The 57,671-nt window shown below is 66.3% G+C and carries 45 protein-coding genes, 2 pseudogenes and 1 riboswitch (2 of these 48 only partly in view); of the genes and pseudogenes, 24 read left to right on the top strand and 23 right to left on the bottom strand.

Annotation, left to right across the window (positions count from 1 at the left end; translation table 11 throughout):
• From metH to WAQ08_RS05485, 3 genes are all read left to right on the top strand, one after another.
• On the top strand, positions 1-1,400 hold the final stretch of the coding sequence (gene metH, locus WAQ08_RS05495; protein ID WP_422189774.1) for a methionine synthase. It extends 1,402 nt beyond the left edge of the window; only the last 1,400 of its 2,802 coding nucleotides appear in the window; its start codon lies off the left edge, out of view; it ends in the stop codon at positions 1,398-1,400.
• Between the two features lie 232 nt (positions 1,401-1,632).
• The gene (locus WAQ08_RS05490; protein ID WP_422189772.1) at positions 1,633-3,465 is read left to right on the top strand and encodes a DUF1800 domain-containing protein; all 1,833 of its coding nucleotides are present in this window, start codon (positions 1,633-1,635) and stop codon (positions 3,463-3,465) included.
• Positions 3,466-3,475: 10 nt separating this feature from the next.
• Positions 3,476-5,080 (top strand): DUF1501 domain-containing protein, encoded by a 1,605-nt coding sequence (locus WAQ08_RS05485; protein WP_422189770.1) that lies wholly within the window; start codon positions 3,476-3,478, stop codon positions 5,078-5,080.
• Positions 5,081-5,102: 22 nt separating this feature from the next.
• Here WAQ08_RS05485 and WAQ08_RS05480 read toward each other — a convergent pair whose 3' ends face one another.
• Entirely contained in the window at positions 5,103-6,770 is a 1,668-nt protein-coding gene (locus tag WAQ08_RS05480; RefSeq protein WP_422189768.1) for an ATP-binding protein, read from the bottom strand.
• Between the two features lie 99 nt (positions 6,771-6,869).
• Positions 6,870-9,791 (bottom strand): excinuclease ABC subunit UvrA, encoded by a 2,922-nt coding sequence (gene uvrA / locus WAQ08_RS05475; protein ID WP_422189766.1) that lies wholly within the window; start codon positions 9,789-9,791, stop codon positions 6,870-6,872.
• A gap of 152 nt (positions 9,792-9,943) precedes the next feature.
• Here uvrA and WAQ08_RS05470 point away from each other — a divergent pair, with 152 nt between their 5' ends.
• Both WAQ08_RS05470 and WAQ08_RS05465 read left to right on the top strand, forming a co-directional pair.
• On the top strand, positions 9,944-11,083 hold the full coding sequence (locus WAQ08_RS05470; RefSeq protein WP_422189764.1) for a GGDEF domain-containing protein: 1,140 nt from the start codon (positions 9,944-9,946) through the stop codon (positions 11,081-11,083).
• Positions 11,080-11,991 (top strand): GGDEF domain-containing protein, encoded by a 912-nt coding sequence (locus WAQ08_RS05465; protein WP_422189762.1) that lies wholly within the window; start codon positions 11,080-11,082, stop codon positions 11,989-11,991. Before WAQ08_RS05470 ends, WAQ08_RS05465 begins: the two co-directional genes overlap by 4 nt.
• Here WAQ08_RS05465 and WAQ08_RS05460 read toward each other — a convergent pair.
• The gene (locus WAQ08_RS05460; protein WP_422189760.1) at positions 11,969-12,988 is read right to left on the bottom strand and encodes an alpha/beta hydrolase; all 1,020 of its coding nucleotides are present in this window, start codon (positions 12,986-12,988) and stop codon (positions 11,969-11,971) included. The genes WAQ08_RS05465 and WAQ08_RS05460 overlap by 23 nt on opposite strands.
• A gap of 129 nt (positions 12,989-13,117) precedes the next feature.
• Here WAQ08_RS05460 and WAQ08_RS05455 point away from each other — a divergent pair, with 129 nt between their 5' ends.
• Positions 13,118-13,759, top strand: coding sequence for a TetR/AcrR family transcriptional regulator (locus WAQ08_RS05455; protein WP_422189758.1), 642 nt, complete (start codon positions 13,118-13,120; stop codon positions 13,757-13,759).
• Between the two features lie 13 nt (positions 13,760-13,772).
• On the opposite strand, the gene WAQ08_RS05450 is transcribed toward WAQ08_RS05455, so the two are convergent.
• The 12 genes from WAQ08_RS05450 to WAQ08_RS05395 form a co-directional block, all read right to left on the bottom strand.
• Complete coding sequence (locus tag WAQ08_RS05450) at positions 13,773-14,675, bottom strand: fumarylacetoacetate hydrolase family protein (protein WP_422189756.1); 903 nt, start codon at positions 14,673-14,675, stop codon at positions 13,773-13,775.
• A gap of 52 nt (positions 14,676-14,727) precedes the next feature.
• Positions 14,728-15,423 (bottom strand): CpXC domain-containing protein, encoded by a 696-nt coding sequence (locus WAQ08_RS05445; RefSeq protein WP_422189754.1) that lies wholly within the window; start codon positions 15,421-15,423, stop codon positions 14,728-14,730.
• Between the two features lie 26 nt (positions 15,424-15,449).
• Complete coding sequence (locus WAQ08_RS05440) at positions 15,450-20,531, bottom strand: hypothetical protein (RefSeq protein WP_422189752.1); 5,082 nt, start codon at positions 20,529-20,531, stop codon at positions 15,450-15,452.
• Positions 20,532-20,669: 138 nt separating this feature from the next.
• Positions 20,670-21,839, bottom strand: coding sequence for an ABC transporter permease (locus WAQ08_RS05435; protein WP_422189750.1), 1,170 nt, complete (start codon positions 21,837-21,839; stop codon positions 20,670-20,672).
• 10 nt (positions 21,840-21,849) lie between these two features.
• Positions 21,850-23,010 carry an ABC transporter permease gene (locus WAQ08_RS05430; protein WP_422189748.1) on the bottom strand — a complete coding sequence of 387 codons (1,161 nt, stop codon included), beginning with the start codon at positions 23,008-23,010 and terminating at the stop codon, positions 21,850-21,852.
• Between the two features lie 12 nt (positions 23,011-23,022).
• Positions 23,023-23,745, bottom strand: coding sequence for an ABC transporter ATP-binding protein (locus WAQ08_RS05425; RefSeq protein ID WP_422189745.1), 723 nt, complete (start codon positions 23,743-23,745; stop codon positions 23,023-23,025).
• A 1-nt stretch (position 23,746) separates the two neighbouring features.
• The gene (locus tag WAQ08_RS05420) at positions 23,747-25,045 is read right to left on the bottom strand and encodes an efflux RND transporter periplasmic adaptor subunit (RefSeq protein WP_422189743.1); all 1,299 of its coding nucleotides are present in this window, start codon (positions 25,043-25,045) and stop codon (positions 23,747-23,749) included.
• Positions 25,046-25,168: 123 nt separating this feature from the next.
• The gene (locus WAQ08_RS05415) at positions 25,169-25,903 is read right to left on the bottom strand and encodes a hypothetical protein (RefSeq protein WP_422189741.1); all 735 of its coding nucleotides are present in this window, start codon (positions 25,901-25,903) and stop codon (positions 25,169-25,171) included.
• A gap of 73 nt (positions 25,904-25,976) precedes the next feature.
• Positions 25,977-26,819, bottom strand: coding sequence for an orotidine-5'-phosphate decarboxylase (pyrF, locus tag WAQ08_RS05410; protein WP_422189739.1), 843 nt, complete (start codon positions 26,817-26,819; stop codon positions 25,977-25,979).
• 38 nt (positions 26,820-26,857) lie between these two features.
• Complete coding sequence (locus WAQ08_RS05405; protein ID WP_422189737.1) at positions 26,858-27,559, bottom strand: PEP-CTERM sorting domain-containing protein; 702 nt, start codon at positions 27,557-27,559, stop codon at positions 26,858-26,860.
• A gap of 116 nt (positions 27,560-27,675) precedes the next feature.
• On the bottom strand, positions 27,676-29,043 hold the full coding sequence (gene purB, locus WAQ08_RS05400) for an adenylosuccinate lyase (protein WP_422189735.1): 1,368 nt from the start codon (positions 29,041-29,043) through the stop codon (positions 27,676-27,678).
• A 55-nt stretch (positions 29,044-29,098) separates the two neighbouring features.
• Entirely contained in the window at positions 29,099-30,667 is a 1,569-nt protein-coding gene (locus tag WAQ08_RS05395) for a DUF898 family protein (RefSeq protein WP_422189733.1), read from the bottom strand.
• A 140-nt stretch (positions 30,668-30,807) separates the two neighbouring features.
• Here WAQ08_RS05395 and WAQ08_RS05390 point away from each other — a divergent pair, with 140 nt between their 5' ends.
• Complete coding sequence (locus WAQ08_RS05390) at positions 30,808-31,428, top strand: glutathione S-transferase N-terminal domain-containing protein (RefSeq protein ID WP_422189731.1); 621 nt, start codon at positions 30,808-30,810, stop codon at positions 31,426-31,428.
• Between the two features lie 25 nt (positions 31,429-31,453).
• Here the strand turns inward: WAQ08_RS05390 and WAQ08_RS05385 are convergent, their stop codons facing one another.
• Positions 31,454-33,121, bottom strand: coding sequence for an FMN-binding glutamate synthase family protein (locus WAQ08_RS05385; RefSeq protein ID WP_422189729.1), 1,668 nt, complete (start codon positions 33,119-33,121; stop codon positions 31,454-31,456).
• A gap of 173 nt (positions 33,122-33,294) precedes the next feature.
• Positions 33,295-33,365, top strand: a riboswitch (SAM riboswitch).
• 41 nt (positions 33,366-33,406) lie between these two features.
• Here WAQ08_RS05385 and metX point away from each other — a divergent pair.
• Both metX and metW read left to right on the top strand, forming a co-directional pair.
• Positions 33,407-34,645: a homoserine O-succinyltransferase MetX gene (metX, locus tag WAQ08_RS05380; protein WP_422189727.1), complete on the top strand. Its 1,239-nt coding sequence runs from the start codon at positions 33,407-33,409 to the stop codon at positions 34,643-34,645.
• Complete coding sequence (gene metW, locus WAQ08_RS05375; RefSeq protein WP_422189725.1) at positions 34,642-35,238, top strand: methionine biosynthesis protein MetW; 597 nt, start codon at positions 34,642-34,644, stop codon at positions 35,236-35,238. Before metX ends, metW begins: the two co-directional genes overlap by 4 nt.
• Before the next feature lie 48 nt (positions 35,239-35,286).
• On the opposite strand, the gene WAQ08_RS05370 is transcribed toward metW, so the two are convergent.
• A complete protein-coding gene (locus WAQ08_RS05370) occupies positions 35,287-36,261 on the bottom strand; it encodes a porin (RefSeq protein WP_422189723.1) in 975 nt (324 codons plus the stop codon).
• A 57-nt stretch (positions 36,262-36,318) separates the two neighbouring features.
• Between WAQ08_RS05370 and WAQ08_RS05365 the strand changes: the two genes are divergently transcribed.
• Positions 36,319-37,082, top strand: a protein-coding gene (locus WAQ08_RS05365) for an IS5 family transposase (protein WP_422189721.1) whose coding sequence is annotated in 2 segments (ribosomal slippage) — positions 36,319-36,637 and positions 36,637-37,082 — 765 coding nt in all. Because the reading frame shifts where the segments join, the coding sequence is not laid out codon by codon here.
• 272 nt (positions 37,083-37,354) lie between these two features.
• Here WAQ08_RS05365 and WAQ08_RS05360 read toward each other — a convergent pair.
• The 4 genes and pseudogenes from WAQ08_RS05360 to recQ all read right to left on the bottom strand — a co-directional run bounded on the left by WAQ08_RS05360 (position 37,355) and on the right by recQ (position 42,573).
• Positions 37,355-38,419, bottom strand: a complete 1,065-nt coding sequence (locus WAQ08_RS05360) for a porin (protein WP_422189719.1) — start codon at positions 38,417-38,419, stop codon at positions 37,355-37,357.
• A 261-nt stretch (positions 38,420-38,680) separates the two neighbouring features.
• The gene (locus WAQ08_RS05355; protein ID WP_422189717.1) at positions 38,681-39,673 is read right to left on the bottom strand and encodes a porin; all 993 of its coding nucleotides are present in this window, start codon (positions 39,671-39,673) and stop codon (positions 38,681-38,683) included.
• Between the two features lie 217 nt (positions 39,674-39,890).
• Positions 39,891-40,651, bottom strand: a pseudogene (locus WAQ08_RS05350) (IS5 family transposase).
• Positions 40,652-40,716: 65 nt separating this feature from the next.
• Positions 40,717-42,573 carry a DNA helicase RecQ gene (gene recQ / locus WAQ08_RS05345; protein WP_422189715.1) on the bottom strand — a complete coding sequence of 619 codons (1,857 nt, stop codon included), beginning with the start codon at positions 42,571-42,573 and terminating at the stop codon, positions 40,717-40,719.
• Between the two features lie 205 nt (positions 42,574-42,778).
• On the opposite strand from recQ, the gene ssb reads away from it, so the two are divergent.
• The 13 genes and pseudogenes from ssb (at position 42,779) to purT (ending at position 55,422) form a co-directional block, all read left to right on the top strand.
• Complete coding sequence (gene ssb / locus WAQ08_RS05340) at positions 42,779-43,297, top strand: single-stranded DNA-binding protein (protein WP_422189713.1); 519 nt, start codon at positions 42,779-42,781, stop codon at positions 43,295-43,297.
• A 55-nt stretch (positions 43,298-43,352) separates the two neighbouring features.
• Entirely contained in the window at positions 43,353-44,192 is an 840-nt protein-coding gene (locus WAQ08_RS05335) for an IS3 family transposase (RefSeq protein WP_422189786.1), read from the top strand.
• 17 nt (positions 44,193-44,209) lie between these two features.
• Positions 44,210-44,479, top strand: a pseudogene (locus tag WAQ08_RS05330) (efflux transporter periplasmic adaptor subunit); the annotation flags it as partial.
• The gene (locus WAQ08_RS05325) at positions 44,476-45,897 is read left to right on the top strand and encodes an efflux transporter outer membrane subunit (RefSeq protein ID WP_422189711.1); all 1,422 of its coding nucleotides are present in this window, start codon (positions 44,476-44,478) and stop codon (positions 45,895-45,897) included. The pseudogene WAQ08_RS05330 and the gene WAQ08_RS05325, both read left to right, overlap by 4 nt.
• A gap of 156 nt (positions 45,898-46,053) precedes the next feature.
• Entirely contained in the window at positions 46,054-46,278 is a 225-nt protein-coding gene (locus tag WAQ08_RS05320) for an acyl carrier protein (protein ID WP_422189709.1), read from the top strand.
• A 5-nt stretch (positions 46,279-46,283) separates the two neighbouring features.
• Entirely contained in the window at positions 46,284-47,711 is a 1,428-nt protein-coding gene (locus WAQ08_RS05315; RefSeq protein ID WP_422189707.1) for an AMP-binding protein, read from the top strand.
• A 38-nt stretch (positions 47,712-47,749) separates the two neighbouring features.
• The gene (locus WAQ08_RS05310; protein WP_422189705.1) at positions 47,750-48,856 is read left to right on the top strand and encodes an acyl-protein synthetase; all 1,107 of its coding nucleotides are present in this window, start codon (positions 47,750-47,752) and stop codon (positions 48,854-48,856) included.
• Positions 48,853-50,151: an acyl-CoA reductase gene (locus WAQ08_RS05305; RefSeq protein WP_422189703.1), complete on the top strand. Its 1,299-nt coding sequence runs from the start codon at positions 48,853-48,855 to the stop codon at positions 50,149-50,151. Before WAQ08_RS05310 ends, WAQ08_RS05305 begins: the two co-directional genes overlap by 4 nt.
• A 3-nt stretch (positions 50,152-50,154) precedes the next feature.
• A complete protein-coding gene (locus WAQ08_RS05300) occupies positions 50,155-50,832 on the top strand; it encodes an acetyltransferase (RefSeq protein ID WP_422189701.1) in 678 nt (225 codons plus the stop codon).
• 7 nt (positions 50,833-50,839) lie between these two features.
• Positions 50,840-51,601 (top strand): SDR family NAD(P)-dependent oxidoreductase, encoded by a 762-nt coding sequence (locus tag WAQ08_RS05295; protein ID WP_422189700.1) that lies wholly within the window; start codon positions 50,840-50,842, stop codon positions 51,599-51,601.
• A gap of 284 nt (positions 51,602-51,885) precedes the next feature.
• The gene (locus WAQ08_RS05290) at positions 51,886-52,818 is read left to right on the top strand and encodes a helix-turn-helix domain-containing protein (RefSeq protein ID WP_422189698.1); all 933 of its coding nucleotides are present in this window, start codon (positions 51,886-51,888) and stop codon (positions 52,816-52,818) included.
• Positions 52,815-54,128, top strand: coding sequence for a sensor histidine kinase (locus WAQ08_RS05285; RefSeq protein WP_422189696.1), 1,314 nt, complete (start codon positions 52,815-52,817; stop codon positions 54,126-54,128). The genes WAQ08_RS05290 and WAQ08_RS05285 overlap by 4 nt, the downstream gene beginning before the upstream one ends.
• A gap of 49 nt (positions 54,129-54,177) precedes the next feature.
• Entirely contained in the window at positions 54,178-55,422 is a 1,245-nt protein-coding gene (gene purT, locus WAQ08_RS05280; protein ID WP_422189694.1) for a formate-dependent phosphoribosylglycinamide formyltransferase, read from the top strand.
• A gap of 30 nt (positions 55,423-55,452) precedes the next feature.
• Here the strand turns inward: purT and WAQ08_RS05275 are convergent, their stop codons facing one another.
• Positions 55,453-56,247, bottom strand: a complete 795-nt coding sequence (locus WAQ08_RS05275) for a Crp/Fnr family transcriptional regulator (RefSeq protein WP_422189692.1) — start codon at positions 56,245-56,247, stop codon at positions 55,453-55,455.
• Positions 56,248-56,424: 177 nt separating this feature from the next.
• Between WAQ08_RS05275 and WAQ08_RS05270 the strand changes: the two genes are divergently transcribed.
• Positions 56,425-56,742, top strand: a complete 318-nt coding sequence (locus WAQ08_RS05270; RefSeq protein WP_422189690.1) for a HigA family addiction module antitoxin — start codon at positions 56,425-56,427, stop codon at positions 56,740-56,742.
• Positions 56,743-56,798: 56 nt separating this feature from the next.
• Here WAQ08_RS05270 and WAQ08_RS05265 read toward each other — a convergent pair whose 3' ends face one another.
• Positions 56,799-57,671 carry the 3' portion of an AMP nucleosidase gene (locus tag WAQ08_RS05265; protein ID WP_422189688.1) on the bottom strand. 642 nt of this gene lie beyond the right edge of the window, so the window shows 873 of its 1,515 coding nt (coding positions 643-1,515); its start codon lies beyond the right edge, outside the window; its stop codon occupies positions 56,799-56,801.

Below are 57,671 nucleotides of genomic sequence, written 5' to 3'. Positions count from 1 at the left end.
TCGTCTTGCAGTGCAACAACTTCGAGGTGGTGAACATGGGTGTGATGGTGCCCTGCGCCGACATCCTGGCCAAGGCCAAGGAAGAAGGCGCCGACATCATCGGCCTGTCGGGCCTGATCACGCCCAGCCTGGAAGAGATGCAGTACGTGGCCGGCGAAATGGAACGCGACGAGTATTTCCGCGATCGCCAGTTGCCGCTGCTGATCGGCGGCGCCACCTGCTCGCGCGTGCACACGGCCGTGAAGATCGCGCCGAACTTCAGCGGCCCGGTGGTGTACGTGCCCGATGCCTCGCGCGCTGTGGGTGTGTGCTCCGAGCTGCTGAGCCCCGAGCGCCAGGACGCCTACATCGCCGAACTGAACGCCGACTACGAGAAGGTGCGTCAGCAGCACGCCAACAAGAAGGCCACGCCCATGGTGTCGCTGGCCGAGGCCCGCGCCAACAAGACGCCGCTCGACTGGACCGGCTACACGCCCGATGCGCCCAAGTTCCTGGGCCGCCGCGTGTTCAAGAACTACGATCTGGGCGAACTGGCCGACTACATCGACTGGGGCCCCTTCTTCCAGACCTGGGACCTGGCCGGCCCCTACCCCGCCATCCTCACCGACGAAGTGGTGGGCGAAGAGGCCACGCGCGTGCATGCGGACGCCAAGGCCATGCTCAAGAAGATCGTCGAGGGCCGCTGGCTGACGGCGCACGGCGTGATCGCGCTGTACCCCGCCAACACGGTCAACGACGACGTGATCGAGGTCTACCGCGACGAGAAGCGCGATGAGGTGCTGATGAAGTGGGCGCCGCTGCGCATGCAGACCGAGCGCCCGACGGTCGATGGCGTGAAGCGCCCCAACCGCAGCCTGGCCGATTTCATCGCACCGCGGCCGGATGCCGGCGGCAAGCCCGACTACATCGGCCTGTTCGCCGTGACCGCCGGCCTGAACATCGAGCGCAAGGAAGCGGAGTTCATGGCCCACCATGACGACTACTCCGCCATCATGCTCAAGGCCCTGGCCGACCGCCTGGCCGAGGCCTTCGCCGAGCGCATGCACGAGCGCGTGCGCAAGGAGTTCTGGGCCTACGCCGAGCAGGAGCAGCTGGACAACACCCAGTTGATCAAGGAGCAGTATCGCGGCATCCGCCCGGCACCGGGCTACCCGGCCTGCCCGGACCACACCGTCAAGCGCGAGATGTTCAAGGTGCTCGATGCGCACGACGTGCACATGCACCTGACCGAAAGCCTGGCCATGATGCCGGCCGCCAGCGTGAGCGGCTTCTACATGGCGCACCCCGAGGCCGACTACTTCAACGTCGGCAAGATCGCGGGCGACCAGCTGGAAGACTGGGCCGAGCACACCGGCCTGAGCATCACCGAAGCCGAGCGGGCGCTGTCGCCCAACCTGTAAGGCGATCACCATCGCCTTGTCAGCCTGTTTCCTACAGCAGGCCTGAGCTTACAAATCGTCACTCAAACGTTTGAGAGTGGCCGTGACTTTGCGCACGGCCGCTTACCCCTGCCTGCCTGAAAAGCAGAGAGCATCGCGCCGATACCGAGCGGAGGCGTTCACGACGGTAGTCAGAACATCAACAGAACGCTCGTGGGTCCAGTGGGTTGATCGTTCGGATTGGGTGACGTGCATGAAGTGGATGGGTTGGTCGGCCGGTCGCATGACCGTGATCGCGGCGATGGCCGCCGCGATGCTCAGCGCGTGTGGGGGCGGAGGCGGAGGTGGCAGCGCTGGCACAGGCAACGCCACCGGCAGCAATGGCAGCGGAACCTCCTCAGGGCAGGCTGCCGCCGAAACCGGCAACGCCAGCCAGGCTGCCGCCATCACGGAACGCGATGCTCACCGCTTTCTGGGCCAGGCCAGCTTTGGCGCTACACCGAGCACCGTGGCCAGCGTGCGCTCGCTGGGTTATGCGGGCTGGCTCGACAACCAGTTCGATACCGGCTTGTCTGTCTCTCACCTGTCCACCGCAGACGCCTCGGTCGCCCGGCTCAATGCGGACAAGGTCAGGGCCAGCGACATCCCCTACACATGGTGGACGCACGCCGTACAGGATCCGGCGCAACTGCGCCAACGCGTCGCCTATGCACTCTCGCAGATCTTCGTCGTGTCGACCATGGACTCGGTGCTGGCGGACAACTCGCGCCTGGTCGCCAGCTACATGGACATGCTGACCCAGAACAGCAGCAGCACCTACCGCGAGCTGCTGGAAGCTGTGGCACTGCACCCCGCCATGGGCATCTACCTGTCAACGCTGCAGAACCGCAAGGAAGACCCGGTCAGTGGCCGCATCCCGGATGAAAATTTCGCACGCGAAGTGATGCAGCTGTTTTCCATCGGGCTGTACGAACTCAATGATGACGGCAGCCTCAAACTGCGCAACGGCCAACCGATCGAGACCTACACCTCCGACGATGTCCGGGGGCTGGCCAAGGTGTTCACGGGCTGGAGCTGGCACCGCCCCGCTGGCAGCACAGTCGAATGGTGGCGCTGCTTCTGGCCCTCGACAGGTTGCAACGACTACGCACTGCAAAGCAGGATGCCTATGAGCGGCTACGCCGAGGCGCACTCGACCAGCGAGAAGCGCTTCCTGGGCATCACGATCCCCGCCCAGACCACGGCCAATCCGGCGCTGAGCCTGCGGCTGGCGCTGGATCGTCTGGCGACCCACCCCAACACCGCCCCCTTCATCAGCAAGCAACTGATCCAGCGACTGGTGACCAGCAACCCCAGCCCTGCCTATGTGGCCCGTGTGACCAACGTGTTCCGCAGCAGCAATGGCAGCCTGCGCGCCGTCGTCAAGGCCATCTTGCTGGATGCAGAAGCGCGCACCCCTGCCACCAGTGGCGTGAGCATGCCCAGCCACGGCAAGCTGCGCGAGCCTGTGCTGCGCCTGAGCCAGTTGCTGCGGGCGATTCCGCACAGCTCGACGATGTACACCACGCTGCAGTCGGCCCAGAGCCCCGCGCCCTTCTACTACGCCTCGACCACCGACGACCCGGCGTTCGCCCTGGGCCAGACGCCCATGCGCTCGCCGTCCGTCTTCAACTTCTACCGCCCCGGCTACAAGCCGCCGCGCAGCCAACTGGGCACACTGGGCCTGGTCGCCCCGGAAATGCAGACCACCAGCGAGACCTCGGTGCTGGGCTATGCCAACTTCATCACCACCATCCTGGATCAGGGCTGGGGCGAGACCCATCCCCAGACCGGCAAGCCGGACATCCAGTTCAACCTCAGCTCGCTGCAGGCCCTGGATGACGGCAGCAGTTCGGCACGCCCCCAGCGCATGGTCGATGAGGCCGCACGCCTTCTGCTGGGCGGCCCCTTGAGCAGCACCCTGAACGAGCGGGTCGTCACCGCCGTGGGAGCCATGCCCCGCACGAACGACCAGCAAAAGCGCCGTCGCGCTGCCGCCGCCGTGGCCTTGATCGCCGTCTCCCCCACCTACATCGTCCAGCAATAAGGCCACCACCATGAGCAAGCAACTGAGCCGCCGTGCCTTCCTGCGTCACGCCGCCGCCCTGGGATCGCTGGGTGCCGCCGCGCCGATGGGCATGAGCCTGTCCCTGCTGGGACACGCCTCGGCCCAGGCCTCGCAAGGCGACTACAAAGCCCTGGTCTGCGTGTTCCTGGCCGGCGGCAACGACGGCTACAACACTGTGCTGGCCACCGACAGCGACTCCTGGACGCACTACACGAACCAGCGCGACCCGATGGCCCGGGGCAGTGCCGGCTCCGGCACCTCCATCGCACTGCTGCCCGCCGGCACGGCGTCCAATGCGCAAGCAGGCAGAGCCACGCCAGCCCGGCTGGGCGGCGTGCTGCCCATCGGCCACTCCGACCGGGCAGCCCATGCGTCCCGGCAGTTCGCCATGCACCCTTTGCTGAACGATGTGCAATCGCTGCACCAGGCTGGACGTGTCGCCGTGCTGGCCAACGTCGGGCCGCTCAAGCGGCGCCTGACCAAGGCCGAATACGCCGGCGAAGTGGCGCCACGCCCGGCCAAGCTGTTCTCGCACAATGACCAGCAATCGACCTGGCAATCGTTCTCGCCTGAAGGCGCAGACAACGGCTGGGGCGGCCGCATGGGTGACTTGCTGATGTCGGGCAATGCCACGGGCCTGGGGGCATCGGCCTCCCTGGTGCAACGCTCGTTCACCTGCCTGTCCCCCGGCAGCTACGGCATCTGGCTCTCGGGTGCCCAGGCACAGGCGATGCAGGTGGGTGCCATGGGCATGCTCGAACTGGGCAGTTGGGGATCGGTGCTGGGCAGCGCATCGCTCAAGAGTGCCATGGCCGAGGTGATGAGCGCCGGCCAGGCCGACAACCTGTTCTGGGCCGATCACCAGGCCGTCACACAGCGCAGCATGGCCATCCAGTCGCTCATTGGCCCGATCCTGCCGCCACTGAGCAGCACCAATGGCTCGGCGCCCTGGGCCACACCGGGCAACGGCAACCCCTGGATCGATCCCATGCTGAGCTACCTCAGCCCCAACACGGGTGCCGCACGCTTCAACAGCCTGGCATTGCAGTTCCAGATGGTGGCGCGCTTGATCGACGCCAACCGCACGGGCAACCTGGGCATGCGCCGCCAGGTGTTCATGGTCACGCTGGGAGGCTTCGACACCCACGCGATCCAGAACGAGGAGCACAGCGAGCGCATGGCCCAGCTCAACCACGCCCTGGCCTACTTCGACCGCGTGCTGGGCCAGATGCCCAGCGGCGACATGCGCAACCAGGTCACCACCTTCACCGCGTCGGAGTTCGGGCGCAACCTGGCCAACAACGGCGATGGCACCGACCACGGCTGGGGCAACCACCACCTGATCATGGGCGGCGCGGTGAACGGGCGCGAGGTCTACGGCACCTACCCGACCCTGGCCACGGGCAACGCCAGCAACGAGTACGACAGCCCCGACCTGCTGCAAAACGGCGCCATGCTGCCGTCGACCTCGGTCGACCAGTACGCCTACACGCTGGGCAAATGGATGGGACTGTCAGCCGGTGAACTGACCGGCATCCTGCCCAACCTGGGCAACTTCGACGCCTCTACGCACGACCTGGGCTTCATGGCCTGAGCGTCCTGGCACACATCGCGCATCAAGACCTGCCCGCGATCTCCTGCGCCGCCTGCTCCAGGGTGGCGATGAGTTGGGCCACGTCCAGCGGCTTGGTCAGGTAGGCCTTGAAGCCCCAGGCCTGGGCCCGCCGGATGGTGTCGGGCATGGCATCGGCCGACAGGGCCACACGTGGGATGCCAGTGGTCTCGACATCCTGGTCGAGCAGCTTGACCACGTCGAAGCCGCTCATGTCGCCCAGCTGCATGTCCAGCAGCAGCAGGTCCGGGCGGCGGCGGCGCACGGCGGCCAGCGCTTCGGCGCCGTTGTGCGCCACCGTGACGTGGCACCACGGCAGCAGGGCCAGGATCTCGGTGACCAGGTCGATGTTGATCTGGTTGTCCTCGGCGTAGAGCACTTCGAGCCGCGGATGGTCGTCGCCGCCATCGGCCAGGTGGTGCTGCTCCGCATCCAGGGGCCCCAGTTCGTCCAGCGGTGAGTGCGCGGTATCAGGGCCCGTGCCCACGGGCAGCCAGCAGCGCATGCGCGTGCCCTGCCCCGGCGCGCTGTGCACCTCCAGCTCACCCTCCATCAGCTCCAGCAGGCGCTTGACGATGACCAGGCCGATGCCCGTGCCCTCCACGCCTGTCTGCTCGGCGCCCAGGCGGTTGAAGGGCTCGAACAGGTGGGCCAGTTGCTCCTCGCTCATGCCGCGGCCGGTGTCGCGCACTTCGAGCATCACGCGCTCGCCCTCCTGGCGGGCCTGCACGCTCACGGTGCCGCCCGGGCGGTTGTACTTGACGCCGTTGGTCAGCAGGTTGACCAGCACCTGCTGCAGGCGCGTGCGGTCGGCCAGTACGGTGGGGTCGTCGCAATCATGGCAGGGCAGCAGGCGCACATCCAGATCGGCGGCCAGGTTGCCCACCAGGTCCAGCGCGTGCTCAAACGCCGCGTGGGTGGACACGGGCTCCAGCGACAGGGGCAGGCGGCCCGATTCGATGCGCGACAGGTCGAGCACGTCGTTGATCACCGCCAGCAGATGCTGGCCGGCCTGCGCCATCACCTCGACCTTCTGGCGCTGGCCACCGCTGAGCGGCTCGCCATCGGGCATCTGGAGCAGCTGGGCAAAGCCCAGGATGGCGTTGAGCGGCGTGCGCAGCTCATGGCTCATGCGCGAGAGGAACTCGGATTTGGCCGCGCTGGCCTGCTCGGCCGCCTGGGCCTTGACGGTGGCCGAGCGGTAGAGCTTTTCTTCCGTCACGTCGTGGATGTAGCCCACGCGGGCGAAGCGGCCGTTGAGCTGGCAGCCCGACATGGCCTTGCCCGCCACGGTGCGCACGCCCTTGTCGGCCAGCACCACGCGGAACTCGAACTCGGCCGGATCGGATGCCCGCATGGCTGATTCGCACAGCACGCGAACCATGGAGCGGTCTTCGGGGTAGACGTGCTCGTAGGCGGATTCGAAGCGCGCTTTCCATTCGTCAGGGGCAATGCCCAGGATGTCGCGCACGCCATCGCTGCAGTACACGACGCTGGGCAGGCCGCGGTGGTCGGGCTCCAGCACGTAGAGCACACCAGGCACGTTGCGGCTCAGGCTGGCCAGGACCTCCAGCTCGGTCTGCATGTCGGCGATCTGCGCGCGCAGCGCCGCCACCTCTTCCTTCAGCGCCCGGGGATCGTCTCCCGGATCGGCTGCCGGCCTGTCAGACATGGGCTCTCCTCAAATACTGCTGTTGTCGTCCCCGGCTTGACTTTGACACAGATCGGGGCGGACAGGCCACGGGGAAAGACCTGTCAGCACACAGCAGGATCAGCGGCCAGGCAGCAGGGGCTTGAGGTAGCGCCCGGTGTGGCTCTGGGGATGCTCGACCAGGTCCTCGGGCGTGCCGGCCAGCAGCAGGGTGCCACCACCGGAGCCGCCTTCGGGGCCCATGTCGATCAGCCAGTCGGCCGTCTTGATCACATCCAGATTGTGCTCGATGACGACGATGGTATTGCCGGCATCGCGCAGCTGGTGTAACACCTTGAGTAACAGCGCGATGTCGTGAAAATGCAGCCCGGTGGTGGGTTCGTCCAGGATATAGAGCGTGCGGCCGGTGTCGCGCTTGGACAACTCCAGCGCCAGCTTGACGCGCTGCGCCTCGCCGCCGGACAAGGTGGTGGCGCTCTGACCCAGGCGGATGTAGCCCAGGCCCACGTCCATCAGGGTCTGCAGCTTGCGGGCGATGGCGGGCACGGCATTGAAGAAGGCCAGCGCGTCCTCCACCGTCAGGTCCAGCACCTCGTGGATGTTCTTGCCCTTGTAGAGCACCTCCAGCGTCTCACGGTTGTAGCGCTTGCCGTGACAGGTGTCACAGGGCACGTAGACGTCGGGCAGGAAGTGCATCTCCACCTTGATGACGCCATCGCCCTGGCAGGCCTCGCAGCGGCCACCGGCCACGTTGAAGGAGAAGCGCCCGGCCCCGTAGCCGCGCTCGCGGGCCGTGGGCACATCGGCGAACAGCTCGCGGATGGGCGTGAACAGGCCCGTGTAGGTGGCGGGGTTGGAGCGCGGCGTGCGGCCGATGGGCGACTGGTCGACGTTGATGACCTTGTCGAACAGTTCCAGGCCTTCGATCTCGTCGTGCGGCGCGGGCTCCAGATGGCTCTGGTAGAGCTTGCGGGCCACGGCGGCGTACAGCGTGTCGTTGACCAGGGTGGACTTGCCCGAGCCGGACACGCCCGTCACGCAGGTCAGCAGGCCCACGGGGATCTCGGCCGTGACGCCCTTGAGGTTGTGGCCGCGCGCGTTGACGATGCGCAGGCGCGGGGTCTCGTCGGTGAGCGGGTGGCGCTTGGCCGGCACCTCGATGCGCAGGGCCTGGGCCAGGTAGCGGCCGGTCAGGCTGTTGGCGTTGTCGGTGACCTGCTGGGGCGTGCCCTGGGCCAGCACCTTGCCGCCATGCACGCCGGCGCCCGGGCCCATGTCGACCACGTAGTCGGCGGCGCGGATCATGTCTTCATCATGCTCGACCACGATCACGCTGTTGCCCAGATCCCGCAGGTGCTTGAGCGTGCCGATCAGGCGGTCGTTGTCGCGCTGGTGCAGGCCGATGCTGGGCTCGTCGAGCACGTACATCACGCCCGTCAGGCCCGAGCCGATCTGGCTGGCCAGGCGGATGCGCTGGGCTTCGCCGCCGGACAGCGTGTCGGCGCTGCGGTCCAGGCTGAGGTAGTTCAGGCCGACATCATTGAGGAAGCGCAGGCGCGAGCGGATCTCCTGCACCACCTTGGCGGCGATCTCGGCCTTGGCGCCCACCAGGTGCAGGCCTTCGAAGTAGCGGAAGGCCTCGGCCAGGGTACTGTGGCCGATCTCGTAGATGGCGCGGGTGTCGCCCGTGTCGGCATCGAGCAGCTTGACGTGGCGGGCCTCGCGACGCAGGCGGGTGCCGTCGCATTCAGGGCAGGCCTTGGGCTGCTGGTAGCGGCCCAGTTCTTCGCGCACGGCCGATGAATCCGTCTCTTTGAAGCGGCGCTCGAAGTTGGGGATGATGCCTTCGAAGGCGTGCGTGCGCTTGACCTTGCGCTTCTTGCCGCCTGCGCCATCGGCCTCGTAGGTGAACTCGATCTCGACGGGCGCGGAGCCGTACAGCAGCACCTGCTGGAACTCAGCCGGCAGATCCTCGAAGGGCTGCTCGATGTCGACCTCGTAATGCTTGCCCACGCTTTGCAGCAGCGAGTAGGTGTAGGGGTTGCGGCGGTCCCAGCCCTTCACGGCACCGCTGCCCATGCTCAGGCTGGGGAAGGCCACCACGCGCTGCGGATCAAACGCGATGACCTGGCCCAGGCCGTCGCAGCTCGGGCAGGCGCCCACCGGCGAGTTGAACGAGAACAGGCGCGGCTCCAGTTCGGACAGCGAATAGCTGCACACCGGGCAGGCGAACTTGGCGGAGAACAGGTGCTCCTTGCCCGTGTCCATCTCCAGTGCCAGCGCGCGGCCCTCGGCCTGGCGCAAGGCGGCCTCGAAGCTCTCGGCCAGGCGCTGGGTGATGTCGGACTTGACCTTGAGGCGGTCGACGACCACGTCGATGTCGTGCTTCTCGTTCTTGACCAGGGGCTTCAGGTCAGCCGCCTCGGTGATCTGGCCGTCGATGCGAAAGCGCACATAGCCCTGGGCCTGCATGTCGGCGAAAAACTCGGCGTGCTCGCCCTTGCGGTCGCGCATCACCGGGGCCAGGATCATCAGCTTGGTGTCCTCGGGCAGGGCCAGCACGGCATCGACCATCTGGCTGACGCTCTGGGCCTGCAGCGCAATGGCATGGTCCGGGCAGAACGGCGTGCCGGCGCGGGCGTAGAGCAGGCGCAGGTAGTCGTGGATTTCCGTGACCGTTCCCACGGTGGAGCGCGGGTTGTGGCTGGTGGCCTTCTGCTCGATGCTGATCGCGGGCGACAGGCCCTCGATCACGTCGACATCGGGTTTGTCCATCAGTTGCAGGAACTGGCGGGCGTAGGCGCTCAGGCTTTCCACATAGCGGCGCTGACCCTCGGCATAGAGCGTGTCGAAGGCCAGGCTGGATTTGCCCGAACCCGACAAGCCGGTGATCACCACCAGTTGGTGGCGCGGCAGGTCCAGGTCGATGTTTTTCAGGTTGTGGGTGCGCGCCCCACGGATCTGGATCAGCGGCCGTTCACCAATCGGGCCCTTGGGAGCAGGGGCAGGCGCGGCAGAAGGAGGGGTGTCGGGGCGGGACATCGGCGGGGCGGCTATCGAATCTGGCAAGGCAACCGGCCATCATACGTCGGACGCTGGGGGAAACCCGGTCAGGCGTTTCCGCCAGACACCTCAAGTCCGGGGCCCGAGCGTCCGAAAACAGGGAAATCCAGGCTCTCGTACCTTCGTGCCCGATGATGGACACCGCTGTCTGCGCCCCCTCTGCCGACCCCGACGCCCCCCGCTGGGGCGACTGGCTGCTGGGCGACGCTCCTGATCAACGCCTCTGGCTGGCACGCCTGCTGCGCGTGGGTGCGCTGTTCCTGGCGCTGGACCTGGCACGCGCCGTGGGCGTGGGGCTGGGCCTGGTGCCACTGCAGGACATGGCGACCCTGCTGGCCTACAACCTGGGCGTGCTGGGCGTGGGCTACGGCCTGATCCGCAGCGGCTGGAGCGCCCGGCTGGATGATCCTTCGCTGACGATGCCGCTGGTGGGCCTGGCCCTGATCAGCATCGTGCTGGGTTACGTGTGGGTGGACGTGGGCCGCGGCGCCCTGCTGCCGCTGGCGGCGGTGGTGCTGGTGCATGGCATGCACCGCCTGACGCCGCGCCAGACCCTGGCCTGGGCCGGCGCCCTGCTGGGGGTGCTGTCGCTGGCGGCCGCCGTGATGGCCCTGCTCTCGCTGCAGGGCCTGAACCTGGCCCAGGAAGCGATCGATCTGGGCGTGGCAGCCCTGGGCCTGCCCGTGCTGGCCGCCGTGGCCGGCCGCGCCCATGCCGTGCTGCAAACACACGCACGCCAGCGGGCCGAACTGCGCCAGTCCCTGGCCCGCCTGGAGGCGCTGACCACCAAGGACGCGCTGACCGGCCTGTCCAACCACCGCCACATGCTGCACCTGCTGGATGTGGAGATCCTGCGCCATTCGCGCCAGGGCCGCGTCTTCAGCGTAGCCTTGCTGGATGTGGACCACTTCGAGCAGATCAACGAGGCCCTGGGCCGTGCCCGTGCCGACGAGGTGCTGCGCCAGCTGGCCCATGTCTCGACCACGCACCTGCGTGCCTCCGACGTGATGGGGCGCTGGGGCGGCGAGGAGTTCATTCTGCTGATGCCGGAAACGGACCTGGCAGGCGGCGTTCGCTCCATGGAGCGCCTGAAGGAAAAGCTGTACACCAAGCTCGGTTTCTACCGTGAAGGCCGTTGGGTGCCCGTGAACTGCTCGGCCGGCGTCACGCGGCACCGCACCGGAGAAACCATCCACCAGACACTGGCGCGCGCCGAACAGGCACTGCGCTCGGCGAAGGCGAACGGCCGCAACCAGGTGGTGTCCTCATGACCTCTACCGAAACCTCTACCGAGCGCAGGCTGCCCGTGGGCGCGCTGATGGGCGCACTGGTCGTGATCGTGGCCGTGTACGCGGGCATTCCGCTGGCACGCAACGCCATGCTGCAGTTGCTGTGCCTGACAGTGGCACTGGGCCTGTTCACGCACTCGCCCCGGCAGGTCACGCAGGTGAGCCTGGCGGCCAGCGGCCTGCTGGCCCTGGCCATGCTGGGTTTGTGGGCCGCGGGCCTGCAGGGCTTCGACCCCATGCGCGACGGCATCAACGGCCTGCTGGCCTGCCTGTTCATGCTGGTGCTGGGCCAGGCCATACACCACTTCAGCGTCAAGCATGAAGAGCTCAGCGAGCAGCAATCCACCATGGCCGACACGCTGGCACGCATGGAGCAACTGGCCACGCGCGATCCACTCACAGGCCTGTTCAACAACCGCCACATGACGGAGCTGATGAACCAGCACGCCAAGCGCGCCGAGCGTGCCGACCTGCCCATGAGCCTGGCGCTGATCGATCTGGACCAGTTCCAGCGCGTCAACGAACGCTTCGGCCACGCGGTGGGCGACGAGGCCCTGGTGGCCGTGGCCCGCATCGCGATGGAAGTGTTCCGTCAGACCGATGTGGTGGGCCGCTGGGGCGGCGAGGAGTTGCTGGTACTGTTCACCGACAGCGAGCCGGAGCAGGCCGTGCAGGGCATCGAGCGCTTCCGCCATCGCATGGAGGCGCAGGACCTGAGCGCCGCCCGCCTGGGCGTGAAGGTGAGCTTCTCTGCCGGCCTGGTGGTCTGGCAGGAGGGCGAGGACATGGACACCACGCTCACGCGGGCGCGCCATGCCCTGCTGCGGGCCAAGCACGAAGGCCGGGACCGCACCATCACCGGCAAGTTCACTCCGCCAAGTTCTTCTTGAAGAAGGCCGTCTGGCGGGCCACCACCTGCTCGAACAGCGGGCCGGTGTAGGGCGAGAAGTGGTCGGCACCGGCCAGCTCCACGTATTCACCATGCTTGAGCTGGGCGGCCACCTTGCGCACACCCTTGACGGGGATCAGCCCGTCCTTCTCTGACGCGATGACGAGCGTGGGCGCCTGGATGCTGTCGGCCGCACCGCCAGGGCTGTAGAAGGGCAGGCTCATGAACACCCGCGCGGCCACCTTGGTGTCGGCCTCCGGCGTGCCTGCGGGCATCAGCTTCTTGTAGCCATCGCACTCCGGGCAGATCAGCGCGGAGAACTGCCCCGGTGCGATGGTGGGCACGTACAGCGGTGTCTCGCTGTCGCTGCGCATCAGGTCACGCAGGGCGTACCAGGCCGCAACAGGCTGGTACTTGAGCGGGAAGGTCAGGCTGCTTTGCCAGCCGTTCACGAAAGGCACCTGCGAGCTGACAGCCTTGACTGCCTCCGGCCGGTCAGCCGCCACCTGCAGCACATGCCCGCCGCTGTACGACGTGCCCCACAGGCCCACGCGCGAGCCATCGACATCCTGGCGCTGGCGCACGGCGTCGATCGCGCTGGACCAGTCCTTCACGTGCTCCTTGCCATTGACCACGCGGCGCGGCTGGCCGCCGCTCTTGCCGAAGCCCCGGTAATCAAAGCGCAGCACCGCAAAGCCAGCCTGTACGAAGCGCTCGGCATAGGGCTTGAGGCCCCAGTCGCGCAGCGCGCCGAAGCCGTGCGCCATCACGATGACGGGCGGCTTGGAGGCGCCCGCAGGCAGCCACAGTTCGCCATCGCAGGTGGTGGCCTGGCACGCGAAGGTGACAGGCACGGTGGTGTGGGCCGCTGTGGCCTGGGCGGTCGCGGGCGCTGCGGGCACGGCCAGACTCGGTTGCGCCTGGCTGCACAGGGGCGCGGCGCCCACCGCCAGGATGAACAGGGCTCGGTGCCACAGGGGCGTGAAGGACATCTGCATGCTTGTACTCCTCGGTCTCTCTTTGGGGATGTCTGACACTGATCTGGTGTTTTGGTACCCACAAGTACCATCAACGGTACGAAAGGGTACCAGCACCACGCGGGTACGGTCAAGTACCATCTAGCCCTGATGACTGCCGATGCGCCCTCTCCTGCCGCCGCACCTTCGCCGCATCGCCTGCGGCTGATCGAGGCCCTGGCGGCCACCCTGGCCGACAAGCCCTATGCCGACACCACCGTGGCGGACGTGGTGGCACGCGCGCACGTCTCCAAGCGCACCTTCTACGAACAGTTCGAGAGCAAGGAGGCCTGCCTGCTGGCCCTGTGCGAGACCATGAGCCAGCAGACGCTGGCCGTGATCGCTGCCGGCTATGACCACGAGGCCGACTGGGTCGAGCAGCTCGAACAAGTTACGCGCGCCTATCTGGGCAGCCTGCAGGCGCAGCCCGCGCTGCTGCGCACCTTGTTCATCGAGCTGTACGCGCTGGGGCCAGCCGGCCTGCAAGCGCGGCGCGGCGTGCAGCGCAGCTTTGCGGATTTCCTGCGCATGCAGGTGGAGATCGCGCGCCTGCGCGAACCCAACAAGCGGCCGCTGGAGCCCACCCTGGCCATGGCCGTGGTGGGCGGCATCACCGAGCTGATCCTGCAAGCAGTGGAAGAAGGCCGCGCCGACCGCCTGGTCGAGCTCACGCCCACGATCACCGCCTTCGTGCAGGCGGTGCTGGAATCACTACTGCCCCTGGAGCACCGTCTGAACGGCGATGCCGCCTGATCAGGCTCGGGCGTCAGGCTTCATCCACGCAGCGCGCCTCGATGGCGCCGAGCTTGTCGATCTCCACGCGCACGACATCACCGTTGCGCAGAAACTTGGGCGGATCGAAGGCCGCGCCCACGCCACTGCAGGTGCCCGTGTAGATCACATCGCCCGGCTCCAGCGTCATCGCCTGGCTCAGTAGCGCGATCTGCGACCACACATCGTGGATCATCAGGCTGGTGTTGCTTTGCTGGCGCAGCTCGCCATTGACCCAGCAGCGCAGGTCCAGCGCGTGCGGATCGCCGCCCAGCTCATCAGCCGTGGTCAGCCAGGGGCCGAAGGGTGCGTGCGTGTCGAACGATTTGCCCAGCGTCCATTGCGAGGTGCGCTTCTGCCAGTCGCGCACGGACACGTCGTTGCCCACGCAGTAGCCGAAGATCACTTCATGCGCGCGCTCACGCGGCACGTGCTTGCAGCGCTGGCCGATCACGGCGACCAGTTCGGCCTCGTAGTCGGTGCGCTCGGACACCTTGGGCAGCACGATGTCGTCATAGGGGCCGTTGATGGCGTGGCCCAGCTTGGTGAACCACAGCTGGTGCTCGGGCACGACGCGGCTCTCGCGGCCCTGGTCACCCACGATCTTCTCGTTGACGTGGTCCAGGTAGTTCAGGCCGATGGCCAACAGCTTCGGGGGGCGCGGCACGGGCGCCAGCAGGTGCAGCTCGGGCAGGCGGGCGTGCGGGGCTTGGTTCAGCAGGGCCTGCACCTGTGGCTGCAGTTGCGCCCAGCGCGCGATCACCTCGGGCATGCCTTCGTGTGCGGCCAGCACCTCGGTGGGCAGGGCCTGGTGCAGCGACACCACGCCTTCATCCCCCACCAGCACGCCGACTTCGATGGCCCCGGATCCGGCCACCTGGAAACTCACCAATCTCATGCGAATGCTCCTGCGGCCACGGGGCCGCCGGCAGCATCGTACCGGCAAGCGCTCAGGCCTGCCGGCCCTGGCCGAGATACTGCTTTTGCATGTCGACGAATGGCCCTTCGGCGGTGGACTGGCGCAAGGCGGCCCAGGCGGCTTCGTCATCGACGATGCCGTCGTACAGCGAGCGTGGCACGCGCAGCCGCTCGATCACCTCGTCGCTCTCGGCCTTCACCCAGCGCAACTCAAGGCTCTCGGGGTCGGCCGTCTCCAGGCGCAGTTCGTTGCCCCGTGCCAATGGCGCATGGTCCAGCCCCTGGATCAGGGCCAGCTTCATCAGTTCCAGCGTGACATCGTCCAGGCCGTGTTCGGCGACCACGAGTTTCTCGCGCAGGGCCGACCAGCCGTACACCAACCGGAGCCGCAGGGCCTCGCCGATCTCGCGCGCCGAAGCGGGCGCCTGCGAACCATAGGCCTTGTCGAACATGGCAATCGCCTCGTCCTCGCCCGCCACCCAGTCGCCAACGTCTTCCAGCGGCTGCACGGAGATCCACTGCCCGCGGGCGATGTCGACATAGCTCAAGCGCGGGTCGAGCCGGAAGCGCTCGCCGCAATGCGGGCAGGCCTCCACCTGGAAGCTGCCATCCAGGATGGCATCGCGCAGGTCGGGGCGGCGGTCGGCGTTCACGCTTTCGGCGGCCTGCATGACGAAGTCCTTACCGCACGCGGGGCAAGTGACGTTCAGGGAACGGAAGATCGACATGAAGTTCTCCTGGGTTCAGGCCCGGCTCAGAGTTTGCTCAGCCACGAGCGGGCCGGGTGGTTCTTGTTCATCTTGCCAGTATGGAAGGCAGCGTACAGTTCGGCGAACCATTCGCCGGGCGCCCGGAACTGGTAGCCCGAGACGGCCTTCTTGCGTGCAGCGAAACTGTAGCTGACCCAGCGGTGCGCGTAGGCCTCCTGGTAGACGCGGCCGTTGATCTGCAGACGCTCGCAGGACGAGGCGTTGTAGTAGACATTCTTGTCATTGCGGATTGAATCGCACCAGGATTCGGCCTCGATACGCCGCCGGTCCCAGATGTCGTCCGCCACGCCCTGGGCCGCCGGCCGCAGGGGCTTCTCACCGGCCAGGTAGGCCTCGATGTAGGCCTGGTCGTACGAGAAATGGGCGGCCGCAGTCTGCGCGATCTCCTTGACGTTGCCACCGTACTCGCGCCAGCCACCGAACTCCTCCTGGCCCGCCCGGCCCTTCATGAAGGCCTGGCGGTCGTCCACGGCGTGGCCGATCTCGTGCAGCGTGGTCCAGCTGAACTTGGTGGGCGGCTCGGTGTCGGCCGGCTTGGAATCCGCATCCACCTCGCCCATCTCCCACTCCTGCGAGATCATGCGTTCGGTCTTGTCCTCTGCCCGGCCCACGCGCAGCTTGAGCTCACGTGTCGAGCTGGAGAACGACGAGGTGCCCACCTCTTCGCCGATGCGCTGTACCTTCGCCATGCTGGGGTTGTCCTTGGTGTGCTCCTTGGGCAAGGCCTTCATCACCTCGTAGAGACGCAGGACGTCGGGCGCGTTCTTGTCCTGGTCGGTGTCGATGTTGTTGCCGTCCTTGTCCGTGAACAGTTCGAGCTGCATGTTGAAGCGCATCTCCAGCGCCTTCTTGCAGACCTTGCGCTTGGCCTGAGCATCGAGCGTCTTGATGACTTCGTCGAGTCGCTTGTCACCATCAGGCTTGTCGAGGATGGCCTTGAGCGCCGCCTCCGAAGGCTCCTTCTGGTCGTGCATGTCGGCCTTGAGCGCAGCGCCCTCGGCGATGTCGGCGGCATCGGACAGCAGCTTCATGGCCTCCGGGTAATCACGCTGCACGGCCTTGGCACCGGCTTCGCCCAGGTAGGCGCGCAGCTCGCCCAGCTCCTTGGCCACGGCGAACCGGGCGGCATGCCTGGCCAGGTCCGTGGCCTGCTGTTCGATCAGACGGCGCTGCCCGGCATAGACCGCGTGCTGCCGGCCGATCTCATCGAGTTCGCGCAGCCCGGCCTGGACCGCGTGCAGCTGGTTCAGCGCGGCCTCGAACACCGTCTGCTCGGCGCTGGCACGCGCCAGCAGCAGTTGCTTGGCCAGCGTGTTCAGCGTGAGAGGCACGTAGGCCGGCTCGGCATGGCGGTTGCGCACATTGGTCAATTCCGTCTCGGCGGCCTTGAGCAGCGCATCCATCGAGGTGAACTGGTCGGCATCTGCACTGGCCTGGGCGCACGCCTTCGTGGCCTGCGCCAACGCCGCCACCACCTGTGCACCCTTGCCTGACTTCAAGGCGGTGTCCGCATCACCCAGCAGCTTGTCGATGCCTTGCAGCCCCTTGTCGAGCAAAGGCAGGCGCCGTTGCTTCAATTGATCGGCCAGCGTCCGCACCGCATGGATCTCGCCCTCCAGGCCATCGAGCGAATCACCCTTGAGTGCGGCAACGCGCTGGCCGGCCTCGTCGATGCCCTGGTGCGCCTGCGCCCGGCTGCGCGCCTCGGTGCCCTTCGATGCAATGGCCAATGCGACCTCGCGGGCCTTGTCAAAGCTCTTGCCATCGGCGAGCTTGCGCGCCAGGGCCAACTGAGCCTCGAGCGCCTTGAGTTCAAGTGCTACCGCCTCCTGACCCGGGAAATCCTTGTGCAACCCATCGACGGCCTCCTGCGCCGTCTTGAGCGCAGCGGTGTAGGTAGCGAAGGCCTCGCCCAGCGCCTTGGGCTTCACGCACCACGCCGTGGCCTTGGTCAGCAAGGGCGCAGCGGTTTCGAAGTTGCGCGCATCGGCCAGCGTGCCGGCCTTGGCCATGAAGTTCTCTACCGTGGCGATGTCGTCCTTGACTGCATCGCAGGCCACGGACTTCAGGCCGTTCAGCGCAGTCAGGGCCTTCTGGCGCTTGACCTCATGCAGATCATGCGCCTCGAGCGCCTTCTTGGCGGCCAGGATGGCCCAGTAGATCGTCCAGACCATGTTCTCGGCCTGCTTGAACTGCCGGCGGTCGAACGCGTCCTTCAGGTTGACCAGCTTGGCCTGGATCAACTGGTAGTCGGCCGCGACGGGCGGCTTGTTCTTGATGGCGCCGATTTCATCGAGGATGTACTTCTTCTCGATCTTGCGCGCCTGGTTGCAGTAGCCCAGCCGGGTGACCAGGTCATTGCCCTCCGCCGCAGCCTTGCGCAGGGCCGTGAGCGCGGCCGGCACGTCCTTGCTTGCGGTCAGCGTGTCGTCGGCGGCCGTGACGTCGCCCTTGAACTTTCCGACTTCGACATCCAGCGCGGCCAGGCCCTTGGGCGTGTCCAGCTTGTCCAGTGCGGCCTGGATGTCCCCTGTGCGCAGGGTCTGGTAGTCGTCATAGCGCTTGGACAGGCCTTCGGCCTCGATCATCTTCTGCTCGGCAGAGGTGAGCGTCCCCTGGGCCGCCGCGTAGTCGTACTGGTCGGCCTGCGCCAGCGCGTCGGACAGACGCTGGTCGATGTCATCGAGCCGATCGTCCAGAACGGCCACCGAAGGCTCACTGCGCAACGCGGTGGCACGCTGCTCGATGCCCTGGTGCAGGCCGTCGATGATCTTGCGCAGGTCGACCCAGCGGACCACGTTGACGCAGTCGGCGATGGCCTCCCTCAGCAGTTGCCTGGCCCCATCGTAGTCCGGGGGGGAGGCATTCGCCAGTGTCCTGGCCTGATCGCCCTTGGCCTTGGCATCGTCCAGCGTGTCGCCGAAGTGATCGTCGGTGTCGAAGCCCTTGGCTTCTCGGAGAATGCCCTCGAACTCGTCATGGGCCGCGTCGTAGTCCGTGTCCAGCGCGTTGATGGCGGGCTCGGCTTCGTTCGACCATCCCTCGACCACCTTCTGGTTGTCGATCACGTTCTGCGCACGCATGCAGCGATCCATGGCACCATCAAGGTCCTTGGTCGCGCCTTCGAAGTCCAGCAACAGCTCCTTGGCGGACGCGGAGATCAGCAGAGTATCGACCTCGGCCAACACATCGGCGGCATGGGCCTGGTAGCCGGTGGCCACCAGATCGGACTGCTTGTCCGTGACCTCCTTGCGTCGCGTCTTGTAGGCCACGCACTGGTTCGCCAGGACGAGTGCCTTGCCGGCTTGTTCGTTGATGCTCTTGCACACGTTGCCGGCTGTGACGTACTCACGCGCATTGCGGCGCCCTTCGGCGAAGAGCAGATCGGCTCGCATGCGTGTCAGGGGCTCGGTGATGCCGGATGCGCCTGCGTGCACGGCCAAATCCTGGATGTGCTTCTGGGCTGCGCGGTAGTCGGTCCTGAACTCCTTGAACTGGCCGATGATCTTGAACAAGGCGCCCAGCTTGCCGCCGACACGCTCCAGCAGACTGACAGACGCGACATAGTTGTTGGTCTTGTCGTACTTCGCGCTTTCGAACAGGGCCTCCACCTCCGGCATGTAGGGGCCGACTTCGTAGACGCTGGTCCAGCTTTTCGCGTTGGAGATGCTGGTGGTCTGCTTGAGCAGCATCGCGTCATAGGCGCCGGCCTGTTTGACCAGCCAGGCCGCATCGATGCAGTTCTTGGGCAGCTCGTTGAGCAGGGCCACGGCCTGCGGCAGCTCGGTGGCCGCCGCATGGTTCTTGGCCTTGGCCAGCTTCTCTCTCGCGGCAGTCACCAGGGCCTGCGCGGGCGGCTGGGGCGAGTCCGTGAGCGCCGCCACGCGGCGTTCGCGATCGGCCAGCACATGAGTGTAGTGGGCATGCTGGTCGGCCAGCGACTCCGCTTCCGCGCAGGCCAGCGCAACGGCGGGCAGTGCCGCCATCGCCTTGTCATGCTCATGCCCGTCTGCCAGCGCGCGGGCCTTGGCCAGGCTGTCCTTCGCCGCATCGATCTTGCCTTTGACGAAATCCACCGTGGCCTTCGCATGGCTTTCCAATGCCGTGATGCGGCTGTCGAGCAGTTGCCAATCCGCGTCAAAGGCCTGCTTGCGCTGAACCAGCGTCGCCACGGCCTTCTCCAGCTTCCCTGCTTCTTCGCTCGCCTTGGCGACGGCCTCGTCGAGTTTCACGGGGTCGGGCTGATCATCCAGCGCCAGGGACTGCTCGATCGCATCGAACTGTTGCGCCAGGGCAGGTGGCAAGGTGCCCAGGTCCACCAGGGCCTGGGCCTTCAAGGCGGCCACGGCAAGCTGTGTGTTTTGAACGCCCTGCCGAGCCTGCGCCAGGGCCTTCACTTGCTCAGGGTCCGGCTGGAGAGGCACCTGTTCATCCGATTCGACCTCGTCGCTTTCATGCAGGGCCAGCGCCAGTTCAGCCTCCAGCTCATCAAGGGCATCCTTGGCGGCCACGAAATCCTTGCGCTGGGCCGCAGCGATGGCCGCGGCATTGAGCCGCTTGATGGCCTCGGCCGGCTCGCCGCCCTTGCCCACAGCCTGCTTGATGTCGTTCAGCAGGGACGACAAGCGCGCCTTGAAGGCCTCGCCTTCTTTCCCTTTGTCGGGGCCTTTGACGGGCTCCTTGCCCGTGCCCTTGTCCGGCTGCACCGTCGAAGACTGCTCCGCCAATTCCTCGCGGACTTTGCCCACCGCCTCCTTCAGGGCGGTCAGCGCTTCGCCCACCTGCATCAGGCGAGCCGACCGCGCTGCGGCATCGGGCAGGTCATCCAGGCCTTTCAACTGCCCATCCAGGGCCAGTGCACGCTGCGCCAGCGGTGCACGCAGGGCCGCAGGTTCGATCCCCGACAGCAGCTGTGCAAGCGATGCCAGGCTCGCTCGCAACTGCTGCGCCGCGGCAGCCACCTTGCGGTCCGCCTGCGACGTGTCTGGCACTGGCGGGGTCGATGGCGTGCTGACGCCGCGGATCTTCTGCAGCAACTGGCCAACGGTAGAGCGCGGCGTGGGCATGACTGGCTCCCCCTTCAGGTTTGTGTGTGGGACGACATCGGGTACAGCGCATGAGCATCGCATCGCCCTGCCCCTCGAATCCCCCTGGATTTAGGGGGTCAGCATGCGCCGAATCAGACAGATCCGATCAACCGGCCGTCAGGCTTCGCGCAGGCAATCCACGATCTTGAGCCGCGCCGCGCGCCACGCCGGCACGAAGCCGCCCAGCAACCCCATCACCAAGGCGAACACCAGCGTCTGCACGACGATGGCCGGTGTGAGCTTGAACTGGAAAGCCAGCTCCGAGAAGGTCTGGAAGTTCACCGTGGAGATGTTCACCGTCTGCATCAGCGAGGCCGCGCCCAGGCCCATCACCCCGCCCACCAGCGACAGCAGCAGCGATTCGGCCATGAAGCCGGCCAGCACCGCGCCGCGCCGAAAGCCCAGCGCCCGCAAGGTGCCGATCTCGCCCACGCGCGAGGCCACCGAGGCGAACATCGTGATCATCGCGCCCACGATGGCGCCAATCGAGAAGATGATGGACAGCGCCAGCCCCAGGATGCGGATGAAGGTGGCCAGCGCCTCGGATTGCTCGGCATAGAACTGGCGCTCGGGCTTGGCCTCCAGCGTGAGGCGCGGATCCTTCTCGATCTGCGCCTTCAGCCGCTCGAAGTTCGACACATCGGCCAGCCGGAAGACCATGCTGGAGAACACCTGCCGCCGGAAGGCCTGCATCATCTGGTCGGCATCGCCCCAGATCTCCGAATCGAAGCCGCTGCCGCTGGCATCGAACACGCCCACCACCGTCCAGTCGCGCCCGGCGAAGCGCAAGGTCTCGCCCAGGCCCGCGCCCGCGAAGCCCGAGGCCACCGCGCGGCCGGTCACGATCTCGCTGGTGCCGGGGCGGAACATGCGCCCTTCAGTGAAACGCACCTGTGGCCGCAACCCCAGCCCGGCCATCGAGGTGCCGCGCACCGTCACGTTGCTGGGCTTGCCCGTGCCGCGCTTGGGCAGGGTGTTGAGCACCACGGGCTCGCGCGACACCAGCCGGCGACCGTCACCATCGGTGGCGATACCGGGCAGGCTCTCGATCACGGCCGCCTGGTCACGCGAGATCAGCGAGTTGATCTCAGCGCCAGCCCCCTTGCGCAGCACCATCACGTTGTCGGGCTGGCCGGTGGCCACCAAGGTGGCACGGATGCCCTCGCTCATCATCAGCACGGTGGCGAACACATAGACCACCAGCGCCATGCCGCCGGCCGTGAGCAAGGTGGTCACACGCCGCACCCACAGGTTGCGGGCGATGTAGCTCCAGGGCAGTGCCTTCATGCCGTGCCCTTCATGCCACGTGCCTCAGGCCCTGCACGATGTCGATGCGCGACATCTTCCAGGCCGGCCAGGCCGCCGCCACCACACCCACGATCACGCAGGCCAGCACCTGCAGCATCAAGGTGGTGCCCGACACGTTGAACACCGGGAACAGCGTGCCCACCGCGCCCACGAAGGCCTTGGCCACGGGGAAGGTGGCCGCCACGCCCAGCCCGCCGCCGATCAGCGCGATCAGCAGGCTCTCGCCGAACAGCAGCCGCACCACGAAGCCGGGGCTGAAGCCCAGGGCCTTGAGCGTGGCGTACTCGGCCAGGCGCTCGCGCGCGGTCATCGTCATCGTGTTGGCCATCACAGCCATGATGATCAGGATGATGATGAAGCTCACCGCCTGCACAGCCAGCAGGATGGCTTCGCTCATCGACACGAAGCTGAGCTGGAAGGCCTTCTCCGTCTCAGTCAGCGTCTCGGCCAGCGAGTTGTGGAACAGCGTGTCGATGCGGCGCGAGACCTGGGGCGCGTCATCGGGGTTGTGGATGCCGACCACGTACACGCCCACGTAATCGGCGCTGCTCTTGGCACCCGTCACGCGCACGGCCTCGGACAGGCGCTTCCAGTGGATGAACATCTGCTGCTCGTCCGTCTTGACGTCCTTGCCTTCGTAGATGCCGCGGATCGTGAAGCTCCAGGTGCCCGGGTAGATGGTGCCGCGCAAGGCCACCGTGTCCCCCACCTTCCAGCCGAACTTGCCCGCCAGCTTGCGCCCGACCACACAGCCCTGGCGGTCACGCAGGAAGTCCGCCTTCTCCTTGTCCGTCAGCTGGAACTCGGGGTAGAGCTTGAGGTAGCTCTCCGGGTCCACCGCGAACTGCGCGAAGAAGTTGCGCTCGGTGATGTAGATGCCGCCGAACCAGTTGGCCCACGAGATGCTCTTGACGCCCTCCACCGCGCGGATGCGCTCGGCGTAATTGAGTGGCAGCGGGAAGGTCAAAGAGATCGCGCTGCGCGTCACCAGCCGCGCGCTCGACGATGCATCCACCCCCGCATACCAGGCATCGACCACCGTGCGCAGCAGCCCGAAGGCGCAAATGGCCACCACCAGCCCCACCATGGTCAGCAGGGTGCGCAGGCGGTGCCTGAAGGCGTTGCGCAGCAGCAGCTTGAAAAGGAACATGCGCGGCCTGCGTCAGTGCCCGGCCTGGCGGGGCATCTCGTCGTCAGGCACCAGCACGCCTTTTTCCAGGTGGATCAGGCGGCCGGCGCGCGAAGCGGCTTTCGGGTCGTGCGTGACCATCACGATGGTCTTGCCCAGGTCGCGCTGCAGCTGCTGCAGCAGGTTCAGCACTTCCTCACCTGTGGTGCGGTCCAGGTCACCCGTGGGCTCATCAGCCACGATCAGGGCTGGGTCGGCCACCAGCGCGCGAGCAATGGCCACGCGCTGCTGCTGCCCACCGGAGAGCTCGTTGGGATAGTGGTCCACACGGTCACCCAGGCGCACCATGTCCAGTGCCGCGGCCACGTGCTCATGGCGCTGGCGGCGCGACAGGCTGGTCAACAGCAGCGGCAACTCCACGTTCTCGAAAGCCGTGAGCACGGGCATCAGGTTGTAGAACTGGAAGATGAAACCGACGTGGCTGGCGCGCCAGTCGGCCAGCTCGCCTTCGTTCAAGGTGGCGATGTCCACGCCGCCGATCTCGATGCAGCCGGAGGTGGGCTGGTCGATGCCCGCGATCAAGTTGAGCAGCGTGCTCTTGCCCGAGCCGCTGGGCCCCATCAGCGCGACGAACTCGCCAGCCTGAACATCAAGGTGGATGTCTTCCAGCACGGGGATGTGCTGGCCGCCCCGTTGGTACGACTTGCTCAGGTTGCGGATACGGATCAGCGCCGTGCTGTCATCAAGGCCTGCCATGTCACTTCTCGGCCTGCTTGACGGTGGCGCCGTCGTGCAGCTTGGCAGGCGGCGCCAGCACCACCTTGTCGCCAGACTTGATCGCGTTGGCCGCCACGGGCGCAATCTCCAGCACCTCGCCGATGGTGCGGCCGGCCTTCACGGCCACGGGCGATGCCGTCATCACGGGCGCGTCCAACGGCCCGCTGCTGGTGATGCGCCACACGGCCTTGCCGCCCTCACGCTCGACCACGGCCTGCGCGTTCACGCCCAGCACGGGCTTCTGGTCGGCCTCCGTCACCGGCTTGGACAGGAAGCTCACCTTGGCGCTCATCTCCGGCAGCACGCGCGCATCGAGCTTGTCGAAACGGATCTTGGTCATCACCGTGGCCTTGGCGCGGTCCACCGTGGGCACGATGCCGCCCACCGTGCCCCTGAAGCGTACATCGGGCAGCGCATCGAGCACGATCTCCACCGGCTGGCCGATGCGCACCTTGGCCAGGCTGCTCTCGGACACATCGGCTTCGACCTCCAGCGTGCCCATGTCGGCCATGGTCAGCACCGCGCCCTGCGAGCCGGCCGCGTTGGAGAACGGCGTGATGATGTCGCCCACATTGGCGTTCTTGACCAGCACCACGCCATCGAAGGGCGCACGGATCTCGGTGAAGTCCTGGTTGACCTGCTGCACCTTGCGCTGCGCTTGCGCGGCTGACACGCCGGCTTGAGCGGCGGCCACACTGGCCTGCGCGGCATTGGCGCGTGTCTGCGCGGCATCCACGGCCTGCGGCGAGATGAAGCTCTGGGCTTGCAGGCCCTTGCTGCGCGCCAGTTCGGCCTGGGCGTTGGTGTTCTCGGCCTGGGCCTGGCGCAGCCCGGCCTCGGCCTGACGGATGCCCGCTTCGGCCGCGGCAATGGCGGCCTGCACGTCGCTGGCGTCCAGCCGCGCGATGACCTCGTCCTTCTTCACGCGCGAGCCTTCACGCACCATCAGCTCCACCAGGCGCCCGGTGGCCTTGGACGCGACCGCCGCACGCCGTTGTGCCACCACGTAGCCCGAGGCAGTCAGTTCAACGTACTGCTGCGAAGGCGTGGTCGAGACGACAGCGGCCGTCTGCACCGGCACGGCACGTGGCGCGAACAGCCAGGCACCGCCCGCGGCCACCACGATGGCGCCAGTGGCCCACAAGCCCCAATGCGGCACACGCTTGCGGCCAGCCTTGGCCGCACCACGGTCGATGCGGAGCTGAGACAGCGACGCCGCGGCCGATGCGGGCGAAGGTGACGGGCTGGACGGCTGGTTGGGTGTGGCGGGCTCGGCCATGGGATGAGGGTGATCGGTCAGGATGCCCGATTGTGGGCCATCCTCAAGCTATCGTCCCGCCTCGCCACGAGAGCGCCCTGCCCTCACAGCTCACCCGCGTCAACACGACTCAGGCCGTGCGACTCAAGCCCACTGGCTCACTGGTACGTCCACCCACACCGCGCGGGCCAGGCCGATCAGGCGGCCATCTTCACCATAGATGGCCGAGCCGGCCAGGTGCTTGCGGCCTTCGCCACCCAGCGACCAGCCCAGCGCCACGCAGCGCTCACCGGCTTGCGCCGTGCCCGGCAGGCTGGCGCTCAACTCACCCAGCACACAGGTCAGGCCTTCCGGGCGCGGGAACACGGCAAAGGCCCCGGTGCAATCCAGCGCAGCCCACACGAACTCCGGGCGCACCGCGCCGTGCTCATCGACCAACGAGGCATCGGGCAACCAGCTCGAGGCCACCACCGCGCCATCGCCCAGCGCGCCAGGGAAGATGCGCAGGCCATCGCCCACGGCACGGTCCGGCCCGCACACGAAGCAGCCAGGGAAGGCATGCGTCTTGAAGCCCAGGTAGGACGCCATCGCGGCCTCGGCCCGCTCGACGCCAGGCCAGGCCGGCACGTCCATCGACAGCTCGGCGCGGCGGCCCTCGCCCAGCAGCGTGTCGCCATGGAAGAGCTGCGACTGCCCCTCGGCCGACTCCAGCCGCAAGACCGTTGCCAGCGGGGGCGGCGCCTTCAGGCGCACGGTGACCCAGCCACCTTCCGTCATCACGGGTGCCGCGATGCGGCCCGCCACATACCCGCCATTGCCCGAACGGGGCGGCCCGCAGAAACGGGAGGCGATCTCGACATGCTCAGTGTGTTTCGTCATCACAGCAACTTCCTGGGATGGGGAAACCCATCAGGCAGTGTGCTGCTGCCTGTCAGGGGTGATTGGTTCAGTGTCAGCGGGCCGCGTTCAGCGTCTCGCGCGTTGCCAGCGCCACGCGGCGGGCCTCACTGGCGAAGTCATCAAGGCCGCTGCCAGCGTACAACACCGCACGCGAACTGCTGACGATGATCGGGCCGGTCACCGCACCATCGGCACCGACACGCAGGCCGGCCTTCACCGTGGCCACGGCATCGCCGCCCTGCGCCCCGATGCCCGGGATCAGGAAGGGCACGGTCGGCGCGAGCTCGCGCACCCGCGCGATTTCCTGCGGGAAGGTCGCCCCCACCACCAGGCCGATCTGGCCATTGGTGTTCCACGGGCCCTGCGCCTGCGTGGCCACGTGCTCGTACAGGCGTGGCTGGCCGGGCACATCGGCCAGGCGCTGGTTCTGCAGGTCGGAGCCGCCCGGGTTGGACGTGCGGCACAGCAGGATCACGCCCTTGCCCGGGTAGCGCAGAAAGGGCTCGATCGTGTCGAAGCCCATGAAGGGCGACAGCGTCACGGCATCGGCCTGATAACGTTCGAAGGCCTCGCGCGCGTACTGCTCGGCCGTGCTGCCGATGTCACCGCGCTTGGCGTCCAGGATCACGGGCACATGCGGCGCCACGCGCTTGATGTGGGCCATCAGGCGCTCGAGCTGGTCTTCAGCGCGGTGCGCGGCGAAGTAGGCGATCTGCGGCTTGAACGAGCCGACCAAGTCCTTCGTGGCATCGACGATGGCGGCGCAGAAATCGTAGATGCGGTCGGGCTGGCCCTTCCAGGCACCCGGCAGCTTGGAAGGCTCCGGGTCCAGGCCCACGCAAAGCAAGGAGTCGTTGAGGCGCTGTGCTTGCGCGAGCTGGTCGATGAAGGTCATGGCGCCATTTTACCGGCGCCCCTGCCCTCACGCCATGCTCAGGCTGCGCGGCGGCGGGCCACCAGCCCAGCCACGATCAGGCCCGACAGCGCCAGGGCGTAGGTCTGCGGCTCTGGCACCGGCGCAGGGGCAAAGGTGCTGAACGTAGGCGACGGGTCCTGCCCGGCGCCCCCCAGCAGATCGTAAAAGGCAGACTGGCTGTACGAGGTCGCGTCGGTGCGCAGGAAGAAGAAACGCGACTGCGCACCCGCATCCACCGAGCCATCGAACAGGAAGTTGATGGCGCCCAAGGGGTAGGCCGCTTCGTTGAACAACCGCGCGGTCACGGGTGCCACCGTGCCCAGGCCATCGATGTGCCAGTCGGCATCCTTGATGGCGTCGTAGCCGAAGTTGATCAAGCGCAGCGCCACCACGCCCGTCGTGCCCGTGGACACGCTGTCCACATCGACCTTCCAGATGAAATCGAGCGTGCCCGTGGCGTCTTCGCGCACCACGCGGTTCTGCACGGTGCCGGTGATGCCCTGGAAGCTGAAGGGAGTGATGACGTCTTCGAGCACCGTGCCGGCCAGTTCAGGCCGCAGGGCCACGGTCGTGCCCGGCAGGGTGGTGTTCGCGAAATTGGCCGGCGAGACGGGCTCGGTCAAGGCCACGGCCTGCACGGACGTGTGGGCCAGCAGGGATGCACCAGCCATCAAGGCCAGGGCGATGGAACGAAGCGAGGCAGCGGAAAGGTGAGACATGGAAGGCTCCTTTGATGTCGACGTGATGAAGGTGTCGACACTGTAGGAAGCCCGCCCGCCGGCCACCTCCCTACGGCTAGGGACGCGGCCGGTTCAGTCTAGGGGGCCGATGCGCTTCAGATGCGCTTGGCCAGCGATTCGGCCGTGCCCACGTAGTTGCCGGGCGTCATCGCCAGCAGGCGCTGCTTCTCGGCCTCGGGCAGCTCCAGCGTCTGGATGAAGGCCTGGATGGATTCACGCGTGATGGCCTTGCCGCGCGTCAGCTCCTTCAGGCGCTCGTAGGGGTTGGGCAGCGCGTAGCGGCGCATCACCGTCTGGATGGGCTCGGCCAGCACTTCCCACGAGGCTTCGAGGTCGTCGCCCAGGGCCTGCGGGTTCACTTCCAGCTTGCCCAGGCCGCGCGCCAGGCTGTCGTAGGCCAGCACGGCGTAGCCCAGGGCCACGCCCATGTTGCGCAGCACGGTGGAGTCGGTCAGGTCACGCTGCCAGCGGCTGATGGGCAGTTTCTGGCTCAGGTGCGTCAGCACGGCGTTGGCCAGGCCCAGATTGCCTTCGGCGTTCTCGAAGTCGATCGGATTGACCTTGTGCGGCATCGTGCTGGAGCCGATCTCGCCCGTCTTGGTGCGCTGCTTGAAGTAGCCCAGGCTGATGTAGCCCCACACGTCGCGCGACCAGTCGATCAGGATGGTGTTGGTGCGCGTGACGGCATCGAACAGCTCGGCCATGTAGTCGTGCGGCTCGATCTGGATCGTGTAGGGGTTAAAGGTCAGGCCCAGTTGCTGCTCGATCACGGCCTGGCTGAAGGCTTCCCAGTTCTTGTCGGGGTAGGCCGACAGGTGGGCGTTGTAGTTGCCCACGGCGCCGTTCATCTTGGCCAGCAGCTTGACACTGGCGATGCGCTCGCGGGCGTTGACCAGGCGGGCCACCACGTTGGCGATTTCCTTGCCCACGGTGGTGGGGCTGGCGGTCTGGCCGTGCGTGCGGCTGAGCATGGGCAGCGCGGCCAGCTCGTGCGCCATGGTGCGCAGCGTGCCGATCACGCCGTCGATGGTGGGCAGCAGCACTTCATCACGGGCGGCCTTGAGCATCAGGCCGTGGCTGGTGTTGTTGATGTCCTCGCTGGTGCAGGCGAAGTGCACGAACTCACCGGCCTTTTCCAGCTCGGTGTGGCCGGCGAACTTCGACTTGATCCAGTACTCCACGGCCTTCACGTCGTGGTTGGTCGTCTTCTCGATGTCCTTGATGGCCTGGGCATCGGCCTCGGCGAAGTTGCTCACCAGCGCGCGCGCCGTCTGGCGTGCCGCGTCAGACAGGGGCGCGAACTCGGGCAGGCCGGCATCGCTCAAGGCGATGAACCACTCGATCTCGACCTGCACGCGGCGGTGCATCAGGCCAAACTCGGACAACAGGGGGCGCAGGGCCGACACCTTGGCGGCGTAGCGGCCGTCGAGCGGCGAAAGAGCGGTCAGGGCAGAGAGCGTCATGGCGGCGGGCAGGAAAAAGATCAACCCGCCATTGTACGAACTGCGTGCGGCACCCTCAAGCCGGCGGTGCGTGCCGGTGGGCCACCGAAAGCTGGGTTGGCATGCGCGACAGGTCGTCATCGCCCTGCGACACAGCCACCGAGGGGAACATCGTGGGCGGCGCTTCGCCCTGCCTGCGGGACCAGTAGGCCAGCAGGGTTTCCGGGTCCACGCGGCTGGACACCTTCACCGAGCGCAGCAGCAGGCCACGCAAGGCCACCGCTGCGGCGGGGTGGCGCCACCCCAGCGTGAGCACCGTCAGCAGGGCATGGCGCAGGGACAGACGCACGTAGCGCGCCACCGGCACCCGGGCACGGAAGCGCAGGTGGCGGTTGCCCGTGTGGCTCCAGACCAGATTGATCATCAGCGCGTGCACATAGGCCCGCACCACCAGGGCCGTCACCGCCAGCACGGGCAGGCTCACCGCGCCCCACACTGCCAGAGGAATGGACGCCACCGGCGCCTGACGCCAGGCCAGCCAGCCAGCCACACCCATGCACACGGCCCCTGCCGCCAGCACGCCAGCCAGCAAGCCCACGGCAATCGCCCGGCCGAACAGTTGCACGACATCACCCAGCCGGGCCTTCCATTGCAGGCGCAGCGGCCCCAGGCGCAGGTGTTCCTGGCGATAGCGGTAGTAGGTCCACACCGCGCGCGGCGCGCACAGCAGCCAGGCCACGGCCAGCACCCCGAACACCCCGGCACCCGCCAGGCTGCGCGCCTGCCAGGCCAGCCCGGCCGCCCAGATGGCGGCCACGGCGAGCCCCACGGGCAACAGCATCACGCGGCTCATGCCCTGCCAAGTGCCATCGAACCACAGGCGGCGGCCCGCCCAGGTCAGGCTGGCCACCCGTTGGTTGGTCTTGAGGTAGGCCATCAGCGGCCAGACGGCGCACCCCAGGCTCAAGCCCAGCATGCCCGCCCACAGCGAGCCCGACATCGCGCCCAGCACGCCCACCCACAGCGCCAGCAGCGTGGCATAGCGGGGCCACAACACCACCGTGGGCAGCCGGAAATCCAGCCGGTGCGAAGCCACACGGGTGTGGCGCAGGAAGAAGCGTTCACGCCGGCTCATGACCCAGGGCCAGGCCAGGCCCAACGACAGGACCATCACCAGCGCATGGCCCCACCACAGCCGGGCGTAGTCCTGCACACGGGCATCTACATGGACGCCGATCTTGAGCACCTCGCCCGGCGGCAGGCGCGGCACTTCGCGCGCGGGCTCGTGGGCATCGGCATCGGGCCAGGGCGCATCGCCTGCTGCCCTGCTCTGCGCCACGCCATCCTGCACGGCACGGGCGTGCGCATGCGCCCCCTGCTCACCCAACTCCGACAAAGCGCCGGGCAGGGTCGAGCCGATGGGTTGCATCACGCGAGAGGCGTCGGCCTCTCCGGACGAACTGGCCCACCAACCCGTGCTGGATGCCACCGAGTCGTTCGACGACACGTGCGCCGCCTCTTCAGGCGACGTTTCACGGCACTCGGTAGCAGGTTGTGCCACCGTGACAGGTGGCGGGCGATGCAGGTCGTCCAGATCGGCCAGCCGCACTACGCGCACAGTAGAACGGGAGGCATTCTGATTCATGATCAAACAGCAATAACTGTAACTGGACCTTTCTGCCCGTGGATGCTGGTTTGTCCCCCTCATTGGGTGGATGCGGCGCCTGGCCGCCCAATGGCCATCCCGTTTTGTAAAATCAGCGCCAATTCGAATCTTTCCAGACCATGAAACTGATCGGCTCCCTCACCAGCCCGTACGTCCGCAAAGTGCGCATTGTGCTGGCCGAGAAAAAACTCGACTACAAGTTCGACCTCGAGAACGTGTGGTCGCCCGACACCCGCATCCTTGAAGCCAACCCGCTGGCCAAGGTGCCCTGCCTGGTGATGGAGGGTGGCGAGGCCGTGTTCGACTCGCGCGTGATCGTCGAGTACGTGGACACGCTGTCGCCCGTGGGCAAGCTGATCCCGCTGGGTGGCCGCGAGCGTGTCGAGGTCAAGACCTGGGAGGCGCTGGCCGATGGCCTGCTCGATGCCGCCATCCTGGCGCGCCTGGAAGCCACCTACGACGGGCGCACCGAAGCCCAGCGCAGCCAGGTCTGGATCGACCGCCAGATGGCCAAGGCACATGCCAGCCTCAAGGCCATGAGCCAGGGCCTGGGCGAGCGTCCCTGGTGCACCGGCACCTACCACAGCCTGGCCGACATCGCCGTGGGCTGCGCCCTGGGCTACCTGGATTTCCGCTTCGCGCACATCGCGTGGCGCGGCGACTACCCCAACCTGGCGCGCCTGTACGACAAGCTCTCGCAACGCCAGAGCTTCATCGACACGGCACCGCCCGCGGCCTGATCGGGCGGGAAACGGCGGGAAACGCTCAGGGCGTGAACAGCGTGAAGCTGTCCACCTGGGCACCCAGCCAGTACTGCTCGAACACGGCCTGGGGCCAGGGCTCTTCGCCACGCTCGGCCGCCAGCAACTGGCCCTGACGCGCAAACGGCAACAGGTTCGACAAGCGCTGCACCTGGTGGCGCGACACACGGTGCACGATGTGGTCCGGCGTGATCTGCCCGGGGTGCGTGAGGCCCGCGGCCTGCACCAGCTCCTTCAGGGCGTACAGCGTGTTGTCGTGGTAGTGGTAGACGCGCTCGGCCTTGTCCGGCACCACCAGCGCGCGCTGGCGCATCGGATCCTGCGTGGTCACGCCCGTGGGGCAATGGCCTGTGTGGCAGCTCTGCGCCTGGATGCAGCCCAGCGAGAACATGAAGCCCCGCGCCGAATTACACCAATCGGCACCCAGCGCCATCATCCGCGCGATATCGAAGGCGCTGATCACCTTGCCAGCGCAGCCGATCTTCACGCGGTGGCGTTCGTTCAGGCCCACCAGCGTGTTGTGCACCAGCAGCAAGCCTTCCTGCAGCGGTGCGCCCACGTGGTCGGTGAACTCCAGCGGGGCCGCACCCGTGCCGCCTTCGGCCCCGTCCACCACGATGAAATCGGGCCACAGCCCCGTCTGCCGCATGGCCTTGACCATGGCGAACCATTCCCACGGGTGGCCGATGCACAGCTTGATGCCGAGGGGCTTGCCGCCTGACAACTGGCGCAGCCGCTCGATGAAATGCACCATCTCCAGCGGCGTCGAGAACGCGCTATGGCTGGCCGGCGAGATGCAATCCAGGCCCACCGGAATACCACGCGCACGCGCGATCTCCGGCGTCACTTTCGGGCCCGGCAGCATGCCGCCATGGCCCGGCTTGGCGCCCTGGCTCAGCTTGATCTCGATAAGCTTGACCTGGGGCTCGCTCGCGTTGGCCTTGAAGCGTTCTTCGTCGAAACCGCCCTTCTCGTCGCGGCAACCGAAGTAGCCCGAGCCGATCTCCCAGATCAGGTCGCCACCAGGTTCGCGGTGGTACTGGCTGATCGAGCCCTCGCCCGTGTCATGCGCAAAGCGGCCCTTGGCCGCGCCCTTGTTGAGCGCCAGGATGGCGTTGGCGCTGAGCGCGCCGAAGCTCATCGCCGAGACGTTGAACAGGCTGGCGTCATACGGCTGCGTGCAGGACGAGCCGCCCTCGCCGATGCGCACGCGGAAATCGTGCGAGCCGATGTGCGAGGGCACCAGCGAATGGCTGATCCATTCGTAGCCCTGCTCGCCCACATCCTTTTGCGTGCCGAAGGGGCGCTTGTCCGGCGCGCCCTTGGCCCGCTGGTAGACCAGCGACCGCTGCTGCCGCGAAAAGGGCGAGGCTTCGTTGTCGCTTTCGATGAAGTACTGGCGCATCTCCGGCCGGATGAACTCCAGCAGGTAGCGCAGGTGGCCGATCACCGGGTAGTTGCGCAGCACGGCGCGCTGCGTCTGGAACAGGTCGCGCACGCCCAGCAGCACGAAGAAGCCGCCCGCGGCCGCCAGGTACCAGTAACCGCTCCAGGCGGGATGCCCGCTTTCCAGCGCGAGCACCATGCCCAGCGCCGCCAGCACGCCGCACGAGGCCCAGGCCGCATAGCGGACGGGCACATGCTTGTTGAGTCTGCTCAGCCACTTCAGCATGGAAGCTCCCGGGAACGATTGTTGTCACCCACACCAAGACCCGATGGACACCCGATCGGCATTTTCGGATCCTAAAAAGCTTTTGCCCACCCCGCTGGGTCCAACAAGCAGGCCAATACCCGCCAATTTGCCGACTCGGCGCCCGAGCCCCTCTGGCGGGTTTGGCGCTACACTTCACCCACAGCGCCGATTTGTCCGGCTTGCGGGCGCTCTAAAAATGCCGCTAAAGAGGGGCACTTGCACCGGCCCCTGCTTGCGCAGCGTGGCCGGTTTTGTTTGGTGACCGTGACTTCTCAACAGCCCTCTCTCGGGGTCGTGACCCCGCAAAGCGTGCGTTTCGACACCCCGCTGCCCTTGCGCAGCGGCGCCCAGTTGCGTGACTACACGCTGGTCTTCGAAACCTACGGCACGCTCAACGCCGACCGCAGCAACGCGGTGCTGGTGTGCCACGCCCTGAACGCCTCGCACCACGTGGCCGGCCTGCATGCCGACGCCACCGGCCAGCCCATCCCCCGCAGCGAAGGCTGGTGGGACAACATGATCGGCCCTGGCAAGCCGCTGGACACCGACAAGTTCTTCGTCATCGGCATCAACAACCCGGGCTCGTGCTTCGGCTCCACCGGCCCCATGCACATTAACCCGGACACCGGCCGCATCTACGGCGCCAGCTTCCCCGTCGTCACGGTGGAAGACTGGGTCGATGCGCAGGCCCGCGTGCTCGACTTCCTGGGCATCGACCAACTGGCCGCCGTGCTGGGCGGCAGCCTGGGCGGCATGCAGGCCCTGAGCTGGACACTGCAGTACCCGCAGCGCATGCGCCACTGCGTGGCCGTGGCCACCGCGCCCAACCTGTCGGCCCAGAACATCGCCTTCAACGAGGTGGCCCGCCGTGCCATCATCACCGACCCCGATTTCCACGGCGGCCATTTCTACGCCCATGGCGTGGTGCCGCGCCGCGGCCTGCGCGTGGCCCGCATGATCGGCCACATCACCTACCTGTCCGACGATGTGATGGACGAGAAGTTCGGCCGCGAGATGGTCGGACGTGAAGCCGGCGAAGCGCCCCGCTACAGCACGCAGGACATCGAGTTCCAGATCGAGAGCTACCTGCGCTACCAGGGCGACAAGTTCAGCGACTACTTCGACGCCAACACCTACCTCTTGATCACCCGCGCGCTGGATTACTTCGACCCCGCGCTCACCTTCGGCGGCAACCTCACGGCCGCGATGGCACAAGCGGTGGCCAAGTTCCTGGTCGTGAGCTTCACCACCGACTGGCGCTTCTCGCCGGCCCGCTCGCATGAGATCGTCAAGGCCCTGGTGGACAACGGCCGCGACGTGGCCTACGCCGAAATCGACGCACCGCATGGCCACGACGCTTTTCTGCTCGACGACCTGCGCTACCTCAACGTGATGCGCGCTTACTTCGAGCGCATCGCCACCGAATTCACGCAGCCAACGCGCAGTGCTCTGGTGGCACCGCTCGCCGACGCACCCGTTGCCGCCACGGAGGCCGCACCATGACCGGCCACCATCAAGATCGCCTGGCGCGCATCGCCGAACTGGTGCCCCCGGGCTCGCGCGTGCTCGACCTGGGCTGCGGCAACGGCGCCCTGCTGGCCCTGCTGCGCGACCAGCGCCAGTGCACCGGCTACGGCGTCGAGATCGATGACACCCATGTACTCGAATGCGTGCAGCGCGGCGTCAATGTCCTGCAGCGCAACCTCGAAGACGGCCTGAGCATCTTCGACGACGGCTCCTTCGACGTGGTGCTGCAGCTGGACAGCCTGCAGAACCTGCGCAACACCGAAGCCATGCTGCGCGAGACCGCCCGCGTGGGCCGCATCGGCATCGTCAGCTTCCCCAACTTCGCGCACTGGCCGCACCGCCTGAGCGTGCTGCGCGGGCGCATGCCCGTGAGCAAGAGCCTGCCCTACCAGTGGTACGACACGCCCAACATCCGCGTGACCACCTTCAAGGATTTCGACACGCTGGCCCGCCAGAACGGCCTGCGCGTGCTGGAATCCTTCGGCCTGGATCCACAAGGCGACGAGATCCGCCGCTGGCCCAACCTGCGTGCCAGCACGGCCGTCTTCAAGTTCGAAAAAAAGGCCTGACGACCGAGGTTGCCAGGCCTTGCAGCACAGTGTTCCGGTAGAGACGGATCAGAAGCGGTGGCGGATGCCGAAAGCCACCGTGTTGCCAGCCTTGTAGCCAGCGCGGTCGTCGTCGTCACGCATGAAGACGGCGTACACGTCGGTGCGCTTGGACAGGAAGTGGTCGTAGCCCAGCGTCAGGATCTCGTGCTTGACGTCGCCCGACACCAGCTCCCGGGTCTGCGAGCCATAAGAGGCAAGCACCTTGCCATCGGCCGACACCGGCACGGCCACGCCCAGCTGGTACAGCTTGGTCTTGTAGTTCTCCGCAGCGGTCGGATAGTCCTTGTCCTTGTACTGACCGTACTGACCGAACAGCTTGACCACACCGAAGTCATAGCTGGCACCCAGCAGGGCAAAGGTCTGCTCCGCGCCATCGGGCACGTTGCCCTTGGGCGCTTCGGCCGACTTCACGCTCTGGTAGCCGAAGCCGATGGCGAACGGGCCGCTGGCATAGCCGGCCATGAAGCCCGTGCTGGTGCCTTCAGTTTGCGACTCACCCGGCTGCACTTGCACGGCCGCCGTGAAACCCGACAGGTTGGGCGTGTAGTAAGCGATGGAGTTGCTCCAGCCCGAGTCACCCTTGTCCGGACCCCACTTGCCGTAGGTCAGGCGGATGGTGGGCGAGAAGCCGAACGAACCACCATAGGGGTTGAAGGCCAGGGCCTGCTGGTACAGGAAGTTGTCCATGCGACCAATCACGACCTTACCGAAGTCACCAGCCAGCGCCACGTTGGCGGCACGGGCCCAGAACACGTCCGCGTTCGAACGGCCGGACGCACCGGAGTCCATGCGGATGAAGGACTCAAGCGTGAACATGGCCTTGAGGCCACCGCCCAGGTCTTCCGAGCCCTTGAAGCCGATGAAGCTGGTGGTCATCTGACCGCTTTCGACCTTGGTGGTGCTCTTGTTGTCGGCACTGCCATCCGTACCGGCGTACTGGAAGGAGCCGAACGACAGGTCGAGCAAACCATAGGCAGTCACACTAGGGCGTGTTAACGCTATTGGTGTTTTGGCTCCACTGTTTATAAAATCACAGGCATGGAAATCACGCCTGAGCAATTCGCGAAGATTGAACACTGCTTGCCGACTCAACGGGGCAACGTCAGTTTGAGCAATCTTCAAGTGATCAATGCGATCCTGTACGTGGCCGAGCACGGCTGCAAGTGGCGCGGCTTGCCAAAGCGCTTTGGCAATTGGCACACGATCTACACGCGCATGAATCGCTGGGCCAAAGCCGGGGTACTCGATCGCATGTTCGAAGAGCTGCAAAGGACTCAGGTCGTGCGCATCAAAATCGAGGCGGTGTCAATGGACTCCACCAGCATCAAGGTACATCCCGATGGCACGGGTGCGCTCAAAAAAACGGTCCCCAAGCCATTGGCAAGTCCCGAGGCGGATGGAACACCAAGATTCATATGGTTGCCGCGGATGCTAGAACAGCCATAACGTTCTCGCTGTCGCCCGGCCAGGCGCACGACGCAGTTGAAGGCCGTGCTTTGCTCAACCGCCTGGGGCCGCCCAATCGCCCCCTGCATCTGCTGATGGACCGGGCCTACGAAGGCAACGAAACCCGCCAACTCGCTCTGGACTTGGGCTTCATTCCCGTCGTCCCACCAAAGTCCAATCGCCTTGAGCCTTGGGACTATGACCGCGCCATGTACAAGCGCCGCAATGAGGTCGAGCGATTGTTCCGCCGACTCAAGGGCTACCGCCGCGTCTTCTCTCGCTTCGAGAAGCTCGACCTCATGTTTCTCGGATTCATCAGCTTCGTTCTCGTCGCCGACGGGCTTCGCATGTGTTAACACGCCCTAGATTGCGCATGCGCCACGCCCAACGTGCCCACGGAGAGGGCCACAGCGGCGAGTACTTGTTTTTGGGAGACGGACATGAAAACTCCTGAAGATCCGAAGACAAAAGTGGGGTCATGTGTGCACATGACTGTATACAGTTAGCAGGAGTCATGCCCGATTCAGATGCCCAAAATCGGTGCAGATGGAAACTGTTGCACCAGAATTGAACGCAAATAACGAAAAAGGCGCCCGAAGGCGCCTTTGGAGAGTTCAGCAGCGAGGGCTTAGAACGCGTGACGCACGCCCACGGCGAACACGTTGGCGGTGCTGTCGTTAATGGTGATGTCGCCGCTCAGCTTCTTGTTCGTAAACGCAGCATAGGCACCAGTGCGCTTGGAGATCGAGTGGTCGTAGCCAACAGCGAACTGCTTGAGCTTGGCTTCGCCGGTCAGGAAGTCATACTTGGTTTGACCGTAGGTGAGCAGGACGTTGCCAGCCGAGGTGACGGGAATGGTCGCACCGATCTGGTAGAACTTGTCTTTCTCGGTTTCGTTACCAGCGGCGTCCTGAGTCTTGATCTGAGCGTATTGGCCTTGCAGCTTCAGCACCCCGAAGTCGTAGCTGGCGCCCAGGCCCCAGTTCTTTTGACGAGCCACGTAGGCGGCATTGTCATTGCCCGAGGAAGTGTAGACGGCCATCACGCTCAGAGGGCCAGCGTTGTAGGTGCCGGACAGGGCGTAGTTGTCCTTCACGTCGCCAGCACCGGAAGCATTTTCCTTGGGGGCGTACTGCAGAGCGGCGGTGAAGCCGCCAAGGTTCGGCGTTTCGTAGGTGATCGAGTTCACCCAGCCAGTGTCGTAACCCAGTGCGGCGCCAGTGGCGTCACCCGACAGGCCATACCAGCTCACCATCGTGGGCGAGAAGGTCATCGAAGAACCGAAGGGGTTGTAGGTGTAGCCCAGGGTGAAGAAGGCGTTGCCGTATTGACCGATGATCGCGCGACCGAAACCGCCGCTCAGGCCAACCCACGAGGCACGGCCCCAGAAGCCACCTGCCATGTTGGTGTAGGTGGAACCGGTGTCGGTGCCCAGGAAGGATTCCAGAGCGAACTCGGCCTTCAGACCGCCGCCCAGATCCTCGGAACCAGCGACGCCGATGAAACTGGTCATCATGTTGCCGCTGCTCACCTGGGTGGTACGCTGAGTATCCCAGACACCAGCGGTCTGGGTGAAGGTTTCATACGAACCGAAAGCAGCGTCCACGTAACCGTACAGCTTCACTTCGGCTTGGGCAGCAGCGGCCATCGCCATCAGGGCGGCAGCAGCCACAACGTTCTTCTTTGCAAACATGCAGTTCTCCTAGCAGTGGGATGAAAACTCAGGGGCAACCCTTAAAGATTTAGTTGGCTGCCCGCTGCGCTGATTGTGTGAGCAATCTTTCGGCCAGCCCAAGTGCTTGGTCACCCGATCGTCACAATTGGGGGGGGCAAACGGTCTTTTCGTTGTTGTTCAACGACAAAATCACCTGATTCCGTTGCCATCAGACAACAAAAAGCGCCCCGGAGGGCGCCTTGGCGGATGCGACCTTCGCAGGTCGCGTCAGCAACTGGATCAGAACGCGTGGCGGACACCAACGGCGAACGAAGTGCCCGACTTGTCAGCCGGAGCCACCACGAAGTTGTGGCGGGTGTTGTTCACACCAATGTAGGCGCCGGTGCGCTTGCTCAGGCTGTGCTCATAGGCCAGCGACACTTCACGAGCCTTGGAACTGTCGTACTTGCCTTCGCCATACGAAGCCAGGATGTTGCCAGCGGCCGTGACGGGGATGCTCACGCCCAGTTGGAAGAACTTTTCCTTCTCGCTCAGGTTGCTCTGATCAGCTTGGCCGTACTGACCGAACAGCTTGGCGACGCCGAGGTCATAGCTGCCCCCCAGCACCCAGGTCTTCACATCGTCGTTGGCATTCAGGGCAACGTCTTGGTAGGTGAAGTTCACAGCCAGAGGGCCGGCAGCGTAGTTCAGAGCGGCGCCGATGTTGTCATCCGTGCCGTCGATTTCGCTGAAACCCATTTGCAGCGAGCCGGTGAAGCCCGACAGGTTGGGCGAGGTGTAGGTGATGCTGTTGCGCCAGTTGGCCGAGTAGCCAGGGGTCACGCCATTGACGGACGTACCCATCAGCAGGGAGGACGTCGAGAACAGACGCGAGTCAGCGCGGAAGGGGTTGAAGGCGTCGTTGGCCAGGAACAGCAGCGAACGTGCATTGCCCAGGGTGACGGTACCGAAATCACCGCTCAGACCGACCACGCTGGTACGGCCCCAGAAGTTGCTGGATTCGGTGGCAGCGCCGGTGTCCACATTGATGGAGCTTTCCAGCACGAAGAAAGCCTTCAGACCGCCGCCCAGATCTTCCTGGCCCTTGAATCCGATAAAGCTGTCACGCAGCGAACCAGACTCAACGCGCGTCGTAGCGTCAGCCAGACCGGGCTCTTCGAAACGGCCAAAGGACACATCCAAGTTGCCGTAGATCGACACTTGCGATTGGGCTTGAGCAGCGAAAGCGGCCAGCAGGGCGGCAGCGGCAATAGCGGTTTTCTTGGAAAACATCGTCATCTCTCCTAGCGGGGGTCGGGTTTTGGTGTGACTGGATTGTGACGACAGGCAGCACCACAATTGACCGAAAACCAAGCGAACCCCCTCTTTGTGGGCATCTATGCACTGTTTTTGTTCCTTTTTTGAGACAAATTGGTGCATTCACACAACAAATGACGGCTGAACTAGGGCGTGTCATCAATCAAATCCGACCATGTGACATGGAAATTCCTCAAGCCAGCCACACGATGGATGCAGCCAGATGGATGGCGCCGAGAAAGTTGCACGCCGTCTTGTCATAGCGCGTGGCAATGGCCCGGTACTGCTTGAGCCGCGCGAACAAGTTCTCGACCAGATGCCGCGCCTTGTACAGGTCCCGGTCAAGTTCGCGGGGCTGCTTGTTCGTCGCCCGCCAAGGAATGACCACGGGCTTGCCCCTGGCCAGCAACGGCTCGATCACCCGGGCCTGGGCGTCGTAGGCCTTGTCTGCGATGACGGTTTGGGCTGGGGTGTCCTCAAGCAGCTCATCGGCCCCCTGAAGGTCATGGGCCTGGCCCGGCGTGAGGTGAAAGCCCGTGGGATTGCCCAGCGCGTCGACCGTGGCGTGGATCTTGGTGCTCAGCCCGCCCCGGCTGCGCCCGAGGGCCTGTTTCTGTGGATCCCCCCTTTTGCACCAGCACTGTGCTGGTGGGCACGCACGATGGTGGCATCGATCATCGCGTACTCGTTGTGCGCATCCTGCGCCAGGGCCTGGAACACCCGCTGCCACACGCCAGTGCGGCTCCAACGCGAGTGGCGCGTGTGCACGACGCGGAAATCGCCAAAGCGCTCGGGCAGGTCTCGCCAGGGGATGCCTGCGCGGTAGCGATACAGAACGGCATCCACGAACAGCCGGTTGTCTTTGGCCGTGGCTCCTGGCTGTCCCGCTTGGCCTGGCAGCAGATTCTCAATCTGTGTCCATTGGGCATTGCTGAGGGCGTATCTCTTGGTCATTCCTGTCAACATGGGGCTCGGCGGCTGACCATCAACCCTCAAGGGGGATCGATTGATGACACGCCCTAGCCCTTCAGGACCTCCAGCAGCGCATCTCCATAGGCCTGAAGTTTCTTGGTCCCCACACCGGTGATGCCACCCAGTTCTCCCAGCGTCTGGGGCCCGAGTTGCGCCATCTCGGCCAGGGTCGCGTCATTGAAGACGATGTAGGCGGGCAGGTTGTGCTCCTTGGCCACGCCCGAGCGCCAGGCCTTGAGGGCATCGAAGCGCTCTCGGGCGGCAGCGTCCAGGTGGGCCGGCGCAGCCGAGGCGCCCTTGCCGCCTTTGCGCGACGACGAGGACTTGCCCGAGCGCCGAGGCGCATCACGGGCCTCCCGCAGGATCAGGGTCACCTCGCCCTTGAGCACGGCGCGGGCGCTGTCGGTGAGCGTCAGGGTATTGAACTCGCCCTCGGCCACCACATGGCCCAGCGCCACCAACTGGCGCAGCACGGCGCGCCAGTGCTGCTCGCTCAGGTCGGCGCCGATGCCGAAGGTGCTGAGCTGGGCATGGTCATACTGGGTGACCTTGTCGGTGTGCTTGCCGCGCAGCACATCGATCAGGTGGCCGGCGCCAAAGCGCTGGCGGCCGTGCTGCCAGAAGCGGTAGATGCCACTGAGCATCTTGCGGGCAGCCTCGGTGCCGTCCCAGGTGGCGGGCGGGTTCAGGCAGTTGTCGCAGTTGCCGCAAGGCTGGCTGGCTTCGCCGAAGTAGTCGAGCAGGCGCACTCGGCGGCAGTCGTGGGCCTCGGCCAGCGCCAGCAGGGCGTCGAGCTTCTTGCGCTGCACCTGCTTGAACTCTTCGTGCGCGGGGCTGTCATCGATCAGGCGGCGCTGCTGGACGACATCGGCCAGGCCGTAGGTGAGCCAGGCTTCAGCGTCTTCGCCATCGCGGCCGGCGCGGCCGGTCTCCTGGTAGTAGCCTTCGATGTTCTTGGGCAGGTCCAGGTGGGCCACGAAACGCACGTCGGGCTTGTCGATGCCCATGCCGAAGGCGATGGTGGCGACCATGACGATGCCGTCCTCGCGCAGGAAGCGGTCCTGGTGACGCTGGCGCACGCCCGAATCCAGGCCCGCGTGGTACGGCAAGGCGTTGACGCCCTGCTGACTGAGCCACTCGGCCGTCTCTTCCACCTTGCGGCGCGACTGGCAGTAGACGACGCCGGCCTCGCCTTCGTGCTCGTCGCGGATGAAGCGCAGCAGTTGGGCACGTGGGTTGTCCTTCTCGACCAGGCTGTAGCGGATATTGGGGCGGTCGAAGCTGCTGATGAACAGGCGCGCGTCCTGCAGTTGCAGGCGCTCGACGATGTCGGCACGGGTGTGCTCATCCGCCGTGGCGGTGAGCGCGATGCGCGGTACATCGGGATAGCGCTCGTGCAGCACGCTCAGGCCCAGATAGTCTTCGCGGAAGTCGTGGCCCCACTGGCTGACGCAATGCGCCTCGTCGATGGCGAAGAGGCTGAGCAGGCCGCGCTCGTTGAGCGAATCGAGCTGGGCCAGGAAGCGCGGCGTGGTCAGGCGCTCGGGGGCGGCGTAGAGCATCACCAACTGGCCCGACATCATCATGCGTTCGATGCGCTGCACATCGTCGAGCTGCAGGGTGCTGTTGAGGAAGGCGGAGGCCACGCCGACTTCATCCAGTGCGCCGACCTGGTCGTGCATCAAGGCGATCAGAGGGGAGACGACGATGGTGACGCCCCGGCCGGCGCGGTGGCGCGCGATGGCCGGCACCTGGTAGCACAGGCTCTTGCCGCCGCCGGTGGGCATGAGCACCAGGGCATCGCTGCCACCGGCCACGTGGTCGACGATGGTCTGCTGCTGGCCGCGGAAGGCCGGGTAGCCGAACACCTCGTGCAGGATCTCAAGGGGTGTCGTGGTCGGCATGGTCGGGTCGCGGCAACAAAGTGGCAGGTAGGCGGAAGGCCGGATTGTCCGTGCTTTCCGAAGGCCCGGTATTGCGGATCGCGGGTTTTCCCGTTCGCACCTCGGGGGCCCTCTCCGGAGGGTGGTCGGCCCGATCGCTGCGGCGATAATGGCGGCGCTAACCAACGCAAGCTTATTTAACCAACCGACAATAGGATTTCTGGCCATGGCCTCGATCAACAAAGTCATCATCATCGGCAACCTGGGTCGCGACCCCGAAGTGCGCTACACCCCCTCCGGCGCCGCCGTCTGCAACGTGTCCGTGGCCACCACGCGCAACTGGAAAGACAAGAACAGCGGCGACAAGGTTGAAGAAACCGAATGGCACCGCGTGGTGTTCTACGACCGCTTGGCCGAGATCGCCGGCGAGTACCTGAAGAAGGGCCGCTCGGTGTACGTCGAAGGCCGCCTGAAGACCCGCAAGTGGCAGGACAAGGACGGCAAGGACACCTACACGACCGAAATCGTGGCCGAGAACATGCAGCTGCTGGGCGGCCGTGAAGGCGGCGGTGGTGGTTATGGCGGTGGCCGTGACAGCGGCGGCGACGAAGGCTTCAGCCGCGAGCCGGCCGAGAACAGCCGCCCGGCCGCGCGTTCCGCAGCCCCGGCACCACGTGCGCCTGCTCCCGCCCCCTCGAAGTCGTCGACCGGCTTTGATGACATGGACGACGACATCCCCTTCTGATATCTGTCTGCGCTGAGCCAGACAACAGAAAGCCCCGCAAGACAAGCGCCAGGCCATCGCCAGGATGCTGGAGCACGCCCAGATCTCCGAGCGCAGGACCTGCCGTCTTATGGGGCTGTCTCGCGATGCCTGGCGCCATCCTCCGCAGCCAGACGAGCATACGGTGCGTCTGAGCGAACGCATTCATGCAGCGGCGGCGCTTTGGATATCGCCGTGTGCACGACATGCTGCGCAAAGAGTTTCCGGGCACCAACCACAAGAAGGTGTTTCGGCTCTACCGCGCGCAAGGCCTGGTTGTCCGCAAGCGCAGCAAGACCGTGGCGAGCGAACACCTCTGGTGGCCGCTGCCCGGGTCAACCAAACCTGGAGCCCGGACTTTGTCAGTGATTCGCTGGCCAACGGCCCGCGCATCAAATGCCTGACGATTGCCGATGACTTCACCCATGAGTGCGTCGACATCGCTGTGGATCTGTCAATGCCTGGGGCCTATGTCACTCGTGTCCTGGAGAGGTCGGCAAGATTCAGAGGCTACCCAGAAGCGATCAGGACGGACAACGGACCCGAGTTCACTTGCCGGGCTTTCATGGCCTGGATGCAGGCGCGAGGTATCCAGCACATCCTGATTCAGCCGGGTAAGCCAACCCAGAACGCCTACATCGAGAGCTTCAACGGCAAGTTCAGGGATGAATGCCTCAACGAGAACTGGTTTGAATCCTTGACCCAGGCCCGTGAGGTCATCGCCATTTGGCTCCAGGATTACAACGAGGTCCGACCGCACGGAACGATTGGCCGGATTCCTCCGGCTGAGTTCGCCGCCAAACGCCGCGACCCCAACCCATCAACCACCGAGGCAAGAATCGTTAACCTGCAAACCCTTGGACCTCTCTCCAACTGATTGGTATGGCTGGAGGGGGCAGGTCAGAGAGCATCGCCGCCGGCATTGCCGACCGCGACCGCTCCACCAGTGCCAACCTGCTGCCCAGCGTGAACCCCACTTTCAACTGGGTGCGGCTGGCGCAACGCATCCCCGTGCGGGTCAAGCTGGCGCCCCTGCCCGATGGCGTGCACCTGGTGGCCGGGCAGACGGTGACGGTGAAAGTGACCGGGCCAGTCACCGCGAACCAGCGCCCAAGCAGGCAGCCGACGCAGCCCCAGCCAAGCACACCAGGGGATGAGCCATGACACGCACCGTTCTCCCTGACCGATCACAGCCGATCAAGCTGGCCCTGAGCCTGAGCTTGCTGGCCCTGCTGGCCGCCTGCAGCACCACACCCGTGGGCCCGAACTACCAGGTGCCTGATACCGCGCAGATCAAGGCACCATCGGCCAAAGGGTCCTTCCTGTCGGCGGCCAAGTCTGCCAAGCAAGGCTCGGCCGGCGCGCTCTACAGCACCGAGCCGCTGCCCGCACGCTGGAGGCATCTGTATGACGATGCCGTGCTCGACCGGCTGATCGACCAGGCCCTGGCCCACAACACCGATCTACGCCAGGCCGCCGCCAACCTGGAGGGCGTGCAAGCCCTGCAGGCCGAGGTCGACAGCAGCCAGCGCCCCCACCTGAGCGTGAACGGCCGCCCCGGCTATGGCCATGTCTCCGGCCCGTCCGTGCTCAAGCCGGGCACCGTGCCCCGCACGCAGGGCACCTACAGTGCCGGCCTGTCGCTCTCGTACCAGATCGACGCCACCGGCCAGATCCGCCGCGCCATCGAAGCCGCCCAGGCCGCCTTGGAGCTGTTCCGCGTGCACGTGGTCGCCAGCACGGCCCGCGCCTATGCCAGGGTCTGCGCCAGCGGGCTGCGCCTGCAGACGGCAGAGACCTCGGTGCGCCTGCAGCAGCAAGCCTTGCAAGTGGCCGAACGCCTGCAGGGGGCCGGCCGTGTCGGCCCGATCGACACCGCCCGTGCCCGCAGCCAGCTGGAGCAGTTGCAGGCCACCCTGCCGCCGCTGCAGGCCCAGCGCCAGGCCGAGCTATTCCAGTTGGCCACGCTGATGGGCACGCCGCCGCGCATCACCAGCGTGCTGCCCGTGGGCGATGGCACCGCGCTGCTCAAGCGCCGCCCGGATGTGCGCCAGGCCGAGCGCGAACTGGCCGCCGCCACCGCCCACATCGGCGTGGCCACGGCCGATCTGTATCCCAAGATCACGCTGGGGCTGTCGGCCGGCTCGGCCGGACCGCTCTCCGACTTCGGCCGCAAGGACACCACCAGCTGGAGCCTGGGGCCGCTGATCTCATGGAGCATCCCCGACACCGGCGCCGTGCAGGCCCGCATCGAGCAGGCCGAAGCCAGCACGCGCGGCGCCCTGGCGCACTTCAACGGCACCGTGCTGACCGCCCTGCGCGAGACTGAGACCGCCCTGGACGCCTACGCCCACGAGTTGGACCGCCGTGCAGCGCTACAGGCCGCACGCGATGCCGCCGCCACCGTGGCCGACCAGGCCCGACGCCTGTACCAGGGCGGCAAGACCGGCTACCTCGACAGCCTGGACGCCGAGCGATCCCTGGCCGCGAGCGAAGCCGCCCTGGCCGGCTCACAAGCCCAACTGGCCGATGAGCAGATCAAATTGTTCATGGCTTTGGGGGGGGGTGGCTGGGAGCCCTGAAAGGGCCCTGCCAAGAAATTGGTCCAGGCGCCATGACCTGCGCCCCGACGCATGAAATGCCCGGCCATTTGCCGATGACTCCGGCCAATCAAGCAACGCAGGATCGGTTAACCTGCCAAACGTCCGGACCTATCTCCAACCCCTGAGAACACTTCAATGGAAGACAAGCTACAGAAGATCTTTGCCGACAGTCTTGGCCTGAAGACCGAAGAGATCACCGACGACCTGAGCTATGCCACGATTGCACAGTGGGATTCGGTGGCTCACATGTCACTGATCGCGGCCATTGAAGAAGGGTTCGACATCATGATCGATGCGGAAGATGTCATCGACATGAGCAGTTTTGCCAAAGCCAAGGCGATCGTCGCGAAATACCTCTGACAGCGATGCCTGAGGCAATGGCCAAAGCGATGTTCTGGGAAGGACCTTGCACGCCATCCGACCGTGTGGCGGTCATTGACGAGCACGGACATCAGATCAGCTATGCCGATCTGTTCGCTAAGGTGGATGCAGCGGCGACGCACCTGCAGTCGATGCCCCCCCGCCAACTGGGCCTGCTCTTCACCAGCAACACGCTGAGCAGCCTGGTGGCCTATCTGGCCTGCCTGCAGGCGCGCCATGTGCCCCTGCTGTTGCCCGCGGGCATGACGCCGGAACTGGCTGCGGCCCTCCAGGCCCACTACCAACCCGACTGGGTCATCGGCGCGCACCTCGAAGGCCCGCTTCTGGCAGGCACCCAATGGCCCATTGTTCGGCGCATCGTTCAGCCCATCGCTGGTGCAGGGACAAGCCCTCGCCCCGCCTGCGACCTGGCCCCTGAACTGGGGCTACTGCTCAGCACCTCGGGCAGCACGGGCAGCCCAAAGCTGGTTCGCCTGTCTTACGGCAACCTGCAAGCCAATGCCGAGTCGATTGCCCAGTACCTGAGCTTGACGGCCGATGAGCGGGCACTGACCGTTTTGCCGCCGCATTACTCCTACGGCCTCTCGGTAATCCACAGCCATCTGCACGCGGGGGCCTCACTGGTACTGCGCGACGTCAGTGTGCTCACACCCGCGTTCGCGGACACCATTCGCGCCTGCGGCGTCACCTCCATCTCTGGCGTGCCGTACATCTATCAGATGCTGTGGCGCACGGCTTTTCACAAGCAAGATCTTCCATCCCTGCGCACCCTGACCCAGGCGGGCGGTCGGCTCGATGACAAGCTCACCAAGGCCTGGTCCCAGGTGGCCGATGAACGCGGCTGGCGCTTTTTCTGCATGTACGGGCAAACCGAGGCCACGGCCCGCATCAGCCATGTGCCGCCGCAGCGTCTGGCAGACAAGGTGGGCTCCATCGGCATCGCCATCCCCGGAGGCCGCCTGGAGATCGATCCGCAGAATTCCGAGCTGATCTACACCGGCCCCAACGTCATGCTGGGCTACGCCACCTGCCGCGAGGATCTGGCGCTGGGCGACGAACAGCACGGCGTGCTGCGCACGGGCGATGTGGCACGGCAGGATGAGGACGGCTTCTTCTACATCACGGGGCGGCTCAAGCGCTTCATCAAGCTGGCCGGCAACCGCATCGGGCTGGACGAGGTCGAACACCAACTCCAGCAGGAGGTGGCGCTCCCCGTCATGGCGGCAGGGCAGGACGAACGCCTGGTGCTGTGGCTGGAAGCCACCGACGAGGCCCTGGTCGACCAAACCCGGCAGTGGCTGGCCAAGCGATTTGGCATCCACCACAGCCTGTGCCGCATCAGGCTGGTGGACAGCCTGCCCCTGCTGAGTTCGGGCAAGAAGGATTATTCCGCCATGCTGGCCGACAGCTGACCCCGCCAGGATCACCCATGACTGGACACGAGCTTGCCATGCCCTCCGATGCGGCGCCCCCTTTTCCAGGCCTGGCCATCGGCCTCGATGCCCCGCCCTACCAGTTGCCTGCGGCACAGAAGCAGCCCTTGCTGCTCTCCGCGCTGAACGCGCTGACCGAATGGCATGTGCAGCGCTGCCCCCCCTACGCCCATGCGCGCGCACGCATGTTTGCAGCGGGCGCGGCCACCTGCCGCGAAGAGCTGCCCTGGCTGCCGGTACGCCTGTTCAAGACGCAGGAGCTGCTCAGTGCCGAGCCGGCGCAGATCATCAAGACGCTGACCTCCAGCGGCACCACGGGACAAGCCGTGTCGCGCATCTACCTCGATCGGGAAACCTCGCTGCGCCAGACGCGGGTGCTGACCACCATCATGGCCAGCTTTCTGGGCAAACAGCGCTGGCCCATGGTCATCGTGGACAGCGCCGATCTGCTCAAGGACCGCAGCAAGTTCAACGCACGTGCAGCGGGGATCCTGGGGTTCTCGGTGTTCGGGCGGCAACACCATCACTGCCTCGATGAACACCTCGATGTGCAGATCGACCAGCTCGAGGCCTTCCTCGCCCAGCACCGTGGCACGCCCATCCTGGTGTTCGGTTTCACGTTCGTGGTGTGGCAGCGCCTGCTGCAGGCCGTGATGGCGCAAGGCCGCCGACTGGATTTCGGACCCGGCAGCACCCTCATCCACGGTGGCGGCTGGAAGCGCCTGCAAGATCAGCAGGTGGACAACGCCACGTTCAAGGCCCTGCTCAAGGCGCATCTGGGGCTGGAGCGTGTCTTCAACTACTACGGCATGGTCGAGCAGGTGGGCTCCATCTTCATGGAGTGCGAGCACGGCCACCTGCATGCCCCGATGTTTGCCGACGTCATCGTGCGTGACACCATTACCCTGGAGCCGCTGCCACCCGGGCGTGAAGGCGTCGTACAGGTACTGAGCGCCCTGCCGGTGAGCTACCCCGGCCATGCCCTGCTGACCGAGGATCTGGGCGTGCTGCATGGCGAAGACGACTGCCCTTGCGGGCGCATGGGGCGGCACTTCTCCGTGCTGGGCCGTCTTCCCCAGGTGGAGTTGCGTGGGTGCAGCGATACGAGGGCCATTCCCGCATGAGCCAGATTCTGTTCTTCCTGGGCGTTGCACCCACCACCAGCCTGGCAGAGGCCCTGGCCCGCAGCGCCGCGCTGCCCGCCTGGGCGCCCTTTGATCCACGCGCGCTCGCCTTCGTGGGCAAGTTCTCGCAGAAGCTGCTCACCCATCCCCGGATCCGTGACTTTCCAGAGCTGGCGGCCCTGGCCCACTGGTTCCGTGCGGCCCGGCTCCGTGATTGGGCGCAGGGTCGCCAACAGCCGGCCCATGCGGTGCTGCGCGGGCGCGGCTTGGTGTTCCACCTGGCGCCCGCCAATGTCGACTCTGTCGCCATGTACTCGTGGCTGATCGCCCTGCTGGCGGGCAACGTCAACTGGGTGCGGGTGTCGCAGAAGCCGTCTGCCCAGTTCGATTTCATCCTCACCGTCTTGCAGCAGACGCTGGCCGATGAGGCTGTGGGCCGGGCGGTGGCCAGCCGGGTGGTGCTCTTCACCTATCCTCACGATGAGGCCGTGACGCGCACCGTCTCGGCCGCCGCCATGTGCCGCGTGGTCTGGGGCGGCGACGCCACGGTTGCCGCCATCCGCGCCATCCCCTTGCGTCCCAGCGCGACCGAGCTTTGCTTCCCCGACCGGTTTTCTGCTGCGGCGATCCATGCGCGCGCGCTCCTGGACCTGGATGAAGCGACGCTGCGTACCCAGGCAGCAGCGTTCTACAACGATGCCTTCTGGTTCGCCCAGCAAGCCTGCTCGTCGCCCCGGCTGCTGGCCTGGGTCGGCGATGACGCCGATTGCGCTCAGGCGCAGCAACGCTTCTGGGCCGCCGTGCAGGCACAGGTGGCGGCCCTGCAGCCCGAGAACACCGCCGCCATGCACATGGGCCGGCTGGGGGCTGTGTTCGACATGGCCGCCCAGGCACTGGCCCACCCCGTGGCCGGGCAGTTGGCGGGCGCGCACCCCATGCGCCTGGCCATGGAGCAAACACTGCAACCCGCCCTGAAGACCCTGCACTGCGGCAATGGCCTGTTCCTGGAGCAGCGCCTGGACCAGTTGCGTGATCTGGCCCCGCAATTGAGCGACAAGGAGCAGACCTTGGCGGTGCTCGGGTTCGATCGCACCGAACTGCTGGACTTTGTCGATCGCCTGCCGCCACGAGCGATCGACCGCATCGTGCCCTTCGGGGAAGCCTTGAGCTTTGCCCCTGTCTGGGATGGCATGGATCTGTTTGCCGCCTTCACGCGCCAGATCAGCCTGCCGCCCGAATCCGGTCATCGCGATGATCGCAACGACCGCAACGACCGTCCACCACGAGGGATTTGAACCATGTCACGCATCTTGATCGCCGGCGGCGGCGGCTTCGGCCTGGAGATGTACGGCTACCTTACCGGGGCGCTCACCTCCACGCTCTCCAGCGTACAGCGGCCTGAGCCCACGATGGTCGGCATCCTCAACGACGGCCCGGACTGCGAAGTCCTGCGCAAAGTCCCACACGCGCCGTATGTCGGCAACATCCAGGACCATCAGCCCGAACCCGGCGATGCCGTCGTGATCGCGATCGGTGACGCTGCGGCTCGCCGCAAGGTGGCCCAAATGCTGCGCGCGCGTGGTGCGAGGCTCCTCACGTACATCCACCCGACGGCACTGGTCGCCGACACCGCGATGATCGGTGAAGGCGCCATCATCTGCCCGCACAGCATCGTGAACGCTGGCGCCCAGGTGGGCGAGAACGTGGCGGTGAACGTGTTCTGCAGCATCGGTCATGGCGCCCAGGTGGGCGCGCATTCAGTGCTGTCGCCCTATTGCGCCTTGAGTGGTGATTCGGTCCTCGGAGAAGGCGGCTTCATGGGCACACGGGCCACGCTGTTTCCCAAGGTGGTTCTGGGCGCCAACTGCGTGGTCGATGCGCACAGCCCGGTCAAGCAATCCGCACCTGATCGAAAACTCATCTCCATGCGCGGCCAGTACCTGGTGCTGGACAACCGCCTGGCCCCGAAAGCCTGAACACGCCATGTCCACCCCGCTCCCCCTTCTGGATCAGAAAGTCGCCGTGGTGACCGGTGCCGCGCGCGGCATCGGGTTCGCCACCGCACAATCATTTGCCCAGGCCGGCGCCCGTGTCGTGTTGATGGGGCGTTCGCTCGATGCCCTGGAACAAGCCTGTGCACGGATACGCGCGGCGCACGACGCAGCGCAAGTCGAGGCCATCGCGTGCGACGTGGCCGCCCCGCACAGCGTCCGTGATGCCTTTCAGGCCGTTTTTCGCACCCACAAGAAGCTGCATGCCCTGGTGGCCAATGCCGGTGTCCTGGATGACGCCCTGATCGGCATGGTCACGCCCAAGCAGATCGAGAACACCTTTGGCGCGAACACCTTCGGCACGCTGTACTGCGCGCAGTACGCCAGCCGCCTCATCGCCCGCGCCGGCGGAGGAGCCATCATCAATGTCAGCTCCATCATCGGCCGCACAGGCAATGTGGGCCAGGCGGTGTACAGCGGCAGCAAGGCCGCGGTGATCGGCATCACCCAATCGCTGGCCAAGGAGCTGGCCCCGCAAGCCATCCGGGTCAATGCCATCGCACCTGGTTTCATCGACACCGACATGGCGCGCTCCATCGGCCCCGACAAGTTCGCCGAACGTCTGGCGTCGATCAAGATGGGGCGCATCGGCACGCCCGAAGAAGTGGCCAACGTCGCCTTGTTCCTGGCCAGCGACATGGCCAGCTATGTGACAGGCCAAGTGATTGGCGTGGATGGCGGGATGTTGATTTAAGCGCCCGGGCCACCCGAAAAAAACCGCCCGGACTCGAAAGGCCGGGCGGCCACAGGACACCACCAGGGTGTCTACCTCCTGTCGCGGCCGGGGCATGCCCCAAACCGTCATTTTTGCTCCCTGAGCAGGGCCCTTTTCACCTCAATGTGCACGAAAGGCCTCGTTTTCCGTGACATTCTAGGGAAGCAGAAACCCAAAAACGCGCATATATGCGCGCTTATCATCAAGACCCACAGAACACACCCAAAAGGGGGTATTCCACCGCCCCGATCCAGGAGTCTTGGATGAGCCTGCCAGCCCACGGCGACGACGAATCCGCCGCCGACGCCCCGTTTGATGAAGAAGACAGCGCCAGCCTGCCCGCGTCCGGCATCGCGGCCCGGCTGCGCCAGGCGCTGCAGATCCAGGGCGTACCACCACGCCAGCAGGCCGCCTGGGTGGCGCGCCTGTGCGACATCTCCGTGAGCCAGGCCCGGCGCAAGCTGCAAGGCGCCGGCTGGCTGTTCGACGAAGTGCTCACCCTGGCCCAGCACCACGGCCTGTCCCTCGACGACCTGGCCCAGGACCAGCACCTCACGGGAGGCACCTCACCCGCCGCCCCGCTGGAAAAAGGCCATGTGCTGCTCGAAGGCGCCGCCACCGCCTGCCAGGTGCAGATCGGGCACCTGCTGGCCCCGCGCGATCAGGCGCACACCGCCTTGCAGGCCGTGCGCGACGGCGACCACTGGCTGATCGGCGCCCCCACCGCCCTTCGCCGCCTGCATCCGCAAGGCCCGCGCTACGCCGTGCAGCGCCTGATGCTCACGCCCACCCCGCCGCGCGCGCCCTTGCGCGTGGCCGTGGTCGACGACGACGTGATGGCCGCCGAGAGCCTGTGCGACTGGTTCGACGATGCCGGCGGCCAGGCCCAAGCCTTCGGCTCGGCCGATGCGCTGCTGGGCACCGGCCTGCAGCAGTTCGACGCCTTCGTGGTGGACTTCATCCTGGGCGCGGGCCAGAGCAGCGAGGCGCTGATCCGCCACCTGCGCAGCCAGCGCCCGCAGGCGCCCATCGTGCTGCTCACCGGCCGGCTGCGTGACGGCACCGCCTCAGAGGATTCGCTGACCAACCTGATGCGTGCGCTCAAGGTGATGTTTTTCGAGAAACCCGTGCGCCCCGCTGTGCTCACCGCGGCCTTGCTCAACAGCCTGGACCGCACCGGCGGCGGCGGCGCATGACCCCGCCCTGGCGCGACCTGCTGCCGGCGGTCGATCCGCTGCAGCGCCCGCTGCTGCTCAAGGCCGTGCCCCTGGTGGCCGCCGTCACGCTGGTGCTGTGGCTGCTGGACATGCCCCACCTGCTGACCGGGCGCTGGGACCGGCTGGGCCTGCCCGTGCTGGCCACCGTGATGATCGCAGCCACCCTGGTGATGCTGCGCCGCCCCGCCTGGTCCACCCCCGCCATGCTGTGCGTGATGGCCGCCAGCGGCATCTACCTGCAGGGCATCGTCTACCTGAACCTGTTCGCCCCGACGGCCAACCACCTGTACTCGCTGCTGTCCACGGCGCAGTTCATGCCGCTGTTCTACCTGGGGGCCTTCGCCGGCTTCCAGCGCGGCGCGCCCCTGCTGTGCTGGCTGCAGTTCGGCGGGCTGGTGGTGCAACTGGTGGCCAGCCTGATGCACCCACGGCTGGGCGAGCCCAACCTGCTGATGCAGGCCAAAACCGGCATCCTGCTGGCCCAGCCCACCTTCATCCTGGTGCTGACCTTCATGGTGCGGCTGCGGCGCGAGCTGGCCGCGCGCGAGCGCGAACACCACGAAGGCAAGGCGCGCCTGCTGGCCATGCTCTCGCACGAGATCCGTGGGCCCTTGCAGACCATGCTGTCCTCGGTCGGGCTCCTTTCCGCACGCCCCCTGGACGCCAGCGCCACCCGCGCCGTGCAACGCCTGGAAGCCGTGGCCACGCAGCTTGACCGCCACCTGCGCGACCTGCTCGCCTTCAACCAGCTGGACAACCCCGACCTGCCCATCGAGCACCGCAGCTACGACCTGCCCGTCCTGGTGCGTGCCTGCGGCGAGCAGCACCTGCCGCAGGCCCGCCAGCAAGGGCTCGAACTGCTGCTGCAGCTCCCGGACGAAGCCCCCGAAGGACAGCCGCCCCACCCCTGGCACCACGCACAGGGCGATCCGGACCGCATGCGCCAGGTGCTCGACAACCTGCTGGCCAACGCACTGAAGTACACACCGCATGGCCGCATCACCGTGACCCTGCAGCCCGATCCCAGCCGCGCCGGCTGGGCCTGCCTGTCCGTGCGGGACACCGGCCCGGGCATCGACGCCGACGAACAAGCCCGCATCTTCCAGCCTTTCGTGCGTCTGCCCGAGGCCCGCCAGGGCGGCCGCGAAGGCAGCGGCCTGGGCCTGGCCATCGCCGCGCGCCTGACCGACCGGCTCGGCGGCGAGATCCACGTGGACAGCGTGCCTGGGCAAGGCAGTTGCTTCACCGTGAACCTGCCGCTGAACCTGCAGCCTGCCGCTAGACTGTGACCTCGCCTGGCCGCCTCCATCCCCCAGGCACACCACCTGACGACGCATCATGAGCCGTACCACCCTGCCCGCCCCCACCGCACCCTTCCAGCCAGCCGCCCTGGGCACACCGCTCAGCCCCAGCGCCACCAAGGTGATGCTGCTGGGCTCGGGCGAGTTGGGCAAGGAGGTGCTGATCGCGCTGCAGCGCCTGGGCGTCGAAACCATTGCCGTGGACCGCTACGACAACGCACCCGGCCAGCAGGTGGCGCACCACGCCCGCACCATCGCCATGAGCGACGCGGCCCAGTTGCGCACCCTGATCGAGGCCGAACAGCCGCTGCTGGTCGTGCCCGAGATCGAAGCCATCGCCACGCCCGAGCTGGAGAAGCTCGAAGCCGAAGGCCGCGTGCGCGTCGTGCCCACGGCCCGCGCCGCCCGCCTCACCATGGACCGCGAAGGCATCCGCCGCCTGGCCGCCGAAACACTCGGCCTGCCCACCAGCCCCTACGTGTTCGCCGATTCGCTGGCCGAGCTGCAGGCCGCCATCGATGGCGGCATCGGCTACCCCTGCATCGTCAAGCCGGTCATGAGCTCGTCCGGCAAGGGCCAGAGCAAACTCAACGGCCCTGACGATGTCGCCAAGGCCTGGGACTACGCCATGGCCGGTGGCCGCGTCAGCCTTGGCCGCGTCATCGTCGAAGGCTTCATAGATTTCGACTACGAGATCACCCAGCTCACCGTCCGCGCGCTCGACGCCAACGGCCAGATCACCACGCACTTCTGCGAGCCCATCGGCCACGTGCAGGTGCAAGGTGACTACGTGGAAAGCTGGCAGCCCTGCCGCATGGCGCCTCAGGCCCTGCAGCGCGCCCGCGAGATCGCCAAGGCCGTGACGGACGACCTGGGTGGCCAGGGCCTGTTCGGTGTGGAACTCTTTGTGAAGGGCGATGACGTCTGGTTCAGCGAGGTGAGCCCCCGCCCGCACGACACCGGCCTGGTCACCCTGTCCACGCAGGTGCAGAGCGAGTTCGAACTGCATGCCCGCGCCATCCTGGGCCTGCCGGTGGACACCTCGCTGCGCTCGCCTGGCGCGTCGGCCGTGATCTACGGCGGCGTCGAGGCCGAAGGCATCGTGTTCGAAGGCGTGGCCGATGCGCTGCGCGTGCCCGGCGCCGACGTGCGCCTGTTCGGCAAGCCCGAGAGCTTCACGCGCCGCCGCATGGGTGTGGCCCTGGCCGTGGATGCCGACATCGACACGGCCCGCGCCCGCGCCAAGGAAGCAGCCGGCAAGGTGCGCCCGCGTCAGGCCTGAGACGGCTTTCGTCTCGCCTTTTTCAGCCAGTCAATCCGGCGTGGAGCCCTTGCCCATGCTGCGATCCGCCGTGGCGCCCATCGCCTTCAGGCTCTCGATGAACGCGGAGTTCACGGGGCCTGCGCGGCGCATCAGCGCGGGGATGTCCAGCAACTCGATGTCCGCATAGCGCACCGCGATCAGGCCCTCTTCGGCCAGGCTCTTGAGCGCGCGGTTGATGGTCTGGCGTGACACCCCCATCATGCGGGCCAGGTACTCCTGCGGCAGGCGCAGATGGCGCTTGAACGACATGGGGTAGTTCATCGCGAAGTTGGTCGACGTCATCAACAGGCGCCGCGCCAGTTGCTGGTCCAGCGCCAGCGTGGCGTGGTCTTCCATCATCACCACCAGCACGCGCAGCTTCATGCAGGCCAGCCGGGCCACGTCGCGCCAGTACTGCGGATGCCGGTTGAGCCAGGGCTCCAGCGACGCACGCGAAGCCACCAGCACACTGGCGGGGCCATCGGCCATCGCATCCTGGCTGCGGGGCAGCTGGTCGATCAGCGAGATCTCGCCGAACCACTGGTAGGGCTCGACATACAGGCTCAGCAGGTGGGATTCGTCGTCCGGGTTGAACGACCCCACCTTCAGCGCGCCTGACAGCACGCAGCACAGGGCTTCGTCGTCAGGCCCGTGGGAGAACAGTCGCTCGCCGCTGCGCAGGTGCACCACGCGCGACCGGTCCACCAGGGCTTCCTGGAATTCGGGGCTGCACGACGCGAACCAGACGTGGGAGCGCAGGGCCGGAATCAGGTGCAGAGGGGACAGCTCAGGGGCGCGGCTCATGGGCCCTTCATGGTGTGGAGGAAGCTTTCAAAATGCAACCGCTCAAAAAGAAGGGGCAAAGCTATGGGAAAACCCTGGCAGATTTAATACAATTGTCTGTATTCGTACAGTTTTTTAAGCGGTACGGGTATAGCATCAAACGATCAACAATCATTGCGGTTTACCCCGGTTTCACCCATGAGCAAGACACCTGTTCACCCTGGCGCCATCCTGCGGACACAGTTCATGGAGCGCTACAGCCTGTCGGCCAGCGCCCTGGCCATCCGCCTGCATGTGCCGGCGCCTCGCGTCAACGACATCGTGCGTGAACGCCGTGGCATCAGCCCTGATTCGGCCCTGCGCCTGGCACGCTTCTTCCGCACCACCGCCCAGTACTGGATGGACCTGCAAACCGCCTACGACCTGGCCCTGGCCCAGGAACAGGCCGGCGAGCAGATCGTGCGCGAAGTGCTGCCGGTGGCCGTCGAGGCTTCCGAGCCCGCCATCGCCGCCTGATCGGCCCCGATGATGTCCGGGCGGCGGCGCCAGCAGGTGCCGCGCTCGGGGCCTCATCACTGAAACGCCACCTCGGCGAAACTGCGCAGCTTGCGGCTGTGCAGCTGTTCCGTGCGGTTGTGGCGCAGGCGCTCAATGGCGCGCAAGCCAATGCGCAAGTGCTGGTCTACCCGCTCGCGGTAGAAGGTATTGGCCATGCCCGGCAGTTTGATCTCGCCGTGCAGCGGCTTGTCGCTCACGCACAGCAGGGTGCCATAAGGAACGCGGAAACGGAAACCGTTGGCCGCGATGGTGGCGCTTTCCATGTCCAGCGCCACGGCACGGCTCTGGCTGAAGCGCCGCTCGGGCTCGCGGTGGGGCATCAGCTCCCAGTTGCGGTTGTCCGTGGACGCCACCGTGCCCGTGCGCATGATGCGCTTGAGCTCGTAGCCCTGCAGCTGCGTCACATCTTCCACCGCGCCTTCCAGCGCCAGCTGGATCTCCGCCAGCGGCGGGATCGGCACCCACAGCGGCAGGTCTTCGTCCAGCACGTGGTCTTCACGCACGTAGCCGTGGGCCAGCACGTAATCACCCAGCTGCTGCGAGGTGCGCAGGCCGGCGCAGTGCCCCAGCATGATCCACGCGAGCGGGCGCAGCACGGCGATGTGGTCGGTGATGGTCTTGGCGTTAGACGGCCCCACCCCGATGTTGACCATGGTGATGCCGCTGCGGTCGCGGCGGATCAGGTGGTAGGCCGGCATCTGCGGCAGACGGGGCGGCACCGCGCCCAGCGCATCAAAGGCCTCGGGCGGCACGCCCACGCGGCGCGTCAGCACATTGCCCGGCTCGACAAAGGCGATGCAATCGTCGTCGTCACGCGGGTTGGCCGGGTCGGGCGGCGTCTGCATCAAGGTGTGCGAGAGCTGCACAAACTGGTCGATGTAGAACTG

The sequence above is a fragment of the Aquabacterium sp. genome (genome assembly GCF_049274795.1).
Classification (GTDB): domain Bacteria; phylum Pseudomonadota; class Gammaproteobacteria; order Burkholderiales; family Burkholderiaceae_C; genus Aquabacterium.
This window is presented reverse-complemented; position numbering and strand designations above follow the sequence as displayed.

What these genes read in the sequence shown, in the direction of transcription:
- WAQ08_RS05405 (WP_422189737.1), bottom strand. Translation starts at nt 27,559, where the DNA reads ATGTCTCACCTTTCCGCTGCCTCGCTTCGTTCCATCGCCCTGGCCTTG.
- WAQ08_RS05490 (WP_422189772.1), top strand. Translation starts at nt 1,633, where the DNA reads ATGAAGTGGATGGGTTGGTCGGCCGGTCGCATGACCGTGATCGCGGCG.
- WAQ08_RS05360 (WP_422189719.1), bottom strand. Translation starts at nt 38,419, where the DNA reads ATGTTTGCAAAGAAGAACGTTGTGGCTGCTGCCGCCCTGATGGCGATG.
- WAQ08_RS05390 (WP_422189731.1), top strand. Translation starts at nt 30,808, where the DNA reads ATGAAACTGATCGGCTCCCTCACCAGCCCGTACGTCCGCAAAGTGCGC.
- WAQ08_RS05315 (WP_422189707.1), top strand. Translation starts at nt 46,284, where the DNA reads ATGCCTGAGGCAATGGCCAAAGCGATGTTCTGGGAAGGACCTTGCACG.
- WAQ08_RS05310 (WP_422189705.1), top strand. Translation starts at nt 47,750, where the DNA reads ATGCCCTCCGATGCGGCGCCCCCTTTTCCAGGCCTGGCCATCGGCCTC.
- uvrA (WP_422189766.1), bottom strand. Translation starts at nt 9,791, where the DNA reads ATGTCCCGCCCCGACACCCCTCCTTCTGCCGCGCCTGCCCCTGCTCCC.
- WAQ08_RS05425 (WP_422189745.1), bottom strand. Translation starts at nt 23,745, where the DNA reads ATGGCAGGCCTTGATGACAGCACGGCGCTGATCCGTATCCGCAACCTG.
- WAQ08_RS05450 (WP_422189756.1), bottom strand. Translation starts at nt 14,675, where the DNA reads ATGAGATTGGTGAGTTTCCAGGTGGCCGGATCCGGGGCCATCGAAGTC.
- purB (WP_422189735.1), bottom strand. Translation starts at nt 29,043, where the DNA reads ATGACGCTCTCTGCCCTGACCGCTCTTTCGCCGCTCGACGGCCGCTAC.
- WAQ08_RS05440 (WP_422189752.1), bottom strand. Translation starts at nt 20,531, where the DNA reads ATGCCCACGCCGCGCTCTACCGTTGGCCAGTTGCTGCAGAAGATCCGC.
- WAQ08_RS05465 (WP_422189762.1), top strand. Translation starts at nt 11,080, where the DNA reads ATGACCTCTACCGAAACCTCTACCGAGCGCAGGCTGCCCGTGGGCGCG.
- WAQ08_RS05355 (WP_422189717.1), bottom strand. Translation starts at nt 39,673, where the DNA reads ATGTTTTCCAAGAAAACCGCTATTGCCGCTGCCGCCCTGCTGGCCGCT.
- WAQ08_RS05415 (WP_422189741.1), bottom strand. Translation starts at nt 25,903, where the DNA reads ATGACGAAACACACTGAGCATGTCGAGATCGCCTCCCGTTTCTGCGGG.
- purT (WP_422189694.1), top strand. Translation starts at nt 54,178, where the DNA reads ATGAGCCGTACCACCCTGCCCGCCCCCACCGCACCCTTCCAGCCAGCC.
- WAQ08_RS05285 (WP_422189696.1), top strand. Translation starts at nt 52,815, where the DNA reads ATGACCCCGCCCTGGCGCGACCTGCTGCCGGCGGTCGATCCGCTGCAG.
- WAQ08_RS05420 (WP_422189743.1), bottom strand. Translation starts at nt 25,045, where the DNA reads ATGGCCGAGCCCGCCACACCCAACCAGCCGTCCAGCCCGTCACCTTCG.
- WAQ08_RS05300 (WP_422189701.1), top strand. Translation starts at nt 50,155, where the DNA reads ATGTCACGCATCTTGATCGCCGGCGGCGGCGGCTTCGGCCTGGAGATG.
- recQ (WP_422189715.1), bottom strand. Translation starts at nt 42,573, where the DNA reads ATGCCGACCACGACACCCCTTGAGATCCTGCACGAGGTGTTCGGCTAC.
- metW (WP_422189725.1), top strand. Translation starts at nt 34,642, where the DNA reads ATGACCGGCCACCATCAAGATCGCCTGGCGCGCATCGCCGAACTGGTG.
- WAQ08_RS05305 (WP_422189703.1), top strand. Translation starts at nt 48,853, where the DNA reads ATGAGCCAGATTCTGTTCTTCCTGGGCGTTGCACCCACCACCAGCCTG.
- WAQ08_RS05385 (WP_422189729.1), bottom strand. Translation starts at nt 33,121, where the DNA reads ATGCTGAAGTGGCTGAGCAGACTCAACAAGCATGTGCCCGTCCGCTAT.
- WAQ08_RS05435 (WP_422189750.1), bottom strand. Translation starts at nt 21,839, where the DNA reads ATGAAGGCACTGCCCTGGAGCTACATCGCCCGCAACCTGTGGGTGCGG.
- WAQ08_RS05325 (WP_422189711.1), top strand. Translation starts at nt 44,476, where the DNA reads ATGACACGCACCGTTCTCCCTGACCGATCACAGCCGATCAAGCTGGCC.
- WAQ08_RS05270 (WP_422189690.1), top strand. Translation starts at nt 56,425, where the DNA reads ATGAGCAAGACACCTGTTCACCCTGGCGCCATCCTGCGGACACAGTTC.
- WAQ08_RS05480 (WP_422189768.1), bottom strand. Translation starts at nt 6,770, where the DNA reads ATGTCTGACAGGCCGGCAGCCGATCCGGGAGACGATCCCCGGGCGCTG.
- ssb (WP_422189713.1), top strand. Translation starts at nt 42,779, where the DNA reads ATGGCCTCGATCAACAAAGTCATCATCATCGGCAACCTGGGTCGCGAC.
- WAQ08_RS05455 (WP_422189758.1), top strand. Translation starts at nt 13,118, where the DNA reads ATGACTGCCGATGCGCCCTCTCCTGCCGCCGCACCTTCGCCGCATCGC.
- WAQ08_RS05445 (WP_422189754.1), bottom strand. Translation starts at nt 15,423, where the DNA reads ATGTCGATCTTCCGTTCCCTGAACGTCACTTGCCCCGCGTGCGGTAAG.
- WAQ08_RS05275 (WP_422189692.1), bottom strand. Translation starts at nt 56,247, where the DNA reads ATGAGCCGCGCCCCTGAGCTGTCCCCTCTGCACCTGATTCCGGCCCTG.
- WAQ08_RS05485 (WP_422189770.1), top strand. Translation starts at nt 3,476, where the DNA reads ATGAGCAAGCAACTGAGCCGCCGTGCCTTCCTGCGTCACGCCGCCGCC.
- WAQ08_RS05295 (WP_422189700.1), top strand. Translation starts at nt 50,840, where the DNA reads ATGTCCACCCCGCTCCCCCTTCTGGATCAGAAAGTCGCCGTGGTGACC.
- WAQ08_RS05430 (WP_422189748.1), bottom strand. Translation starts at nt 23,010, where the DNA reads ATGTTCCTTTTCAAGCTGCTGCTGCGCAACGCCTTCAGGCACCGCCTG.
- WAQ08_RS05470 (WP_422189764.1), top strand. Translation starts at nt 9,944, where the DNA reads ATGATGGACACCGCTGTCTGCGCCCCCTCTGCCGACCCCGACGCCCCC.
- WAQ08_RS05320 (WP_422189709.1), top strand. Translation starts at nt 46,054, where the DNA reads ATGGAAGACAAGCTACAGAAGATCTTTGCCGACAGTCTTGGCCTGAAG.
- WAQ08_RS05290 (WP_422189698.1), top strand. Translation starts at nt 51,886, where the DNA reads ATGAGCCTGCCAGCCCACGGCGACGACGAATCCGCCGCCGACGCCCCG.
- WAQ08_RS05460 (WP_422189760.1), bottom strand. Translation starts at nt 12,988, where the DNA reads ATGCAGATGTCCTTCACGCCCCTGTGGCACCGAGCCCTGTTCATCCTG.
- pyrF (WP_422189739.1), bottom strand. Translation starts at nt 26,819, where the DNA reads ATGACCTTCATCGACCAGCTCGCGCAAGCACAGCGCCTCAACGACTCC.
- WAQ08_RS05395 (WP_422189733.1), bottom strand. Translation starts at nt 30,667, where the DNA reads ATGAATCAGAATGCCTCCCGTTCTACTGTGCGCGTAGTGCGGCTGGCC.